Genomic DNA, 57,671 nt, shown 5'->3' with positions numbered 1-57,671 from the left:
ATCGCCAGTCCCAGCCGCGCCATGCCGGTCAGGGCCGCTGCATCATCGGTGATCAGACGCACCGGCACGCGGGCGACCAGCTCATCAAAGCGTCCCTCGAATGCCATCGCGTTCAGGAAAGTATCCCGCGCGGGCGTCTCCAGCACGGCTCGCGAAACGCTCCCGGCAATGTAAATTCCGTCGAGCGGCAGGAACTGGAACACCATCTGTCGCGCCAGCAGACCCAGCGCATGGGCCATGAGTTCAACCGCCTTGCTTGCCGACGCGTCGCCGTCCCCGGCCCGGTCCACGATCAACCGTGCATCGGGCTGAGAACCGCCAAGCGCTTCGTACAGCTGTTCGAACCCGCGCCCGGAAAACAGATGCTCGACCGTCGGGAACCGCGCGACCTCCGCGCCGATCTGCTTTTCCAACTCAAGGTATATCTGCGCAGGCAGGCTAGCATGGCCCAGCTCGGCCTCGACAATGGTTTCCTTGCCGTTTACCGTCTTTGAAAGACAGCCATTGAACCCGGTCCCGAGCCCGAAAACCAGCGCCTGACCGTTGCTTTCGCCGCCCTGTTCGCCCGGCCGGATCATCGACAACTGGCTCTCGCCAAGACCCGACAGGGCATGACCCAGCGCGACCAGATCGTTGATCAGCCGCACCCGGACGTTTTCCCCCGGCAGCACCTCAGCCATTTCGGCTGGCACGAATGTCCAGTCGCGATTGGTCAGACGCGCGGTGCCGGAGGTGACAGGCCCCGCCACCGCGACACAACAGGTGTCGACCGCCGCCAGCGAATGGTCCGCGCAGAACCGGCGCAGCACATCGTTGAACGAGCCGAATTCGTCATTGGCATAGCGCGACTTGGCATGAAACCCGCCCTTGTCGTCGACCAGCGCCAGCCGCGCATTCGTACCGCCCACGTCGGCGACGAGTATTCCGGGTAAAGGCGTTTCTTGCATCTTCAACTTCAGTCGGCAGCGACACCGGGTTTCTTGCCAAGGATGATCATGCCAAGCAGATCGTCATCTGTCACGTCATCCACATCCACCGTGCCCACCAACTGGCCGTTTTTCATCACGCTTGCCCGGTCGCACAGCTTCATCACGTCATGGATGTCATGGCTGATGAGGAAAATCCCGATGCCCTGCGCCTTGAGCTGTTCGATCAGTTCCGACACCATCTGCGTCTCATGCGGGCCAAGCGCCGCCGTCGGTTCATCCATAATCAGGATCTGCGCATCAAAATAGACGGCGCGTGCAATCGCCACCGACTGCCGCTGACCACCGGAAAGCGCCGAAACCGGATCGTTGAACTTTTTAAAGTTCGGGTTCAGCTTGGCCATGATCTTGCGTGTCTCGGCCTCCATCGCGTCATCATCGACCAGCCCCAGCGGCGTGACCAGCTCACGCCCCAGAAACAGGTTCGACGCCGCATCAAGGTTATCGGCCAGCGCCAGCGTCTGATAAATCGTTTCGATCTTCAAAGCACGCGCATCGCGCGGATTCGTGATCGTCGCCTTTTCGCCGCGCACGTAGATCTCGCCGGAATCCGCCTGGTAAGCGCCCGAGAGGATCTTGATCAGCGTGGATTTCCCGGCCCCGTTATGGCCCAGAAGACCAACGACCTCACCGGGGTACAGATCGACGCTCACGTGGTCGACCGCATGCACACCGCCAAAGCTGATGCAGATGTCGCGCATGTCGACCAGCGGGGTCACACCTTGTTTTTGCACCTGCGCCATCATGCGCCTCCTGTCCGTTTGCGATAGACGATGTCGATCAGCACCGCGAGAACCAGCACGCTGCCAACCACGATATTCTGAAGCGGCGCGTCGACGCCCACCATGGCCATGCCCGATTGCAACGACTGCATGATCAGCGCGCCAAGGATGGCACCATGGATCGTCCCGATCCCACCGGCCAGCGCGGTACCGCCAATGACGGCCGCCGCGATCACGCGTAGCTCATCCAGCGTCCCGATATCGTTGGAATGGTTCGTCAGACGGGCCGAAGCCACCACCGCCGACAGCGCACAAAGCGCCCCCATCAGCGCAAAGATCTTGACCGTCAGCCAGCGCGTATTGATGCCGGAAAGCTCCGCCGCGTCCGGGTTGCCGCCCGTGGCGAACACATAGCGCCCGAACCGGGTGCGCCGCGCCACGATGGTCATCGCGATGGCCAGAAAGATCAGAAGCAGCACGGAAATCGGGATGCCGTAGGATTGCGAATAACCCTCGGGCATCTCCAGCCCGGCCCGCTCAAAGGTACGCTGCAATACGCGGGTCGGTACCTCGTAGGCGTTCAGGATCGCGACAAAGCCAAGGATCGCGGCACCAATGATCGCGGCCAGCAGAAACTCGGCCCAGACCGGTTTCACCGGAAAGCCATGCTTCACCTTGTTGCGGCGCGCGGCATATAGACCGTAAAGCGCGCCCAGCAGGGCCAGTCCCCCGACGATCCACGATCCCGTCGCGCCCAGCGTGCCGTTGATGCCGCCGAATTTCTGAAAGGTCTCGTCAAGCGGACCGATTGTCTTGCCGCTGGTGATATACCACGCGACGTTACGCCAGACGAGCAGCCCGCCCAGCGTCACGATAAAGGCCGGGATGGCAAGATAGCCGACGAGATAGCCGTGAAACGCCCCGATCACCAAGCCGGAAAGCAACCCCACCCCGATGGCGATCCAGGGGATCAGCGGATGACCGAACTCCAGCCCCAGCGCATTAGGGAGCCACTCCGTCTGCGTCATCGCCATCACCGCCGAACAGGTTGCCAGCAGCGCACCCACCGAAAGGTCGATATGGCGTGTGACGATGATGAACACCATGCCGGTCGCCATGATCGCGACGCTCACGGTCTGGATCGTCAGGTTGAAAATGTTGCGCGGGGTCAGGAAACGCCCGTCGGTCAGCACATTAAAAACCAGACAGACGGCGATGAAAGCACCGATCATGCCCAGCAGGCGCAGGTCGATTTCCAGCGTGTGAAAGATGTTCTTGCGCGCCGGAGCCCGGCCGCTGTTGGTGTCTGTCTGAGCCATGAGTCTGGTCCTGAGAAAAGAAATGGCCTCACCCCATGTTAAAGGGATGAGGCCGGATAGTACATTGATCAGTTACAGGGAGCGGGGCCGGCGCTGACGCCTTGGCACAGCGCGTCCTTTTCGATCCAGCCCGCATCGACAACTGCCGTCAGGTTGTCCTTAGTGATCGGCAGCGGCTCAAGGAACTGCGCCCAGAGCATGGTGCCACCCGGGGATTCCCATTCCTGTGCGCCTTCGATCTCGCTCATCTCGGTGCCTTCGGCCATCGCAACGGCGATTTCAGCCGCCCGCTTGCCCAGCTCGCGCGCGTCTTTCCAGACGCTGACGGTCTGGGTGCCCTTGGCCACCCGGTTCAGCGCCGCATGGTCGCCGTCCTGACCGGAAACCGGGATGCCGTCCATGCCCTGCGCCGTCAGAGCGGCAACCGCGCCGCCGGCGGTGCCGTCGTTCGAAGCGACGACCGCGTCGACCTGGTTGTCCTGAGCGGTCAGGATCTGCTCCATGTTACGCTGCGCATTCGCCGGAAGCCACGCATCGGTATAGGCCTCGCCCACGATGTTGATCTTGCCTGCATCAATGGCTTCCTGAAGCACTTCCTGCTGACCGCCACGAAGGAAATCCGCGTTCGGGTCAGTGGGCGAGCCCTTGATCATCACGTAATTGCCTTCGGGCATCTGCTCGAGCACCGCACGCGCCTGCATCCGGCCGACTTCCACGTTGTCGAAGGTGAGGTAAAAGGCACGGTCATCTTCGATAAGACGGTCATAGCCGACAACCGGGATACCTTCGCGCGCCGCCGCAGCGACAGCCGGGCCAATCGCCTGCGAATCCTGCGCGAGGATAATCAGCGCATCCGCGCCCTGCGCGATCAGGCTTTCAACATCAGATAGCTGCTTGGACGACGAGCTTTGTGCGTCGGACGAGATATAGCCCGCCCCCGCCGCGTCGAGCGCGGACTTGATCGCAGCCTCATCCGTCTTCCAGCGCTCTTCCTGAAAGTTAGACCAGCTCACGCCGATGGTCAGGTCCTGGGCCAGCGCCGCAGTTCCGACAAATGCGCCGACCATTACGGCCGTCGCGGTTGCAAATAATTTCATGATCTCCCTCCAAATTGGTTACCCCCCGAGCCTGTTGCGATCCTCCGTCGGGGCGAGTCCGGAAATGTTGGTCCATTTTAATTTGAAAATCAAATTAAATCGTCTAAGCTTGCAAAAATTGCCGTCGGGTTATCGGATCATCCCCTGAGGAGAGGGGCCGAACCTACCTCAATTGCAACGGGAGGCAGCCTCGCATGGCAGTACAACAAAGAGAATACGGACGCCGGAGGCTCCTGAACCAGATCCGCCGGTCCGGCCAGATCCCGCGCATCGAACTGGCCGACCTGACAGGAATCAGCCGGGCCACCGTCACGACCATCACCGCCGAGCTGCTTGATCACGGGCTGATCGAGGAAGTCGCCCGCGGCGAGGGCCTGCCTGATGCCCGGCGCGGTAGACCCCGTGTCGATCTCAAGATCCGAGGCGCCGCGCATCTGGTGGCAGGCATCAAGGTTTCCGACCGTCGGCTCTCGCTTGTGCTGCTGGATTTCGAAGGCAAACAGCGCGCCGAGCTGGAAACCGAGATGACGCGCAGCAAGAATTCCCCCGAGGGGCTGGCCGACGAACTCTGCGCGGCTCTCGCCCGGCTTGCGGAAAGCGCCGGTCGTGACATCAGCGATATTTCAGGCGTCGGTGTCGGCATCGCCGGGATCGTTTCTGCCGAACAGGGGGTGGTCTACTGGTCCCCTGCCCTGTCCCAGCGCAACGTCACCTTCACCCGCGTCCTCAGCGAAAAGCTGAACCGTCCCACCTTTGTCGACAATGACGCCAATCTTGTTGCGGTGGCGGAAAAAAACTTTGGCCTCGGCCAAGCGCATTCCGATTTCATCGTCGTGACGATCGAGGCCGGTGTCGGTATGGGTCTGATCATCAACGGCAATCTCTACCGGGGCACGCGCGGCTGTGGCGCGGAGTTCGGCCATACCAAGGTGCATCTGGATGGTGCGCTCTGCCGCTGTGGCCAGCGCGGCTGTCTCGAGGCCTATGTCGCCGATTACGCCCTCCTGCGCGAGGCCCGCACGCTCTCCGATCTCGACCCCGCCGTGAACGACGTGGCCCAGATCGAAAACCTGCTGAATGCCGCCCGTGTCGAAGACGGCCCCGAACGCCGCATCGTGGAACGGGCGGGTCGGATCTTTGCCCTTGGCCTTGCCAACCTCGTCAATATCTTCGACCCTGAACTGATTATCATGGCGGGCGAGCGGATGCAGTTCGATCACCTCTATGCCGAGAACGTGCTGCGAGAGATGCGAAAATCCATCGTGCAGGTCGACAAGACCCCGCCCGAGGTCGTCATACACAAATGGGGCAACCTGATGTGGGCGCGCGGTGCCGCCGCCTATGCGCTCGACAATATTTCGGAACTCGCACTTGAGGGGCTGGGCGAGAATGCGGCGTGACCTGACCCTCCTCGCCGCTTTCCTCGCGCTGCCTGCGCAGGCCGAACCCCTGTTCCATCCCGTCGCCATCCCCGATCACGTCTACGGCGGCGGGTGGGAGCATTTCGTCGGCGGCGGCCTCGCGGTATTCGACTGCTCCGGCGATGGCCTGCCAGAACTCTACGCCGCAGGCGGAGAAATCCCCGGCACCCTGCTGCGCAACATCTCCGACGCCAGGCAGATCGCCTTTCGCAAAGACACGCCCGACGCGCTGACCCTGCGCCATGTCACTGGCGCCTACCCGCTGGACCTCGACAACGACGGCATCCTCGACCTGATCCTTCTGCGCGCCGGGGCCAATGCGCTCCTGAAAGGTGGCCCGGAGTGCAGCTTTGCCCCCTTCCGCGATCTCGGCATCGTCGAAGCGGATAACTGGACAACCGCCTTCTCCGCCACCTGGGAGGGCGACAATAGCCTCCCCACCCTCGCCTTTGGCAATTACGTCGACCGCGACGACCCGAACGGCCCGTTCCGTGCCTGCGATACCAGTTACCTGTACCGACCTGATGGCGACACCTATGCCGCGCCCCTCCCCCTCGACCCCGGTTTCTGCACCCTGTCGATGCTGTTCTCCGACTGGGGCAACACCGGCCGCGCCGATCTCCGTGTCAGCAATGACCGGCATTACTATGTCTCCGGCGGGGCCGAGCAGATGTGGGCGATGGAAGACGCCCCGCGCTTGCTGGGCGAGGAAGACGGCTGGCAGACCCACAGGCTCTGGGGCATGGGCATCGCCGCGCGCGATATCGACCGCGACGGCGATCAGGAAGTTTTCCTCACCTCCATGGGCGACCAGCGCTTGCAATTCCTGCGAGACGGCGCTTCCGGCCCGGATTTTACCGATGCGCCCTATGCCCTAGTGTCGACGGCAACCTCGCCCTATACCGGAGGCGACGGACGCCCCTCAACCGGCTGGCATGTCGCATTCGGCGATGTGACCAATGACGGGCGGGATGACGTTTTCATCACGAAGGGCAATGTCGACCAGATGCCCGACAGTGCCTGGAAAGACCCCAACAACCTGCTGATCCAAAACGCCGATGGCAGCTTTACCGAGGCAGGCGAAACCGCTGGCCTTCTCAGCCTACACCGAGGACGCGGCGGCGCGCTGGCCGATCTGAACGGCGACGGGCTGCTTGATGTGGCAGTGGTGAACCGTCGCGCGGCGATGGAGGTCTGGCAGAACGTCTCGACCGACACCGGCCACTGGCTCAGCGTCGACCTCCGCCAGCCCGCCCCAAACACCCGCGCCATCGGCGGCTGGATCGAACTGGATGACGGCACCACCCTGCAACGGCGCGAAATCACCGCCGGCGGTGGCCATGCGGGCGGCAGCGCCATTGCAGAACATTTCGGTCTTGGCCCCGCGCAATCCGTGCGGCTGCGCGTGATCTGGCCCGATGGCACCGCGTCTGACTGGATCGAACAAACAGCCGACCGGCACCTCACCCTGACCCGTCAGGGCGACACCCTATCGCTCAACAACTAATCCGCTGGGCACCGTGTCTGGTACGCCCAGCCGCCCGGCAAGGCTTGCCTCATCCGTCAGCGCGCCAAGAAACGCCAGTAACTGCCGGATCTCCGCGTCGCTCAGCTCTTGCGGTGCCAGCGTATTGGCGGCGGCAATCGCCTCAACCTCGGCGGCGTCCGTCATAACCTCGTAATCCTCGACCTCAAGATCGGGCAAAACCACCTGCGCCGGATCATAGGCCTTTAACGCGGCAACCGGATCAAGGTGATGGCGCACCACCGCCTCAAGCGTTGCATAGGCGCCGCTATGCCCATAGGGCGCGGTCGCCGTGACATTGCGCAGCGACGGCGTGCGGAATGCATAGGCATCCGCCGCATCGCCCGTCACCCGCATCCGCCCCACATCCCGCGCATGACGTTCGAACCGCGCCGCCTTGCCGGGGCCGATCTGCGGCATCGCGATGGCGTGGAAATCATGATCCGTCTGGAATTGACCGGCATGACAGGCGGAACACCCGGCTTCACCGTAGAACAATGCCATCCCCGCCGCCGCATCGCCGGTCAGCGCGGCCTCGCCCCGCAGATGGCGATCAAAGGCGCTGTCGTCGGCGCGCCATTCAAAAACGATGAAATCCGCGATCACGTTGGCGATGTCGGCGAAGGTCACGTGGCGCTCTCCGATCACCGTATCGAAAGCCGCCCGATAGGCCGGGATCGCCTCGACCCTATCGGCAAGGATCGACCATGCCCCGCCCTCGCCGGTCAGGATCCCCTGACGCACCGCCGCCGAAACATCGCTTTCGGAATAATGTCCGGCCATCTCATCGGGCGAGAGCACCGGGAACATCGCTTGCGCCGCCAGCGCGGAATCAAACCCCTGCTCCATGTCATCGCCAAGCGGCGTGCGAATGCCATCGGGCTGCGCGGGATCGTCCTCAAGCCGCCCGTCATGAAAGAAATGCGTGAACTCTGCCGCGCCAAGATTGAACAGCGCGGGCGAATTGCGTGGCACCCGCTCCTCGGGCATGTTCTCAGGTAAAGCCCGACGGTCCGGCCCAAGTCCTGTAGCCCCATCTCCCAGCCCCAGCGGCAAACCGTCCGAGGTGGCAAAGCGTGGATGATGGCAACTGGCGCAGGACACACCCTTTCCACCGGACAGGATCGGGTCGTAGAACAACAACTGGCCAAGCGCGACCTCTTCCCGGCTGGCCGTCGAAAACTGCGCATCCGCCTTGGGCAGCGGCCCCGCGCTCGCCGCCGTTGCAAACAGACCAACCAGAGCCGCGAGCCGCTTCATGTCTCCGACGCTATCCGAATGCGCGTGCGCTGGCGATAGGGCTGCTCGGGCGTCGCCAGCGACAAGGGAAAACCGGCGTTCATCGCGTTCGGATAGCCATGCGGTTCCAGACACATGCCGCGCTCGCGCCCGTGATCCGCCCCGTGCCGCGCGATCAACTTGCCGGAGGTATAGAATTGCAGGCAAGGCTGGTCGCTGATCATCTCGAGTGTCAGCCCGTTCGGCGCGCGCAGCCGCACCGGGTGGTCAGCCTGTGCATCCAGCCCGGCAAAGGTCATATCCATCCCCTGACCCTCCGGGTCGATCTCGGCAATCGTCCGCTCCGCGCGACGATCGAAAGCCATGCCCGCCAAGGGGCGTACCTCGCCGCTTGTGACCAGATCCGGCCCGACCGGCAGGTACTCCGTTGCCGGAACGGTCAGGCGGTGATCGCGGATCGTGCCCTCTCCTGCCAGATTGTAATAGGAATGCTGCGCAAGGCTCACCGGAGTCGGACGGTCCGCCTCGGCCATCATGTCATAACACAGCCACCCGTCTTCGAGCGAAATCACCACCGTCAGATCAAGCTGGCCGGGATAGCCTTGCTCTCCATGCGGCGAGCGCAGCTTCAACTCTACCGCGCGCGCGCCATCGGGCGACATGTCCCATTGCCGGGTATGCAGGCCCCGCGCGCCGCCATGCAGGTGATTTGGCGCCTCGTTCACGTCAAGCGCCCATCGCGCGCCATCCATCTCGAACGCCGCGCCACCGATCCGGCCCGCCATACGCCCGACGATAAAGCCAAGGAAATCCGGATTGTCGCGGTAACTTTCGGGGTCATCGAACCCAAGCACGACAGGCACGTCGCGCCCCTGATGATGCACAAGCCACGACTGGGTCGCGCAGCCAAGATCAAGGATAGTGACAGATTGCCTGCCGTCTCTCAGCACGTGGCTTTCGACTTTTCTCTCTCCCCGCATCCCGATCTCCTCCTCCCGGCGGCCAGCCTTTCACGAAACGATGGCCGGGCAAGAAAAAGGGCCGGCGTCACCGCCAGCCCCAACCGTCTCAGACGAATTTGTTGACGTAGTTTTCCAGCTTTTCCTGACGGCCCGAGCGCGGCTCGGGCGCGATGCCGCCCGCTTTGACCTTGTCAAAGATCGTGTCGAGATCGCTGTCGAGCATCGCCTTGGCCTCATCCGACCCCCAGCCCGAATAGCGTTCGTCCAGCGCCGCTTGCAAACCACCGTCCTCGATCATCGCAGCCGCCGCCTTGAAACCGCGCGCGCAGACATCCATCGCGCCTGCGTGACCCGCAATCAGGTCTTCGGCATCCAGCGACTGACGGCGCAGCTTGGCGTCAAAGTTCGTGCCGCCCGTGGTGAACCCGCCACCCTTGAGCACGTGGTAATAGGCCAGCGCAACCTCGGGCACGTTGTTCGGGAACTGGTCCGTATCCCAGCCCGACTGATAATCGTTCCGGTTCATGTCAATGGACCCAAGCAGCCCTTCGGACACCGCCAGCGCCAGCTCATGCTCGAACGAATGCCCGGCCAGAATGGCGTGGCCCTGCTCGATGTTCAGCTTGACCTCGTTTTCCAGCCCGTACTTGCGCAGGAACCCGGCACAGGTCGCCACGTCGTAATCGTACTGGTGCTTTGACGGCTCCTGCGGTTTCGGCTCCACAAGGATCTGACCCTCAAAACCGATCTTGTGCTTGTACTCGACCACCATATTGAGGAAGCGACCCATGTGGTCCAGCTCCTGGCTCAGGTCGGTGTTCAGCAGCGTCTCATAGCCTTCGCGACCGCCCCAGAGCACATAGTTCTGACCGCCCAGCCGCTTGGTCGCGTCCATGCAGGTTTTGACCGTCGCCGCCGCATAGGCGAATACGTCCGGATCGGGGTTGGTCGACGCGCCCGACATCCAGCGACGGTGCGAGAACATGTTCGCCGTACCCCAGAGCAGACCGATCTTGCGGGTCGACATCTTCTCTTCGAAATAATCGATAATCTCCTGAAAGCGGTCATAGCTCTCGGCAAAGCTGTCGCCTTCGGGGCGAATATCCACGTCATGCCAGCAGAAGTAGGGCTGGCCGAGAATATCAAACATATCAAAGGCGCAATCGGCCTTGATCTTGGCATTCGCCATCACGTCTTGCGGATACCACGGACGCTGAAAAGTCTGCCCGCCGAACGGGTCGCCGCCTTCCCATGCAAACGAATGCCAATAGGCGACGGCAAAGCGCAGATGCTCTTCCATGCGCTTGCCCATGACCATTTCGTCCGGGTTGTAGTGACGGAATGCAAGGGGGTTGTCGCTGTCGGGCCCCTCGAACTTGATCGGGGCAATATCGGCAAAAAACGGATGTGTCATGGCATGGCCTTCAGGGTTGGATAGGACTGTGCAAACGCTTCATAGGCGGCCTCATAGGCGCCCTGCAGATCCGCACGGGGTTCGATGGTTTGCGAGACCGGCGGTTTGGTCATCACCGTCTCGGGGGCGGCACCGGTGATGCCGCAGATGGCCAGACGCGCCGCGCCCAGCGCCGCGCCGAACTCGCCGCGTTCGGGCAGATCGACCGGCATGTTCAGCACCGTGGCCAGCAGTTCGATCCAGTAGCGCGACTGCGCCCCTCCGCCAATGGCAAGAACGCGATCCAGCCGCGCGCCGGTGGAATTCAGCGCCTCGAGGTTGTCGCGCAGCGCAAAGCTCACGCCCTCCAGCACGGCCCGCGCCAGATCGCTGCGCTTGGTCCCGATCGAAAGGTTGATGAAAGACCCGCGCACCGCGCTGTCATTATGCGGTGTCCGCTCGCCCGAGAGGTAGGGCAAAAAGCGCACCGCTCCGGGTTCGGTAATGCTATCGCCCAGTTCAGCGGTCAGCTCGGCGGGTTTCACACCCGTCACGCTGGCCAGCCAGTTCAGGCAATCCGTTGCCGCCAAAATCACGCCCATCTGGTACCACGTCCCCGGGATGGCGTGGCAGAACGTATGCACCGCGCTTTCCGGGCTGGGCGCGAACCCGTCCCGCGCCGCCAGCAACACGCCCGAGGTGCCGAGCGAGACAAACCCGTCGCCCTCGCCCAACGCACCGACACCACAGGCCGAGGCCGCGTTATCGCCGCCGCCCGCCACCACCTGCACCTCCGCAGGCAGCCCCAGCGCCTTGGCCAGTTCGGGGCGGATCGTGCCGACAATATCCGTGCCTTCGATCAGGTCGGGCATCTGGTCGGCCCGCATCCCGGACCCGTTCAACAATTCCTGTGACCACTCCCGCGCGCCCACGTCCATCCAGGCCGTACCGGCACTGTCCGACATGTCCGACGCGGCGCGCCCGGTCAGCCAGTAGGACAGATAATCCTTGGGCAGCAGCACCTTGGCCACCTGCGCGAAAATCTCCGGCTCGTTCTCGGCAACCCACATCACCTTGGGTGCGGTAAAGCCGGGAAAGACGATATTGCCGCTGATCCTAGGGAAATCCGGATTCGCATCCAGCTTGGCTGCCTGCGCATGGCTGCGCGTATCGTTCCACAGCATGCAGGGCCGCAACACCGCGCCCTCCGCATCCAGAAGCGTCGCGCCATGCATCTGACCCGAAAGCCCGATACCGCGCAGCTGCGCCATTGCATCAGGGGCCTGCTCGACCAGCGCGGCCAATGCCTGCTCGCTCGCGGCGATCCAGTCTGCCGGGTCCTGCTCGCTCCAGCCCGGGTGTGGATGCGACACGCTCAACCCCGCATCGGCTACCGCAACGGCGGCCCCATCAGCATCTACCAACAACGCACGAACACCCGAAGTGCCCAGATCAAGACCGACAAACATCACGAAATTCTCCCTGTGGCGGGAACTCTTTCGCGATTTAATTCCGGTGTCAAATTAAAAAGAGTGAAGGCGGCGGGATTCCGACCTCTTTCACACTTGGCCTTCGCCGCTCCCCGGAGTTCCCTCCGCCGCTCTGGCCCCATGCACATTGGCCGCAAGCGCCACACAAGGCACCGTGATGATGGGGGAAATCCCGGTCAGACGATACATCTGCCCGGCCGAACGAAGCACCGGATGACGCCCTTCCGCAACCAACGCGACAACAAAGGCGAGAATCGTGCTGAACGCCCCGCCAATCGCGATACTCAGCCCGCGAATGTCCGTCACGGGCCGTTCCGGCCTCTGCGCCGGCTCCAGCACGACCAACCGCTCCGACTGCCGCTGCACTTCAAGATCGACCCCGATCTGCGCCTGCCCCCGCCGCTGCGCTGCCAGCGCAATTTCCTGCCGCAGGCGCTGCTGTTCACGCTCCAACTCGCGCGTTTCCGCCCGGCTGGCTGTCGCCGTGACGGCCCATTGCGCCTCCATCGCGGCCAGCTCTGCACGCAGCGCGTTTTCAGCCTGCGCCAGGAAATGCAGCGTGGCGCGCGCCTCTCCGATGCGCATGGCGACACTCTGCCCGATCAGCCGGTGCGAAAATTCCTGCGCCATCAGCCGTGCCAGTTCCGGATGATCCATCCGCGCCTCGACGACCACAACCGCCGACGCGCCCGAAGCGGCGGTCAGCCTGATATCGATCCGCTTGCGCAGGCGCTCGGTCAGCGCCGACATCGAGGTTTCGTCATCTCTGGCGAATAACCCGTAGGCATTGATGACTTCCGCCAGTGAGGTTTCGCTCTGCACCTCGCGCGCAAGCTGCGGCACATGCCTCAACAAGGGCTCGCCCACCGTAGTCGCGGCCAGTTCCTGCGCCACTTTCGGCGGCACGATCTGCAATACCTCGCGCGCGTGATACACAGGCCTCTGCCCCAGTCCGAACCCGATAGAGAGCGCCAGCCCAAAGATCATCACCGCCAGCATCAGCACCCAGCGACGCGCAATCATGTCCAGCATGTCATCAAGCGTTGAAAGCTGCCCCAACACCCGGTCGCGCCCCCTGTCCATATCGTTCAGCATCCGCGATCACGCATAGGCTGGTGCGGGGCCGGTCTGGCGCGCGCGGTTAAGGATCACGCCAAGTATCCGCGCCTGCCCTTCGAGACGGCGTTCGCATTCGGCGATATGCTGCGGCAAGGTCCGCGTACCATCCGCAACCAGCAGCACCCCGTCGACCTGCGGCAGAAAGGCCAAAAGATCATCGCTTTCCAGAACCGGTGGCATGTCGCAGATCAGGACGTCCGGCGTCAGGTCATCCATCAGCTTGCCGATGGCCAGCGCGCAGTTTTCACCGTGCAGCAGGTGCGACGCCTGCGGCGCCGGCCCCGACGCCGCCGCAACGGCAAAGGCATCGTCGGCACGTTTCACATGCGCCCCAACCCCTGATGCGCCGCTCAGAAACCCTTCCATATCCGTCCCCGGCATGCCCAGGGCAGCGGCCAGCCCCGGCCGGTAAAGGTTGAGATCAAGCAGGACCGTGCGGCTGCCCGGCACCCCGGACAGGCTCAACCCCAATTGCAGGGCCGAGAAGGTCGCGCCGCAGCCCCGCGTCGGCGCGGCAATGGCCACCCGGTTCCAGGCGTTGCTGCGCAGCGTTTTCAGCAGGCTGGTGCGCAGGTGATTGAACGACAGGCGCACCGGGTCGTTTTCGCCGGTGTTCCGCGCTTCATCCACGATGCGCCGCGTCACCGACGGCACCCCCGGCAGCCCGCGCCACGCATCCGCCTGCACAAGGCTTGAAGACAGGTGCGAAAAGGCCTGCAGCAAGGGTCTTTCGTTTGATCCCTCACGGGATGCTCCCGCACCGCGCCCCGATCCCTCGATCAGACGCAACTGAGCCTTGCCGCGCTTTGCGCCGAACAACCCGTGCGATTTCGGCTCGGGCAGGTCCCGATACAAACCGTCCAGACGGGAATCGACCCCGTCGCGGTCCTCGTCATCACTCATTTCAGCCCCTCTTCAAACCCGCGAACCCATCGCCCCGAATGCCTGGCGTTCGCTCAACAAGAATAATTTCGTTCAATTTCTTGCAACTCGACCGGCAATCGCTGCGCGGGGGAAACAGGCGGCCAGCGGCGTCCGCCCGGCAATGCCGGACCGGCGATGGACCGGGCGGGATCAAAACGCATCCCCACCCATTCGGACGTCGAGACACCGATACCTGAAGAGGCACCAATACACACACCTCGCCGTCCCTTACCCATATCCACCGCCAAACGCTCCTGACCGCCCGCCCAGACAATGCCTGGTACCCTGGCTGCCCCCAGACAGGTTTACTCGTTACTCTCACACATGGCGCAGGCCCAAAAACACGAACCCTTGCCGCGACAGACCGGCCCCGACCGCGAAACTAGGAAACACCGCATTTGGCAATTTGCATCACAACGCCCGGGTATCCGATCTGTCACGAATGACTTTACTCCCGCTGCAGCCGCGGACCGAATAAAACAGATTGTTTCCAAATCGCCTTTGTTGATTTCATTGGATTTTCCCTTTTTCGAGGGAACCAATCACCAATCCAGGCACACATTGTTCACACCCAAGCAAAAACGGCGCCCCTAGGGGACGCCGCTGAACCGGATTTGGCCCGGCTGATTCCGGTAGAATCGCCTGTCAGGCCGCGCGATGCATCGCCAGAGCCGTATCGAACATGCGGTTCGAAAAACCCCACTCGTTGTCATACCAGCTAAGCACGCGCACCAGCCCGCCATCGCTCACGCTCGTCTGATCCGTGGCAAGGATCGAGGAATGCGGGTTGTGGTTGAAATCCGACGAAACCAGCGGCAGGTCCGTGGTCGTCAGAATCCCCTTGAGAGGTCCGCTCTGCGCCGCGTCACGCACCGCGCCGTTGATCGTGTCGATAGTCGCGGCCTTGCCCGGCACGAAACAAAGGTCGACGACCGATACATTTGGCGTCGGCACCCTGATCGCGGATCCATCGAGCTTGCCCTTCAGATGCGGCAAAACAAGGCCAACCGCCCGCGCCGCCCCGGTCGAAGTCGGGATCATGCTCAGCGCCGCCGCCCGTGCGCGGTAAAGATCCTTATGCGCCGTATCCAATGTCGGCTGATCGCCGGTGTAGGAATGGATCGTGGTCATGTACCCGGTTTCGATCCCGAAAACGTCGTCCAGAACCTTGGCCACCGGGGCAAGGCAGTTCGTCGTGCAAGAGGCATTCGACACAATGGTATCCGCCGCCGTCAGCGTATCGTGGTTTACACCATAAACGATTGTCTTGTCCGCATCGCTTGCCGGGGCCGAACACAGCACCTTGGCGCTGCCGTTCTCAAGATGCGCGCTGGCCTTTTCCTTGCTGTTGAAAACGCCCGTGCATTCCAGCGCGACGTCCACGCCTTCCCACGGCAGATCCGCCGGGTTGCGATGCGCGGTAACGCGGATCGGATGGCCATCGACAACCAGATGTTCGCCCTGCACCGAGATCTCGACATTCAGATGCCCATGCACTGAATCGAATTGAAGCAGGTGTGCATTGGTCTCAATCGGCGCCAGATCGTTGATCGCAACGATCTTGACATCGTCACGCCCGGACTCGATCCAGGCGCGCAGGACGCAGCGGCCGATGCGTCCGAATCCGTTTATGGCAAGTTTCACGGACATTTAAACCTCCAGGCGTGTGTATCGGCGTAAAGCGCTCTGATAGCGCTAACGACGCCTTAGCACGAAGCTGTCCGGAAATCCAACCTGCCGTGCCCGCGAATTGTCGCAAGGGGCGAAATCGGCGACTTAAAGCAGATCGTCGATGGAAATCACACCAGTGAAATCGGCGATCTCAATGGTATCGCCGCGCCCGTATTCGATCAGTGTCGAACCCGACAGCGTGGTGATCCGCACGTCATCGGCCGACGCACCCAGCAGCTTTATCCGATCCACACCGCCCTCGAAATCATGGATCACGTCCTGCCCGTCACGCTTGGCAAAGACGAACCGGTCCGGGCCGCCGTCACCGTAAAGATCATCGTTCCCGCGCCCACCGAGGATGGCATCCCGGCTTCCGCCGCCGTGGATCTCGTCATCGCCGGATCCGCCGTCGATCCGGTCACGTCCGCTACCGCCATTGATGCGGTCATCGCCGGCGTCGCCTTTCAGATCGTCCTTGCCGCCGTCACCGTCGATCCGGTCATTGCCCTTGTCACCCTTGATCGTATCGCTTTGCTTGCCGCCCGAGATCGTATCGCGGCCACCGCCGCCACGCATGACATCAAGCCCCTTGCCCCCATCCATCCGGTCATTGCCGCCGCCACCCTTCATGGTGTCATTGCCGCCGCCGCCGCTCATGTCGTCATTGCCACCGTTGCCGACCAGCGTATCCTTGCCTTTCTGGCCAACGACCGTGTCCTTGCCGCCACCGCCGCGCAGCACATCGGCACCCTGCCCCCCGTCAAGCTCATCCTTGTTGCCGCCACCTTTCAGGACGTCGTTGCCATCGCCGCCGGTGAACATATTGGCGCTGCGGTCCCCGATAAAGGTATCGTTCTGCGACCCGCCCCAAAGACCCTCGATGCCCGTCACATCGTCACCGACCAGCAGCTTGATGTCATTGGCCCCGGTACGCAGATTATAGGTCATCGCAACCGAACTGCTGGTCAGGTCGATCACATCCTGCTTGGAAACACGCCCGTCGAAACGGTTCACTGCGTCGGTCAGGATGATGTTGGACCCGCTCGACCCACCGATCACCTTTTCGATGCCTGAAAACGTCCCAACGGCGCCCTGATCGACCTTGACGAAATCGATCTGGAAATCGTCGAACTCGTCATCGTCGATACCCGGCAGCACCCGCGCCAGATCTTCGGCGCCATTGGCATAGCTCGCCTGCGTCTCGAGCACATCCTGCGGAGTCATCGAAACGCCGCCGAACATCCGTGCCTCGGTACCGTCGCTTTCCTCGACCCCGTCGCCGTCCTGATCCCGTTCAAGCCAGCGCGGCACTTCGTCGACAAAGGTTGCGTCATAGGTGCCCGCGCCGAAATCGATAGTCACGACACCGTCGACCGTCCCGAAGTCGAGCGTGTCGAAATCCGCCCCACCCAAAAGCGTCTTATTGCCAAGCCCCACAACGATGGTGTCATCCCCCGCCCCGCCAGAGGCAAGATCGTTGCCCCGGCCGGTGACCAGCACATCGTCCCCATCGTTGCCGTAAATCTCGTCGTCACCATTGCCGCCGGACAAGAGGTTGTTGCCGCTATCCCCCTGAAGGACGTCATCCGCGCCGGTCCCGATCACGTTCTCGATGGATGTGAGCGTATCTGACCCGAACGCCCCCGTCGCCGTGCCGGCGCTCAGGTTCACTTCGACGCCAGTGAACACATCGGCGAACAACTCGCCCTCCATGCCGCCGGGCCGCGCCCAGACGAATGAGGCGGTGTCGCTGCCATCGCCCCCGTCGAGGTCATCGTTACCCGCGCCACCATGCAAAAGGTCGTCGCCGTCACCGCCCTTCAAGTCGTCATTGCCGGTGCCGCCATAAATCTTGTCGTTGCCGCCGGCCCCGTCGATATCATCCGCACCCCCGCGCCCGATCAACTGCTCGTCACGCTCGCTGCCGGTGATAGCGTCATTGTATTCGGTCGCGATCAGCTCTTCGAAATTCTCAAGAGTCATGCCGACCTGATCAGAGTTATTAGTCACGACGCCCTTGAAAGACTCGACCGTGCCCGCCGCAAGATCGGCAACAATATAGGACTGGAAACTCGGATCGAAAGAAATCCGGTCATATCCACCTCCCCCGTCCGCATGGCCCCTGAACCGAAGGATCTGAAGGAGATCGTTATCCGCTCCCATAAAAGCACGGTTTTCTTTCGAGGAATCCCCAAAGATCGCGTAATCCTCCCCGGCCATGCCGCGGAAAATACCGCCGCCCTTGCGGAAATCGCCCGTGTCATTGCCATCGCCCGCCGACACATCGGCAAAACCGTTTTCGCCGTCGAACCGGTCATCCCCGCCCATCAGGTCGAAATAGGCGGTCTGGCTTCCGCCCGGCGCGTAAATCGCATGATCCGCGAAATTCCCAAGCGAGATGGTCTCGACCCCGTAAGGCTTGATCGAGAAGAACGCGTTGCTGGTGTTGCGCAGGTCATCACCCTCGACCGAGGTGCTGAACGCCTTGAGCGTCAGCGCGATAGCGCTTTCCACCTTGTAGAACCAGCGCGCCTCTCCCACCGCATCGAGCGACATGGTGTCGGAGCCGTTCCCGCCATAGACTTGCAGCGCGGTCGATCCCCCCTCGACATTCTCTACAAGGATAAGGTCGTCGTCATCGCCGCCATAGATATTCTGCGTCCCGCCGGTATGGATCGTGTCATTGCCCCCAGCCCCGTGGAGCATCCGCGCCCCCGGATCGCCGTAGAGCACATCATCCTTGTCCGAGCCCATGAACCCTTCGACCTCGACCGTGTAATCGCTCGTGATTTCCTTGCCCGCGTCATCGAACCGGATAATCCTGTGCTCGCCCGCGCGGATCTCCACCGGGCCGCTATCCTCGATATCGCTCATGTAATCCTTGAGCGTCTGAAGGATGCGCGGGTCGTCGCTCTGATCGCTGACGTCGAACTTGATGGTGTTGGAGCTGCTCGTGTAGGACACCACGTCATAGCCGTCCCCCCCAAGGTACAGATCGCTGACCCCGGCCTTTGCCGCGCTGCCCGAGATCATCACGTCGATATTGCCGCCGCCCGCCATGATCACATCACTGCCCGCGCCGCCGACGATGTAGTCGTCCTCGCCCCCCGCATCGATCATGTCATCGCCGCCCCGGCCCGAGATCACGTCGATCCCGTCGCCGGTATAGATTGCGTTGGCGTCATCGTTGCCTTCGACCTCGTGGTTCTGACCAGCGGTCACGATCACGTTCTCGATCGAGGTCAGCGTATCGCGCCCCTGCCCAAAGGCGGTGCCAGCCAGCAGGCTGACCACCATCTCGCGGTTTGCCCCCGAAAGCACCTGAAAGGTATCGCTTCCCGCGCCGCCATTGGCCTCGTCATCGCCGAGACCGGGCAGCAACAGGTCATCGCCATCGCCACCGTTCAACTGGTCGTTCTCCGTGGACCCGAAGATCTGGTCATCCCCGCCGAACCCGTTCGCCACGTGCAACCCGTTGACCGGCGTGCCGTCGGAATTGAGAAACATTAGGTTGTCCTTGTCATCCCCATTCAGGGTCGACCCGCCGATGATCGCTTCCTTCAGCTGCTTGCCGGTAAAGGAAACGTCAGTGAAGACAACGTGATCCCCGTCATCCATATCGACCAGCTCATCAACGCCGGTGCTGTTTTCCGCATCCGACGGCTTTACATGGCTGACGATGATATTGCCGCTGTCAGGATCACGCGACAGCTCGTATTCGGTGAAGCTCGCCGCGAAATAGAACATGTCATTGCCCGCGCCGCCGTTCAGGATGTCTGAACCGGCCCCGGCAATTAGGATGTCATTGCCGCCATGGCCGAATATCTTATCCCGGTCACCCAGCGCGTCGAGAATATCGTCGCCGTCATCGCCTTCCAGCACATTGGCGACATCATTACCCCAGCCTGTCGGACCCTTGTCGGGCGTGCCGACCACATCGCCAAAGAATGCGTTCTCGGCCACGTCGAGGAACGGGATCGCGCCCAGCGCGTCTATCGCGTATTCGAGCAGGAAGTCCTTCAGCGGCTGAAGCAGGGCTTCCATCTTTTCCAGCAGGTCAAAGGATGGGATCAAGGCATCGAACAGCTCCTGCGCCTTGTCCAGCACCGTGTCGAGCTTCAGGGTCTCCATGATGAAATCGATGACCGGATCGACGATCAGCCCTACCAGCGCGTCGACCGCATTCAAGAGCGGCATGATCGGGTCAATCAGAACGGCCGCCGCATCCAGCGGTTTCTTGAGTACCTCCAGGGCCTTGTAGATCGCCTCCATGTCGATGAACTGGCCAAGGATCTTTTCAAAATTGATATCTTCGAAAATCGCGACGAAATCGTCGATCTCGGCCATCATGTCGTCGAAGACGGCTTTCAGACCTGCGATCAACTCATTGCGCGCCTGCAACTGTTTTTCGACCGCCGTGTTCAGCGCGGTGAACTCACCCTTCCACGCGACGTTGTCGGTAACCGTCGCAACCGCCAACGCCACCTTGAAGTTATTCAGCGCCGCGACCGCGATTTCCACCTGCCGCGTTTGCAAGGTGATGCTGTCGCGGGCAGCCTTTACAACGACCGAGGCGTCTTTCAGGCCGGTCTCGACATTCTCGTAAAGCTTCTTGTTTCCGCCCGGCGTAAGATCAGACGTATCTTCCTTCTCGCTGATCGCATCCATTTTCTTGTCGACTTCCTTGACCGGCTTTTCGACCCGGTCAAGAACACGCTGCAACGCCTTGGTCGGCGTTTTCAGCGGAGAGATAAATCCGACAACCGTCAGCACCTTGTCGATATAATAGATTGAGTTCTTTGTGTATTCGACTGACTTCTCGGTCTTCTTGTAATGCCCCGCGACCGTCGACCCCACCGTCATCCCGCGATCTAGGTATTTGGTTGCGGTCCCCAGCGTATCGAGCCTGTCCAGATGCGCGGCGGAGTTCTTCAGATAGAGATCAAGCTGGGTGCCCATGGTAATATTCCTCGATAAAATGCGCTAAAACCGCGACTGGAAATGCAGAAAATTGCGAATTCGATACACTTGGACGCCGGGAAAATTCACCATGGACCGCGACAATATTAGCCCCCTAATATTCCGACATGCGGCGGTCCCAAACATTTTCGGCCCGGGCTCAAAAACCTCGCAGGAAGCCGAAATATGGCGCCTGTTTAGAAGGCTAAGGGGCAAGGGTCTGTGAAACGTATCACAGTCGATCCATATGCAAACAATTTTTTGCTCAAAACTGCTGAAACCCCGACCTGTGCGGCAGCCACACTTTTGCACAGGGGCCGAAAGGCTATAACGAAAAAACTGCCTCCCTGCCCCCGAAAGGCCCTCAGATGACAACGAACCGGATTAGAATGCGCCACCTGCGCTGTTTCCTCGCGGTCGCGCAGCATGGCAGCGTGACCGGCGCGGCCAATGCGCTCGCGACGGTTCAGCCCAGCGTCTCGCGCTCGATCCGCGAATTCGAGGATGAAATGGGCATGGTTCTTTTCGACCGTACCCCCACCGGACTGTCCCTGAACGCCGCCGGCAAAACGCTCTTTGCCTATGTCGCCAACGGTATGAGCCAGCTTGACCGGGGCGTCGAAGCATTGCAGCAGCGCATGTCGGAAAAACGCGTCACCGCCTACGTGCTGCCCAATGTGGTGCGCGTGGTGATGCCCGGCGCGGTGCGCCGCTTCAAAGAACTTCACCCCGAGGTCGATCTGCGCTTTCTTCCGAACACTGGCGGGGGCTTGCAACAATATCTCGCCAAAGGCGACGTGGATTTCGGCTTTGGCCGGTTGCTGGCCGCCAAACACATGGAGGGAATGCATTTCGAGCATCTCTTCTCTGAACCGCTCTGCTTTTTCGTGCGCGAGGGCCACCCGCTTGCCACCAGCAAATCCCTGACAATACAGGATATTGACCGGCACGAGGTCATCCTGCCCAATGTCGAAACCATCATCCGCGAGGAAATCGACCGCTTTATAATTGCCGAAGGCATCAGCCGCTTCAGCAACCTGATCGAGACGATTTCCTTTGAATTCGCCCGCGCCTATCTCGCCCAGAGCGATGCGATCGTCTGCCAGCCTCTCGGCGCAATGCGGCGCGAGCTGCGAGACGGCAGCGTGGTCCGGCTCGACTTTGCGCGCGGTGAACTCGAAGGATCGGTTGGCATCACCACTCCGGCGGGCCGACAGCTTTCAGCGCCTGCCCAGCTGTTGATCGAGTCGATCCGCGAAGAAGTTCGCGACCAACAGCATAACGAAATCGATATACCCGAAACCAAATGACTATTTCGCAAAAGGCCCTCCCTTCCGTAGGTTGAACAGGGAATCGCAACGGAGGGAGGACCGGCGCGTTCAACCATTGCCCATCGGGCAAGATGAACCGCGCCGGCGCAGAGCAGCTTGGCAAAAGCAAAAAACATACTTTTCATCATGTTCGATCAGCTCCGGTGGGATTACCTGAGCTGCTATGGCCATGAACATCTTCATACGCCCAATATCGACTGGCTGGCCTCACGCGGGGTGCGCTTTACCCGCGCCTATATCCAGTCGCCGATCTGCGGCAGTTCCCGCATGTCCACCTATACCGGACGCTATGTGCATTCCCACGGGGCAAGCTGGAACGGCATCCCGCTAAAGGTCGGTGAGATGACCATGGGCGACCACCTGCGCAAGGCGGGCATGGACTGCTGGCTGGTCGGCAAGACCCATATGCGCGCGGACGAAGAAGGCATGGCAAGGCTTGGCCTCGCCCCCGACAGCATCATCGGCGCAAGGGTCGCGGAATGCGGCTTCGACGTCTTTGAACGCGACGATGGTATGTTGCCCGAGGGGCCCGACGGATCATACGATCCCGACGGCGCAAAGGAATACAACAAGTGGCTCACCGCCAAGGGTTACGAAAGCGACAACCCCTGGCATGACTTTGCGAATTCCGGGCTGGACGCGGATGGCAACGTGCTCTCGGGGTGGTTCCTGAAGAACTCCCCCGAACCCGCCAATATCGCCGAGGAGGACAGCGAAACCCCCTATCTCACCGGGCGCGGGATCGAGTTCATGACCGATCGCGCAGCCCCATGGTGCTGCCACCTGTCCTATATCAAACCGCATTGGCCCTATATCGTCCCCGAACCCTATGCGAGCATGTATGGCTCCGAACATATCCGTCCTGTCGTGCGCTCGGATGCGGAACGGCAGAACGCCCATCCGATCTTCAAGGCCTTCATGGACACGAAAGTCGGCGAGACCTTTTCGCGGCGGGACGTGCGCGAGGCGGTGATCCCCGCCTATATGGGCCTCATCAAGCAGGCCGACGACCAGATGGGCCGCCTGTTCGAGTGGATGAAGCAATCCGGCCAGATGGAGGACACGATGATCGTGCTCACCTCGGATCACGGCGATTTCCTTGGCGATCACTGGATGGGGGAAAAGACCTTTTTCCACGACAGTTCGACCCGCGTGCCGCTCATCATCTACGACCCGTCCGATGAGGCCGACGCCACCCGCGGCACCACCTGCGACGCGCTGGTCGAATGTATCGACCTCGCTCCGACATTCGTCGATGTCACCGGCGAAAAACCAGCCATGCACATCCTCGAAGGCGAAAGCCTGTTGCCGATCCTGCACGGCACCCGCGACGACACGCTCCGCGACTACGTGATCTGCGAATACGATTTCTCGGCCACGCCCATCGCACATCTGAACAATATCGGCGTGCGCGAGGCGGTGATGTTCATGGTCGCCAACAAGAAATGGAAGCTCATCCATTTCGAAGGCGGCCATCGCCCCATGCTCTTCGACCTCGAAAAAGACCCCGATGAGCTGACGGATCTCGGCGACAGCGAGGATCATGCAAAGGTCATTGCCACCATGTATGATAAGCTCTTTGCGTGGACGCGCCGCCAGTCGCAGCGCACCACCCGCAGCGAAGAGCAGCTGATCGAAATGCGCACCAAGACGCGCCGGCGCGGCGTGGTCATTGGCGTCTATGACGAAAATGACACCCCGCTGGAACTGACCACGAAATACCGGGGCCGCAAGGCGCCGGATATGAAGAGCGGGCCGAAACGCCCATAGGACACGACACAAGACCGTGGGGAGCGGTCGTTGACGCCTATGTCATGAGGGAGGAACGAAATGACGAAACTGACCAGAGGGCTGGCCGCGCTTGGCCTGTCCGGCGTGCTCGCGGTCTCCGCCGCCCATGCCCAAAGCAACCTGACCGCCGAAACCTCAAGCCCGGGCAACAGCCCGCACGCCTCGATCCTGCACCTGGCCGAAGTCGCCAGCGCCGCCGGTATCGCGGATCTTCAGGTGCAGGACGGCCAGACGCTGACCAATTCGGTGCTGAACGTCGCCGAGGGGCGCACCGACATCTCGGCCATGCCGCTGATCCTTGGGTTCCTGATGTCCAAAGGGCGCGGCCCCTATTCCAAACTGGGCGAGGCGGGGGCTGAAAAAGCCGCCAACCTGCGCGCGCTTTACCCCTACAACGCGGGGGCTTACGGGCTGATCGCATTGGAAAGCGAAGGCATCGACAGCTGGGACAAGCTCAAGGGCAAGAACGTCTGGAACGGCCCGCCGCGCGGCGCCGCGCTGGTCAACGCACGGCAGGCGATCTTCCTGGCCGCCGGTTTCAAGGATGGAGAGGATTACACCGGCCATCAGGCGAACTGGGGGCAATTGCCGACCCTGCTGGTCGATGGCTCGATGGATGCGTTTGTTTTTCCGCTCACCTTCCCTTCGGCCCGCGCGGTGACGATGCAGGCGGCGGGCAACGTGGTGATGGTCTCGACGCCCAAGGACGTTTTCGAAAGCGAAGCCTATCAGAAAATCTTCAACGCGCCGGGGAACGTGCCAATCGTAATCGGCTGGGATGAGATGGGTTATGAGGATGGCAAGGGCATAAGGCTTCAATCCGAGGACAACACCTTTCGCGGTCTGGGCACCGCCTTTGCCGACGTGGTCCACAAGGACATGTCCGACGACATGGCCAAGGCGCTGACCGCCGAATACATCCGCACCATTCCGCAGCTGAAAGAAAAGACCGCCTACATGAAAAACGTCGGCGTCGGCATCCTTGATCCCAAGCTGTCGGGCTTTTGCGGCATCAACCCGGTCAAGTACCACCCCGGCGCCATCGCCGCCTGGGAAGAGGCCGGCGTGACCGTGCCCGACTGCGCCAAGTAGGCATCAGCCCCCAGCCGGGCGGTATTCTTCGCCCGGCCAATTTCGGCAAGGAGCCCGCCCATGTCATCCGAGCTGCTTCCCCACCAACGCACCGGCCTGCGCAAATTCGCCTTCCTGCTCGGGTTCCTGCTGGTGCTCACCGGGCTGCTGAACACGATGCCCGCCTTTCCGGGCCTTGACGGCTGGGTCACCGCCAGTTTTGGCGACGGCGTGACGATCCGGCGGTTTCCCTACGAATACCTCTTCCCGATTGTCTTCGTGGTGATGATGACTATCGTCGCCATCGAGAACTCTTTTGCCCGCGATTTCCGCGAAAATGGCAAATCCGATGTACAGGTGGTGTACGGCTTGTGCATGGATGCTGCACTGGTGGTGACGTCCATTCTGGTCGCCCTCGCCTACCTGATCGAAATCGACTCCGTCTGCCTGATCGATCAGTTCACCGGCGAACGTGCCGAGCTGATCGCCCGCGCGCTTCAGGAGGAAATCGAGTTCGCCGAGACGATGGGATTGCCGCCCCCGAACTCGGTCGACGACCCAAGCTGCATCAACACGCTGGGCATCTGGATTTTCCCGCTCATGGCCTGCGCCATCGGTGTGTTTCTCGGCTATAACGTCAAGGTCTGGGGCTTTCCGCTGGTGGCCGTGGCCATCCTGATCGCCAGCTATACGCTGATTACGGTTATGGTTTGGTATTTCCTCGGCGCGGACGACATCAACAAATACCTCGTCACCAAGCTGGGCGGCGAGCCGCGCCAGTTGATCGACGGGCGTCCGAACATGCAGGACATCCTTGTAAACAACGCCCAGGGGCTGCTTGGCCGGTTCATGGGCATCCTGATGAACACGGTCTTTCCCTATATCGTGCTGGGCTCTCTCTTTGGCGTCTCCGCCGGGGGGCGGTCGCTGATCAAAATCGCCTTTCTCTGGACCCGTCGGCTCCGTGGTGGTCCGGCCCATGCAGCCATTGTCAGCTCCGCCCTCTTTGGCACCATCTCTGGCGGCCCGGTCGTCAACGTGCTTTCGACCGGCGTTCTGACCATCCCGATGATGCTGCGGCGCGGCTTCAACCGCACCTTCGCCGGCGGGATCGAGGCGGCGGCCTCATCCGGCGGGCAGATCATGCCGCCGGTGATGGGCGTCGCGGCATTTGTGCTTTCGGCCATGACCATCGTGCCCTATCGCGAGGTCATCATCGCGGCCTCTCTCCCCGCCCTCGCCTATTTCGGCTGCCTCTTCCTCACGGTCGTATTTCAGGCGCGAAAACAAGGGATTGAGGCCGTGGGCGAGGCCACTGAAGACATGCGCCTCACACGTGAAGACACCATTCACCTGATGATGATCTTCTTGCCGATCATGCTGATCCTCGCCCTTCTCCTGACCCCGAAAGAGGCCGTAGGCTGCGGACCCTTCTCGGCCCTATGGGGCGTGACGCAGATCATCACCGAAAACGGCTGCCGGGCGGAAAACCTGCCCTGGCTGCTCGAGCTGATCCAGAATTCCGCGGGCGACGCGGGATCGGCGGGATGGTGGGCCGCCGCCCTGCTTCTGATCCTGTTCTTCCTTGATCGTGAAATCCGCCGCGCGCCCGGTCAGATCGTCTCGGCGCTCGCCGATGCGGGCATCCTCGTGAGCCGCCTTTACCTGATGTTCCTTGCCGTTTCAGTAATCGATTTTTGCCTGAACGTTACCGGTCTTTCCAACTACATAGCGGTCGACATCCTTGGCTGGCTACGCAGTTCCGGCGGCGTCATCGGGGACAGCCCGCTGTTCCTGTTCGTCGCGCTTTTCGCGACGATGGTGATGGCGATCATCCTTGGCATGGGCATGCCCACGGTTCCCGCTTACATCAACGTGGCGCTGTTGATGGGGCCGATGCTGGTCGGGCTGGGCATCGCGGATTTCACCGCCAACATGTTCATCTTCTATTTTGCCGTCGCCTCGGCCATCACCCCGCCCGTTGCCGTCGCCGCCTTTGCCGCGTCGTCCATCACCGGGGCGGATCCGCTGCGCACCGGGTTCGCGGCGGTCAAGGCCGGGGTCGTGATCTTTGTCATCCCCTTTATCTTTGCCTTCTACCCCGAGCTTTTGCTGATCGAGGCGGCCCAGCTCAACCCGATCTCGGGTGCGTCACGGTATCTCGACGGGCTCGACGGTCAGGTACATCCCGTTCACCTTGCTTGGATATCGCTAAAGATATCCATCGCGCTCTATCTGTTGGCCACCGTTCTCGCTCGCTTCGAGACGCGGGGGATCAACCGGGGCGAGGCCGTGCTCCGCTTGGCTCTGGCCCTGCTGGTGATCCAGAAAGAGCCGATGCTGAGCGGGGCTGGCATCGCTCTCACGCTTCTGGTTCTGGTCTGGCACCGCTGGAAAGCTGCTGCGCCAGGGCGCGGCGAGGAACATGGGGCGGTCAGCGCGAAAGAGGTCTGATCACTCTTTGCGGCAAGCGCTTCCCGGCTGGGCCAGACCCGTGCCAAACACCGGATCGGGGCCGGAAACCCCGAGATCACGCGCGCCGTCGCTAAGCCAGTCGCGCAGCTTGGTCGCATCGCCAAGCCCCGAGGCGACCGGATCGGCGGCGATGATGGATGTCACGAAGGGCGCAGCAATCGAAGTGCCAGACAGGTACTTGCCTTCGCCTTGTGGCACAAAGACGTCGACACCCGGTGCGGCGATATCGATATGCCGGCCTTCGGGTGCCTTTTCATATGGTTTGAGCGCCGCATCCACCGCCGTTACCGCAATGGTCTGCTTGAACGCTGCCGGATAGCGGGGTGGCCCCTCGCGCCCGGTATTCCCGGCGGCGGCGACAATAACCATTCCGCGCGCGGCGGCGGCCTGCAAGGCGCGGTCGAGGATCTTGTTATAGGGGCCAGCAAGGCTCACGTTCACAAGACGCACGTCATTGGAACGGAGCCAGTCGATGGCCCGAACCAGCGTATCAACGCCAGCGGCGGGCGATTTCCCTTCTACCGGCCCGACGACTGCGGCGTGGAAGATATTGGCGTCCGTCAACCGCCCCGGACCGCCGATCAGTTCCGCAATGGCGGTGCCGTGACCATTGTCACCGCCCTCGCCCACGAATTGTTTGCGCGTGATGTTCGCGCGGGCGAGCCCGGTCTCATCGGGGGCGATATCGGTATCTATGATCCCTATCGGCACCTGCGCCGCGCAGCCCTGCTGCGGCCAGCCGATCAACCCGTTTGCATACTCGCGACCCTCCGGCAATTCGGCGGGCGGCGGTGCACGGTAGGCGTGGTTGACGCCTGCGGTGACCCCAGGCTCGAGCGTCTCCATTTCGCCAATGGCCTCTTTGCCGGTGACACCTTCTGGCAGGCGAAAGACCAGCATTTCCTCACCGATGCCGGTCAGGTTCTCGCGGCTGAGCAATTCGTAGGCCGGAGTCGCCGCGATCAGGCGGTCCGCCGTTTCGGCGTCACCGGCCAGAACCACAAGGGTTGTCGTGTTGTAAAGATCTCCTGCATCCGCCGCGATGAATTCGGGCGCGGGAGGGTCCAGAACAAAGGTCTGTGCAATGACCGGGGCGGCCAGGAAAAGGGAGAAAGTAAAAAGGGAAGAACGGATCATATCTTAATCCTTTGCTGAAATCGGTGAAGCATTTCACATAATCGGAATTTTTTTGCCCTCGCGGATGAACCGATCGGGCATATTATGCGACCAAGGAACAAGGGCAGCAGTTTCGCCCATGCTCAGACAAGGACACAGCCAATGGCCACGCATCAGCCGAGACCCAGCGACGAAGACCTGCTCGACTATATCGCAGGGCGCAGCTCTCCGGAGCAGACGCAGGAAATCGAAGCGGCGGCAAAGGCGGATGACGAACTTGCGGCCGATATCGCCCTGATGCAGGCCGCCCGGGGCGTTCTTGGCGAGACCACGCGGGAGAACGCGCCCGGCGCGCTGGGATGGGCACGGCTGGAACGTCAGATCGACGCCGAGGGCAAAACCGCGCCCGTATTGTCGACGCGCCCGGTCTGGCAGATCGCGGCGGCCAGCGCGGTGGCGGCGATTGCGCTCTGGCAGTTCGTGGCCGCGCCGCTGGTGATGCCGGACGGCGAAGCGCGATACGAAACCGCGACCGGCAGCACGGCGGATGGCCCTGCCCTGACTGTGGCCTTTACCACCAGCGCCACCGAAGCCGAGATCCGCGCCCTGCTCGTCGAGACCGGCGGCCAGATCATCAGCGGGCCCAGCGCGCTGGGGCTGTGGCGTATCGGGTTCGCGGATGAAGCCGCCCGCGATGCCGCGACCGAGCGGTTCTCGCAAAGCGGCGGGATCGTCGAAAGCACCCAGGCAGACTGAATTCGAACTCATGGTGTTTCGCCTTTCGTGAGGCAATGCATCAGGAGCTTTTTTGCGTGGTGGATGCGGGTCTTGACGGTCCCGACCGGCACGCCTTCGACTTCGGCGGCCTCGGGATAGGTCAGGTCCTCGAAGAACGTCAACCGAACCACCGATTTCTGCGCCGCCGTCAGCTTTTCCAGACAGGCACGAAGCCGCACCGCATCGCTGGTCGCCTCGATCACCGCCAGCGCCGAGGGGGTTTCATCCGGCACGGTATCATCTGGCGTTTCGCGCAGGGTCATGCGGGTCGACCGGCGGATCCGGTCCACCGCCTTGTTACGTGCAATGCCGTAGATCCAGGTCTTGACCGATGACTGTCCCTTGAAACGGTCGGCGCGGCGCCAGACCTCCATGAACGCGTCCTGCATCACGTCGGACGCCTCGAACGCATCACCCAGTTTCATGCGGACAAAGTGATACAGCCCGGCCTGATGCCGTTCATAGAGTTCCTTCATGGCGATCCTGTCTCCGCGACCGATCCGCGCCACCAAGTCTACATCTGTCACCGGAACCTCCCACAGGTCTGGTTTCACATCTTTTCGCATCGCGACTGCGACAATCCATTAACGAAAATGACCCCGCCGGCATACCATGTCGGCGGGATCTGCGTCGCCCCAAAGATTTCGGGGCAACTTGGGGGCTCTTTATCAGGCGAGGAAGCTGAAATCATCCGCGCCGAATTGATTGAGGCTCTGGTTCTCGAAGATCATCGTGCCGCTATCGAGTTCGAGCACGACATCGTCGCCAACCTGGCTCAGGTGATCCTTGAGTTCCGCAAAGTTCGCGGCATCAATGCCGATCTGGACGCTGTCGACACCCTGTTCGAAATCCACGACACGGTCGGTGCCGGTGCTGAAGACAAAGACATCTTCGCCTTCGCCGCCGATCAGCACATCGTCACCGCTGCCGCCGTTCAGGACATCATTGCCCGAGCCGCCAACCAGACGGTCATTCGTGTTACCGCCGGTGATGACGTCATCACCTTCGCCACCGTCGAGGTACAGCCTGGCCTTTTCCCACAGGTCCTCGGTTGCGGTGATGGTGTCGTTACCGGCACCGCCGTTGATCTCGATCTTTTCGGTTTTGGAGATATCGAGCGTGAACTGACCGAAATTGGTGCGGGCAAAGTCAAAGGATTTACCATCGCCAGAGAGCTCAAAAACATCGTCGATGCCCGAGCCGTTGACGACAGCGGTATCCTTGCCCTTGCCACCGTTCATGATGTCCGAGCCGTCGCCGTTGTTCCAGATCATCGTATCGCGGCCACCGCCACCCTTCATGACATCGGCACCCTTGAAGCCAACAAGTACGTCATTGCCGCCATTGCCTTTCACCACGTCATTGCCGTCGCCGCCGGTGATCTGGTCATTTCCGGCGCCGCCAAAGAGTTTCAGGTCGATGAGGTCCTGAAGCCCTTCGCCGCCGGTGATGACGTCATCGCCACTCTGACCGCGCACTACCAGTTTTTCAGTGTTGGAGATATCGAGGGTGAACTCACCGAAATTGGTGCGGGCGAAATCGACCGTGCCGTCTTCGCCGGCCTTGATCTCAAAGACATCGCCGCCGCCATCGGAGCCGTTGACCACGGCCTTGTCCTTGCCCTTGCCACCGTCCATGATGTCCGAACCATCGCCGTTGTTCCAGACCATCGTGTCGCGACCGGCACCACCAAGCATGGTGTCGTTGCCCCGGAAACCGACCAGAACGTCATTGCCGTCACCGCCATCAAGAACGTCGTCGCCATCGCCGCCGGTGATCCGGTCGTTACCTGCGCCACCGTTCAGTTCGAGCTTGATCAGATCGGCAAGGCCTTCGGCACCGGTGATGATATCGTCACCGCCGCCACCGTTGACTTCCATCACTTCGGTGGTGCCGATATCCAGCGAGAACGGTCCGAAATTCACACGTTCAAAGCGGACGCGGCCGTCTTCGCCTGCGGTGATTTCGAATTCGTCGCCCGCCGTGTCAGAACCGTTGGCAACGGCGGTATCATGGCCTTCGCCGCCCTCCATGACGTCGGATCCATCACCGTTGTTCCAGATCATGCGGTCGTTACCCGCGCCGCCATCCATCAGGTCAGCGCCCCGGAATCCGACGAGTACGTCATCGCCTTCGTCGCCGAACAGCTTGTCGTCGCCGTCCCCGCCGGTGATCTTGTCGTTGCCTTCACCACCATAAACCTTGAGCTTGATGAGATCGGCCAGACCTTCGCCACCGGTGATGATGTCGTCGCCACCGCCGCCATTCACGACGAGCTTTTCGGTCGATCCGATATCAAGCGAGAATTGCCCGAAATTGACCCGTTCAAACAGCACGCGACCATTTTCGCCCGCGCCGATTTCAAATTCATCGCCCGCGGTATCCGACCCGTTGGCTTCGGCGGTGTCATAGCCTTCGCCGCCTTCCATGATATCGGAGCCATCGCCGTTGTTCCAGATCATCCGATCGTTGCCGGCGCCGCCAGCCATCGTGTCGTTGCCCCGGTCGCCGATCAGGACATCATCGCCCTCTTCGCCAAGCAGGGTGTCTTCGCCCTCGCCTCCGCTCACCTTGTCATCGCCGCCACCGGCCAGAACGAGGTCATCGCCTTCGAGCGCGTCGATGGCTTCGGGCAGTTCGTTGCCGAGGATCAGATCGTCACCGTCGGTGGCGCCTTCGGGATTTGTCACATTAAAATCGGTCATCTCTAAATCTCCATATCGAGGCTGCACTACGCCTTTCTGACGTCGCTAATCCTCGGTCGTTTGGGTCAGACCTTTGGTTCAAAAAAACTTTGCCGGATGAAAATCATTTACTGGAAAAAGCGGGCGCGCCGCGACATGGGCGCGCCCTGTCAATCACTTGACCACGTGCCAAACACCGCCGACACCGTCGCCGGTCATGTCGCCGGGCTTGGCATCGCCTGCCCATGTATAAAGTGGCATCCCCTTGTAGACCCACTGGGCCGAGCCATCGCGGCGGTTGACGATGGTAAAATCAGCACTGGCTTCTGCCCCGTCCTGGGCGATAACCGGCGGCCAGCTAGCGGCGCAACCGTTGTAGCAATTGCTGGTGCCGTTCGTATCCTTGTCGAAGGTATAGACGGTCATGCCGCTGTCATCGACAAGCACATCGGCGTCGGACATAGCCGGGGCCGCCAGAGAAGTCTGGGCGAGCAAAACGAAAAGCGCGCCCGAGGTGAAAACCTTGAACATTATTGAACTCCTAAGATCACTTGACCGGTCCTCGACCGGTTTCTGGCATCCGCTGGCATCAAGGAGGTCTCATCCCCTTTCGACGTCCTTCTGGATGCGGGGCGACTGATCTTTACCATGCGTTGTACCAAGCGTTGTCGCCCGCGTTGTAGTCGCCTCGCGCAAGCGTTGTTTTATTGTTTGGCATGACACCGGAAAGCGTGCGGCGTGCCAATCCAATGCAGTTCAAGAGCGCCCGATGGCACTGTCTCTTCTGCCTCTCGCAGAACTGATCGATCCCTTGAAATTACCGGTGATCGCCTCTTGGTTCTCCCCGCATGGTAGGACATAAGGGCAACGTGTTAACCGGAGGAGTACACATGAGTTTCTTCAAAATTCGGACCATCGCCCTGACAGCCGCCTTCGCTGGTATCGCGGGCACGGCTGCGTTTGCGCAGACCGAGGTCAAGATCGGCTATGCCCTGGCACCGACATCGCATTACGGCGTCGCGGCCCAGAAATGGCAGGAAGTCGTCGAAGCCGAAACCGATGGCAAATTCGCATTCCGCCACTTTCCCTCCTCGGGTCTGGGTGGCGAACGGGAAGTCGTCGAAGGCCTTCAGATCGGTACGGTCGAGGCAACGATCGTTTCCACGGGCACCCTGTCGAACTTTGTGCCCGAAACCGGCGTGACCGACATTCCCTTCCTGTTCCGCGATCTCGGCCATGCGCGCCGCGTTCTGGACGGCCCGATCGGGCAGGACATCCTTTCGAAATTCGACGATGCAGGACTGGTTGCGCTGGCGTGGGGCGAACAGGGGTTCCGCCACATCACCAATAACCGCAACGCGATCCACACTCCCGAAGACGTCGCAGGCATGAAGCTGCGGACGATGGAAAACCCCGTCCACCTCGCCGCTTTCAACGCGCTGGGTGCCGCCCCGACCCCGATGGCATGGCCCGAAGTGATCAGCTCGCTTCAGCAGGGAACCATCGACGGACAGGAAAACCCGCTTTCGGTGATCGTTTCCGTCAAGCTGGACGAAGTGCAAAAGTATCTGACGCTCTCCGGTCACGTCTATTCGCCGGCGATGCTGCTCGTCTCCAAGCCGTTCTGGGAAGGACTGAGCGACGAGGACAAGGCAGCGTTTGAAAAAGGCGCCACCGAAGCGGTTGTCGCCATGCGCGCTTTTGTCGACGACGTCGAACAGAGCGGTGTCGAAACACTGAAAGAGCGTGGCATGGAAGTGAATGAGCTTTCCGCCGACGAAAAGGCTGCGTTCCGCGCATCAGTCGAGGAAGCCTATGAAGGGTATTACGACCAGTACGGCCAGGAGCTGATCGACAGCATCGCCGCTACCGAGTAATCCACACGTCCCGAAGCGGACCGGCGTTCCCGACGCCGGTCCGTCTTTTTCGCGAGAGGGATCATGCATAGAGCTGAACGTGTTTTCGTGGCGGTGAATGCCGCCGTGGTCATAGGTTGCCTTGCCGCGATGGCGCTGATCGTCGGCGCGAATATCGCCCTGCGCTACACCACGAACCATTCGCTTTCATGGTCCGACGAAGCCGCCCGCTACCTCATGATCTGGATGACGTTCCTTGGCGCCGGGCTGGCCCTGCGCACTGGCGGCCATGTCGCGATCTCGAACCTTCAGGATCTGGTCAGCTCCCGCAAGCAGATGATCCTGCGCAGCGTCATCCTTTTGATCCTGCTAGTCTTTTTCGCCTACATGGTACAGGTCGGCTGGGAATACATGCAGCGGAGCCAGTACCAAAAGACACCGGCGCTGCGGTTGTCATTTCAATATATCTATGCCGCGATGCCCGTCGGCTTTGCCCTCATGATCGTGCATCTTCTGCTGATGGCACGGGCCTTTGTCACGGCTGGCACCTATCGCGGCCTTGACGGGACCGCGGATGCGCAGCCGGGGGCCGCCAATGGTTGAGATCCTCTTTATCGCCCTGTTCGGCCTCATGGTGCTGGGCGTTCCTGTCGCCTTTGCGATGGCCATTTCCGTCTTTCTGGCCCTGAGCCTTGGCAGCAGCTACCCGAACATCGTCGTGGTCAAAGAGATGTTCGCCGGGCTCGACAGCTTTCCGCTGCTTGCCGTCCCGTTCTTTATCCTCGCCGCCGAAATCATGACCGGCGGCGCGATCACCGCGACACTTCTGCGCTTTGCCTCGCAGTTTGTCGGCCACCTTCGCGGCGGGCTTGGCTATGCGAACGTAATCTCCTCGACCATGTTCGCCGGGATTTCGGGTTCGGCCCTTGCCGATGCGGCCGGTCCGGGCGCGATGATGGTGCGGATGATGGAAAAGGGCGGCTATGACAAATCCTATGCCGGTGCCCTGACCATTTCGAGCGCGGTTATCGGGCCGATCATCCCGCCCTCGATCGTGATGATCATCTACGCGCTGCAGGACGAAGAAGTCTCCGTCGGTTCGCTCTTCATGGCGGGCGTCATCCCGGGGCTGCTGCTTGCCATCGGGAACCTTGCGGCCAACTGGTACGTCAGCCGCAAGCGCGACTACCGAAGCGTCGCCCCGCGCCCGTCGGGCCGCGAGATGGTGAAAACAAGCATTATCGCCATGCCGGCGATTGGATTGATCGTTTTGATCATCGGCGGAATCCGTTGCGGTATCTTCACCCCGACCGAAGCCTCGGTGATCGCGGTGTTCTATGCCCTTTTCTGCGGGATGGTGATCTACCGGTCGCTCCGGCTTCGCGATCTGCCCGCAATCATCCTGCGTGCCGCGCTTGTAAGCTGTGCCGTTCTCCTGATCCTCGGCGCGGCCCGTGCCTTTGCCTGGGTTCTGATCATCGAGGGTATTCCACAATTCCTTGCCGAGACGATCATCAGCTGGGATCTGGCCCCGCTGGCATTTCTGCTGGCGGTCAACGTATTACTTCTAGCCTTCGGCCTGTTCATGGACCCCCTGCCCGGCGTGATGATCCTTGTCCCGATCCTTGCACCTATCAGCCATGCACTTGGCATCGCACCGGACCAGTTTGCCATCGTGGTCATCGTCAACCTGACGCTTGGGCTGATTACGCCCCCGGTCGGCAGCCTGATCTTTGTGGTATCCTCGACCGTCGGCTTGAAACCCTCGGTCCTCATCAAACAGATGCCGCCGTTCTTCCTTGCCAATTTCATCGTCCTGATGATGCTTACCTTCCTTCCTGCCCTGTCTACATGGCTGCCCCGGATCAGCGGTTTCTAGGAATCCATTGCCTTGACCGGCACCTTCCCGCCGCTTGAGAGCGCGGATTGGCATAATTTAAGAGCAGTTGCGCTGTCGGCATTTGAGAGCCCGGCGAAAAATGCTGAAATCTGGGCTGCAAGCTGCTACGTATTGCAACGTAAGAGCGAATAGCACCTTCAAGACAATAACTTGCAGCCTGCTCATGACACTTCAGTACTAGTATCAAGACCAATTTTGCGACCTGTTTCCGCAAAGCGGAAACCAATTAAACAAATAAGTGACTTATCGAATTATGGAGTAAGAGCATGCGCCTGCGTCTCGACATTGCCGTATTATTCGCCGTTTCCGCAGCCGCTTTCATTATTTACATCCAGATATGGAATTTTTCGACGACGGGCGCTGATACGCTTTCTCTTCTCGGTGTGCGCGAGGACTTGTCCGACCTGAAATCGCTGCTCTCTGCAAAAATACTCGCCACAACACCCGAATTCCTTGCGGGCCCCTATTGGCGGCCCCTTTCCAACGTCTTCTACTGGGTGGCCGGCAGTGTACGAGAAACCTGGGGGCTCACTCCGATTTTCGTTTTCGGCTTCGTGATGCACTGCCTGTTCGTTCTGCTGGGCACGAAACTATTGATGCGCCTTGTCCCAGAAATGCCCTGGCCGGTATTCGCAAGCCTGATCTTTGTTCATCCGATAGCCGCTGACATACTGGTTGCCATTGCCCGCTATCAGGACATTCTCGGCGCCATTCTGGCCATTGCCGCCGGCTGCATCCTTTTAACGAGACAACACATCTGGCTTGCAATCGTTCTCGCTGCCGGTGCGCCGTTCTTCAAGGAGCTCTACCTTGTTGCGCCGCTTGCCATCGCGGCGGCGATATTTGTCGACGACCTACTTTCACGCCGCCCGATCCGCTTTGCCTACATCTTTGCCGGAATCGCGCTCGCGATGCTTGCGCTTTCCTTGCGCTTTGTCGCCGGGGTCGAGTTGCCGGGCGACGGGTCGATGGGCGGCACGCTTGGTTTTCCAGCAAAGAAACTGGCCAAGATGATCCTCGCGCTGTTCGTGCCGACACCCTATTCCTATGTTTCGGGCATCATCGCCATCTGCGCCTTTGCTGCCGCGATCTATGCCTATATCCGCAGGCGACCAAGCGTTGACAAACTGATCACACCAACTGGTCGCCTTGCTGCGCTGTACCTCGGGTTTCTTTTCGTGGGCATGTTCACGGTCATGATCATCGTCCAGCAACTGCCGTTGCGCTCGGCCTATCTGCTGATCATTCCCGCCATCTATCTTATAGCCTTGATGCTGAAATGGCTTGTTCCTTCTTCGGCTGTACGGAATTCGCTCACGATCGTGCTGGCATTCCTGTTTACCGCCAATTCCGCGTTCGTGCTTCATGACTGGAAAACATGCGACAATGTTTGGAAAGATCTGCGCTCGACAATCGAAAAGGCGGGGCCGGAACCGCTGAAGATACAACGAACAAACATTTATTACGAGAGAGATTATCTTTCGACGGATCCGTCGTGTTTCATGCCTTATACGATAAACCCGCTGGAGCGGGATTATTCCAACGTAGACGTATCAAGCGATATGTCCGGCCATGTGGAAATCAACGATGCGGTGGTTGAATGGGATCCGGAAGAACGGTTGATCAGCTTTACCTCGCGGCGACGGCTTACTGCCAGTAGCACCGACTGAAATACATCTTCCATGGCCACGAACCGGCGGTATTTCCCACCCGTCCTTAAACTTCATCAAATCACCCGAACGTTGCCCTACCCAAATGCCGATTGCGGTAACCAGAGCGACAGGGCGGGCACCAAGAGCAAGAGGATCAGCACCAGCAGGTCAAGCGTCAGGAAGGCCGCCGCGCCCTTGAAGACTTCGGACAGGGTGACAGATCGTGGCGTCACGCTCTTGATGACAAAGATGTTCAGCCCGATGGGCGGTGTGATCAGGCCGATCTCGAGCAGCTTGATGACGATCACGCCGAACCAGATCAAATCGACCCCGTAGTTCGACATGATCGGCACCGTGAAAGGCAGCGTCAGAACGAGGATCCCGATTGAATCGAGGAACATGCCGATCACTAGGTAAAACACCACAATGGCGATCATCACGAGATAAAACGGCGGGTCGAGGCTCTCGAGCCAGTCGAGTGCTAGCGGAGTAATGCGGGTCAACGAAATGAATGCCGTGAACAGCTTGGCCGCAAGTGCCACCATGAAGATCATTGCTGTCTGGCGGACCGTTTCGGACCCGGAGTCGATCAGCGCGCTCCAGTTCAGCTTTTTGCGCGCGAGGCCGATCAGAAGTGCCACGACAAGGCTGACAGCTGCGGCTTCGGTCGGGGTGAATATGCCCCAGTAGATGCCGCCGACCACGATCAGGAATAGAACGCAGGCAGGCCAAAGCCCGCGGATCGCAGCCGCGCGGTCAACCACCTCGTCGAACTGCTGCCGCGGTGCATGCTGCGGCTTAAGCATACACCAGATCAAGATCGTCAGTAGAAAGCCGACCAACGACAGGAGACCGGGAATAACCCCCGCGAGGAAAAGTCCGTTTACGGACTGTTCGGTAAAGATCGCATAGATCACGAAAAGCAGGCTTGGCGGGATCAGCGACCCGAGCGTACCGCCAGCGGCGACCGACCCCGCCGCGAGCCTTGGATGATAGCCGTATTGCAGCATTTCGGGCACCGCGATCCGGCCCATCGCAGCGGCGCAGGCGACGCTCGACCCGGTGATGGCCGAGAAACCGGCACATCCCGAGACAGAAGCCATCGCAAGCCCGCCCGGAAGCTTCCGCAAAAGGATGCGCAGCGACCGGTAGAGGTCGGTCGTGATCTCGGCATGATAAGCGACATGGCCCAGACCGATAAACAAGGGGATCATGCTGAGCGGATAATTGTGCACGAAGGCAAATGTATTCGAACCGATCAGTCGCAGGGCCGGACGCATGCCGCCCAACAAATTCAGATCGCCGCCCGGCCGCCAGGAAAAGAACAACAGCAACCCGGCGGCAGCGCAGGCGCCAATGGCATAGGCGATAGGCACCCGCAGGGCGAGCAGGATCAGAACGGCAGCCACGACGCAGCCGGCGAGTAGTGTCGGTTCCATTGGGACCTCCGGTCAGAAACTGCGGCGCAGATCGATAATGAACATTACGAGAAGTCGGATCAGAAACACCGCCATGCCGAAGAGAAACACGAAATGGCCAAGCCACATGGGAATGTTCAGGACACCGGAGTAATAGTCCTGGCTTTCCCAGGCGCCCAGCGCATCGCGATAAGCCGCATAGGACACCAGTGAGACGAAAACGATGCCGACCAACTGTTCCAGCACTCCAAGCCGGTGCCGGCCACGTTTCGCCATCCACTCGGTAAAGAGGTCGACGCTGATGTGATTGCGCGTTGCGGTCACCACACCCAGCGGCAGCAGAATAACCACCACCATCAGCTCTTTAACAAGCTGGATATCGTCGGGGATGATTGCCCTACCGATCCATCGGCTGATCACGTTGAGCGTAATCAGCGCCGCCATCAGGAAAAGCCCGACGACGGCTATCTGGCCCAATGCCCGTTCCGCGCGTGTCGGCGAAACGGGGGCAAGCTCGTTCTCTGGTTGGGACACCAATTAGTCTCCCCTACTGCTTGGCTTTATAGTCTTCTATCAGCTTTTGGTATTCCGCCAAGAGAGCCTCACCGTCGCCGCCATTCTCGCTGACGCGAGCGGTCCAGTCGTCGATGGATTGCGCGCTGGCCTCGTTCAGCCGGTCTCGATCTTCTTCCGAAAGCTCGGCGACGGTAATGCCCGCACCCTCGCCCCCTGACACCATCGACGCCAGCGCCTCTTCGTCGGTCTGCTCCATCTGTTCGGCGAGGTGATCGATGAAGTCACGCGAGAGCTTGTCAAAAACCTCTTTGTTCTCATCCGAAAAACCCGAATAGGTCATTTCGTTGATCGCGATGCCAAAGGACATGTTCTGGCCCCAGTCCATTGCCAGCACGTAAGGCGCGACCTCATACTGCCGGTAGGCCTGCATGGCGTAGTAATAGTTCTGGTTACAGTCGAGCAGACCGGAATCCAGCGCCTGATACACATCTGCCTGGCTCATGCGGACGATTTCCGCTCCCAGCCGTTCAAGCGTATCGCCATATGGTCCTGACGCCCGGATCTTGAGACCGTTCAGATCGTCCAGCGTGTTGACCTCGGAGCGACAGATAAGCTGTACCGGCCCTGTCGTATAATTGGTGACATACTTGACGCCTGCCTTGCTGAACTCCTCGGCAATCATCTCGCTGTTTGAGAGGTCGTACATGGCATTCAGACCGACCCACATATCGCTGTTTTCGACCGGCAGGTCACCGATGTTGTAAAGCTGCAATTCCTTGGGTGTGAAGAAGCCGATGATCGTGCCCAAGTCGGCCACACCATCCCCGACACCAGAGAGCGTATCGCGCCCGCCAAGCAGGGAACCACCCCAGAAGAACTCTATCTTGAGGTCACCATCCGTGCGTTTGTCCAATTCGGCGGCAAACCACTCGAGCGCTTCGGCGCGCGTTCCCCGGTTCGGTCCGTAATCGGAAAACCGAAGGACCGTTTCGGCACTTGCTGAGACGCTGCCCGCCATCAAAAGTGCGGCAACCGCTGTTGTACGACTAAATATGGAATTCATGATGCTCCTCCCAAGCATTTCGTTCTGCAATATTATGCATGCATAACTCACATTTACAAGCCGATAACTTGCGTTTCGTGCGGTATATTACCAGTTTTTGCACGCAAAAATGAGAGCACCCGTCCTATGACGGCCAGCGCGGACAGCACATGCATCGATGCCAGCATGGCCGCGAACTGCAGCGGCCAGAGCGTGGGGAACACGATGGCGGCCCAATACATCGCGACAAGTCCCGCTACGAATCCCGTCAGCCCCCGCAATACGGTAGCGGCGTTAGGCGACGTAACCAGTTCCAGCAGCGAAGCGACCAACATGCCGCAGACCATGCCCGGGCAATCCGTCAATACGCGCAGGAAAAGCACGATGTCGAAATGCGGGTCTGTCACGCACAGCATTTCCTTGCCGCGAACCGCAAAATCGTAGGCGAACCCAAGGGCCATTGCCGCGGCGTGCGTCGGCACCGGCCAATATGCCAACAGCCCTGCCCGCGTCTTCATCATCTCAGTCGCGCCGCAGCAGGTAATAAACGGAGGGCTGAATCATGACGTGGCCACCATCAGCGGCCTCCATGCCAAGTTCTTCGAACCGTTTCCGCGTTTCCTGACGAATGTCATCGCGCTCCGCTTGCTCGGCTCTTTTCTTGTCGACGTTCACTATTGCCGTGAGAAAAGTATCGAAATCCGCAAAAACGCGCTGCAGCTCATACTCTCCTGACGCAATGGTTTCGAAGGGTGCCGGAGGACTATCCAGTGTCGCTTGGGCAGTGGTGCGAACCTTGGTTTCGTCCTCGATCAGCTTGATCACCTCGGTCATCATGCCGAAAGGACGCGGCTCGAAAGCAACCAGATGACCGCCGGGTCGCAGTACGCGGGCCGCTTCGCCGAGCATCGCCTCATGCACGTCGGCAGGCACATGATGAAAGCTGAAAACAAAGGAAACGAGGTCGAACGCGCCATGGTCGAACGGCAGGGACATGCCATCGCCAAGTGACAGCCGAGCCGGGTCGCAGCCTGCGGCGATGGCACGTTGTATCGTATCCGGGTCAACCTCAAGCCCATGGGCATCGGCACCATGCGTTATGGCGAGCCGCATGAAATCGCCCGTGCCGCAGCCGATATCCAGCAGCGTCTTCCCCGCAATCGGAAAGTGGTTTTCCAGCTTTGCAAGATGTTGGGCAGCACCGGATGGCACCGCCCCTGCACTAGTGCTGCCTGCTGCGCCTTCCATCAGCCGCAACAGTTGCTTTTGAAGCTGGCCGGCTGGACGCCGCTGTGACCGCAGCAACCGCCTGCCCAGAATTCGGCGCCCTTGCCGTGGCAGTATTTGCCGTCAGCCTCGACCATCTCCATGAACCGCGGGTGGTCGTTGCGGCAGATATCGAGCTCGTGCTTGACCCATGCAAGCGGGTCGGCGCCGTAGTCGTTCCAGTAGTCGCCCGGCATGTTGAGCCCCGGTACTGCAGGGTTCCAGGATTCATCAAGCCACAGATCGGCATCGCCATACTGGGACGCCAGCTTGCGGATCTTTGGATCGTCCAGCGCAAGCAGACGCCCGTTCTCGATCAGCAGCTCGTTATCACCTTCCATTTCCAGGTGATAGGTCGGGAAATAGAGGTGCAGGTGCCAGTGCCCCACCGGCAGCCCCTGACGCGCCGCGTTGCGTTCGTCCATCGAAGAGATGATCGTGCCAAAGCCCATATGGATCACGCCGGACCGCACCCGCTCATAAAGGCAGTTCACGAAACCGGACGGGAAGTCCTTGCGCGGGCGGTGAATATGCGGGTTGGTGCCGATGGACGCCTCCCACCAGTGCATCAGGCCCTTACCGTTAAACCCGGGATACTGCAGGTCTTCGGTCTGAGCCATGATTGCACGCAATTGATCTCCAAAGTCGCCACCTGCGTTGATCTGCGTGATCTTTGAATTCTCGACGATCAGCTGGGTCCAGTCGCAGGGCGCGATATGGTTGGTCGTGCCAGCAATGACGCCGCAGCCATCTTCCTTGCCCTTCAGATACATCCACGGGCGGCCGGTGATATGGCCCGGCAGATAGGTGGCGCCGAACTTCGGGTTCCCTTCCCACGTGCTGTTTACGAGGTCGGGGTTATACATCTCGCGGCGGCTGTCCCAGTAGCCATCATGGTTGGTGAATTCGATATCGGTGCCTTCGGGGTCGGTTATGCGTGCGCGCTTTGAGGCGCGGATGCGATCCCAAGTCCACTGATCCATCGCGTTGAGAACTTCGATCGGCATCGCATGGGCCGGAGAGGCAAGGATCTCGGGAGTGATAAAGGGCATGCGCTGAATTTTGACGAACTTGTCGGTCAGCACCGGACCGCCATACCCCATGAAAATCTTGTCGTATTCCTGCTTTCTGGACGCTTCTTCCCATTCGTCCATCCATTGGGCCAGTTCCTTGGTACGGAAAAGATAGTAATCAACCTCGTCCGCGCCGACCCACTCCTTGACCGGCCCGCGATCAATCTCGCCAATCGTGTATTTGACGCCGTATTTTTCAAGAATCTTCTTGCAGGCTTCAATCACCATCGGGCTGTGCCAGTTATCAACGCGCAGCAGCACACGCTCGCCCGGCTTGAGATCCCAGCAGGCATTCAGACCGTGGTTATAGGGCCGCTTCGCCACATGCTCGAGATAGGGCAAGAGCTGGTCTGGATGGGTCACATCGACATAAGGCGGGCAGCGAGGCGGGCGTGTTCCAGACAGTGGGGGTTGCCCGAAAGAAGGTGCAAGCGATTTGGCTTTTTCCGTGTTGGAGACGTAGTTCATGGCATCCTCTTCAGGCAAATATCATTTTTGCATGCATAATTGCGTTTTTGATTCAAATCAACCCACCCAAATGGGCTAAATGCATGCAAATACGCACGCCTTTGGTCCAATCCGCTCGACATTTGCTTTCGCCGCAAATAATCTCTCTTCGGAATATGTACTTAGATGGACCAGCCCCGCATGAGCATCGCTCTCGAAGACGCAACCGAGGCCCTTCGGCACGAGGTCATGGAAGGCCGGTTCCCGCCGGGAAACAAGTTGCGCGAAGTTACCGTGGCCAAGGCCCTTGGCGTGTCGCGCACCATCGCGCGCCTCGCGATGAGCCAGCTTGAACACGAAGGCCTTCTAGTCCGGGAACCCAACCGCGGCTCCAGAGTGCGTGCATTTTCCATCGAACAGATCGCGGATGCGATCGAGGTCAGGGGCGAGCTTGAGGGCATGGCCGTTCGCCTCGCCGCTGAAAAGGGTCTCGACAAGTCGTTGGACGATCGGCTCGAAGCGTTGCTTGAAGAATCCGAAAGCCTGCTTGCCTCCGTCGTCGACGATGACGACAAGCGTGCCCGGTGGATCGGGATAAACGAGGAATTTCACGCGCTCCTGATCGAGGCCAGCGGCAACTGGGCACTGGCAATTTCGATCCCGCAGGTTTCAGCGCTTCCGCTTGTGTCCTCCAGCATTATCATTTTCGACAGGAGGGACATCGGGCGCAGCCAGGAACAACTGAAGGCGGCCCATGAAGATCACCGCCGTATCCTTATGGCAGTACAACTACGTCAGGGACACCGGGCCGAAGCGCAGATGCGAGAGCACGCATTCAAGAACGCGCAGAACAAAAGGTCGAACCTGACCGATCCCGAGGCGCTTTCATTGGTGAGATCGCTGCCAGGCGGACGGCTTATCGTCTGACGCCTGCCCTGAGCAAGACATTTCCAATGCTGCTCTGGCGGCATCCGGTAGAGGCAACCGAAGCTCTCGGGGTCCCGCTTCCGGCAAAGTACCCCCCAGAATAAATTGCAGCCGGGACGGGATGGGGGCCCGACACCGGCTACAAAACAAAAGAAATTGCTATGGGCGCGCACTCACAAACGCCACGGAAATAAATTTACTACAAACAACGTTCCACGCTTACACGCCAGGGATGGATGGGCAGACGCGGCGACGTAAACAAACACTGGCATGAAACAATTGCATAGGAAATGCGTGTGATTGCCTGCGTAATATTGCCTATACGCATTTGGCCCTGCCGCAGTTGCCTCACGCAGAATTTTGTGGAACTCAAATATAGCGGGTGAAGCATTGCTGGCCGGCATCCTGGGAGAAACACGGCCATGCGGAATTCACTTGGAGCCATGCTCGCCATTGGTCTGGCCGGGTTGCAGTTTATTGCGATCCTCGCCGTGGTGTTTTCCTCCTTTGTCACATCAGAACGTGCTCTGCTGGACCACGCACGTGATCTGCTCAGCGATATCGGCACCAATGCCATCGAACATTCGCGCGGATTTCTGAACCCGGCCCGCGGTGCGGCGGAACTTTCGGCGCGGCTGGCTCAGGATCGGGTGATTGCCAGCGACGTTCCGGAACAGCTTGAACGCCTGCTTTTTCAGCAATTGCAGCTCGCGCCGCAATTCGCCGGTCTCTATCACGGGACGGAAAACGGCGAATTCGTCTATGTGATGCGCAGCGAAAAGCCGGGACCATTCCGCACCAAGATCATTCGTAGCAAGGGAGAGCAACGCACGACCGAACTGATCTGGCGGGACGACGACTTTAACGTCATCGAACGCCGGATGGACCCGGAAGACGTGTATGATCCCCGCACTCGTCCGTGGTACATATTGGCGCGGGAACAACTGACGACGATCTGGACCGACCCCTATATTTTCTTTTCCTCGCAGCGCCCCGGGATCACGCTTGCCTCGCCGGTACTGGAAGAAACCGGCAGCGTGCGCGGCATTGTCGGTGTCGACATCGAGATCAGCGACATTTCGGATTTTCTTGCGCGGCTTAGGATCGGCACGTCCGGACGCGCGCTGATCATTCACAGCAATGGCGACGTGATCGCGCATCCGGACAAGAACCTGCTTAAAACGCAGAACGCCGATGGCACCCTGCGTTTCGTCGATATCCAAAATTTCGAAGACCCCATCGCCCGTGCCGCATTTGGCTATTTGATGGAAGACGGCACGGTTTCGGTTGAAAAGGAAACGCTGTCGCAGTTCACCTATGGTGGCGAGACCTATGTTTCCGTCGTCATGCCACCGATCAATGACAACCTGTCATGGATCACCGCGGCATATGCGCCCGAAAGCGATTTCACCTCGGTCATCAAGCATAACCGGCGCGTGAACATCTGGATCGCGGCACTGGTTGCCGTCATCACCGGGTTGTGCGGACTTGGCCTTGCGAATTACATCTACAAACCGGTTCGTGCCTTTGCGGTTCGATCCGCCCTGATATCACAGGGCGAACTCGACCCGGCCGAACCGCTTCCGAAGACATACCAAGAACTCGAAAATGCGAACCGCACGATGATGCAGCAGATTGCTGCCCGGCGCGCAACCGAGATCGAATATGGCAAGACCTTCGATCTGACCTCGCGCGGGATGGCGCAGATCGACGCGGGCACGGGTCGGCTGGTGCGGGTCAATGAGAGGTTTTCCAAGATCACCGGTTACTCGGCAGACGCCTTGCGCGAAATGGCGTTTTCCGATCTCGTCCATCCGGACGATCCGCCGTTCCTCCTTTTTGATGCAGGACAGGGCAGCGTCCCCCATGAGATCAACTCGGAACTTCGCTGCCAGCGCAAAGACGGCGAAACGATCTGGATCGCCGTGAATGCCATCATGATCTTCAACCATGACGGCAAGCCTCTGCATTACGTTTTGACCATAGACGACATCACCCAGACGAAACAGACCGAGGAACAGATTGCCGAACTGAACCGGGAACTGTCCAACCTGTCCCGCGACAATACGATGGGTCAGGTTGCGGCCGGTCTCGCGCATGAGCTTAACCAGCCTCTCACCGCGATAACGCAGAATGCGGACAGTGCTCTTTTTGCCGTCGATCAGCTTGCCGGTTCGGACAGTGAATTGCACACGATGCTGGAGGAGATTGCGACCCAGTCCATGCGGGCGGGCGAGATCATCAAGGCGCTGCGGGCTTTCATCCGCCGCGACGAAGGTATCCGCAAACCGTTTGATCTTGCCGAACTGGTCCACCAGACGCGCCACCTTGTCATTGCCGAAGCCCGCGCGGCAAATGTCACGATCGACGCCGACATCGCCGAACTGCCCCTTGTCTACGCCAACCGGCTCCAGATTGCACAGGTCCTGGTGAACCTGATCCGCAACGCCATCGAAGCCATCAGTGACTGCCCGCGGCAAGAGCGCGTTGTTTCAGTAAGGGCTCATACTCAGGGATCTCAGGTGCTTGTCGTCGTTTCGGATACAGGCCCCGGTGTCGATCCGTCGATCAGCCTTTTCACCGACTTCGAAACGACCAAATCCACCGGCATGGGACTTGGGCTTTCAATCTGCAAATCGATCGTTCAGGCCAATGGCGGAAAGCTCTGGCATGAAGATCGCGACCCGAATGGTGCTTCTTTCCATTTTACCATCGATGTCGCGAATACTTGATCAAATCCGCCAGATGCTACAACCTGTTACCAAAGCAACAAAATTTCCCTGAACAACCGGGTGGGTTTTGCACCCCGAGTTCCATAGTTCGAACAAGATTGCATGACAGACCAACGGCCTCTCGTGTTCATCGTCGATGACGATCAGGATATCCGGACCTCACTGTTGCGGGCGCTGGAACAGCGCGGCTATGAGGTCAAAGCCTATGACTCGGCATCCAGCTTTCTGACCGCCTATGATGGTTCGCGCGCAGGCTGCGTCATTCTCGACTACGGGATGCCAGACATGAATGGCCTCGAGCTTCAGGTCATTCTCAACAACAAGAACTGGCCGCTGGCCGTCATCTTCATCACCGGACATGGCGGGGTGCCTGAATCGGTACAGGCGATGAAGGGTGGCGCGGTAGACTTTCTTGAAAAACCGTTCCGACAGTCGGATCTGGTCGAGCGCATTGACGTCGCCCTTGAACTGGCCGAGAGCCGGCACCAGGCCAGCGCGTCACAAAACGCGATCCGGGCACGTTTCGAACGGCTTACCGAGCGCGAAGCCGAGATCGTCAGCCATGTGCTTGCCAACCCGGCCGAGGTTTCCAGCAAGGAGATCGGGCTAACCCTTGGGATCAGCCCGCGTACCGTGGATCACCATCGGGCCCGCATTCTTGAAAAGCTCGAGGTCCGATCACTCGTCGAACTTGTCAGGCTTGCGGCGACCCTGGAGGGCGAAGACCCGGTAAGCAACTGAACTACTGAAATTCTCGGCGCGCAACACTCGCCGTTCGAAAACGCCCGGCAAACCGGGCGTTTTCTATTTTAAGCCATACGTTGCTGACGTCCGGTGAAATGAAGGACCAATTCGATCCCGGCAAGCACCAGCATCGAAAGACCAACCAGCGGGAAGAACAGGCCAGCCGCGATTGCCATCACCAGCAAGCCGCGGGGTATGCGCCAGTCCGTCGGCACCTGAGGTACACCGAGAGCGCCACTGGGCCGCCGTTTCCACCACATGGTCGCGGCTGAAACGCAAAGCAACACCATCGCAAGGCAGGCCAGCAAAAGGATGATCTGGTTCACCAGCCCCCATTCCTGCCCCATGTGAACACTGATCCCCCATTCGGCCCAGCGACCCAGCGTTCCAAGGTCTTCGAGCCCGGCGTCATAGAGCACCTCGCCCGTGTACTGATCAAGGTGGATCACCCGCTCGTAAGTGATGTCATCGGGATAGACCGAGGCGGTGAAAACGCCCTCGGGACCGTTTGGCATGGACACGGCGTAACCGGGCACAATGCCAAGGTTCTCAACCGTTTCAACAACCACATCCAACGGCTGCGCAGGGCCGTCAGAGACCTCTGACAGCGGCATTGGCTGCTTTTCCATGATCCACGGGGCGCGGTCGACAGCGTCCGACACCGGCTGCGTCGAAACAGGTGTGTTCGACCAGTAACCATCGGGCATGCCAAGACCCAGCGCATAGCTGTAGTCGTAGAACTTGCCGCCCCAGACCGAGGACCAGGGAAGGCCGGTCAGCGCGAGGAACACGATGAAGAGACCTGTATAAAGACCCGTCACCGCATGCAGGTCGCGCCACAGCGGACGTCCGCGTTTTGCCTTGACCGTGACTGTCCCGACCTGGCGGCCCCGGGGCAGCCAGAGATAGATGCCGGTGCCGACCAGCAGGACCATCCACCCCGCTGCAGCCTCGATCAGCCGGTTTCCGAACCAACCGACATATTCGAGCGAATGCAGCTTTCTCACGACGAACATCGCCGGGCTTCCGGCCGGTCCGCTTTCCCAGAGGCTGCCGATAACCGCGCCGCTATACGGATTCACGAAGATGGTATTTTTCAGCCCGTCTTCGCCGAGAATATCCACCTCCGCGCTTCGGTCGGATGCGGCAGCGGGTGAGTAGGACTTGATTTCGCCCGGATGAACCTCAAGCGCGGCCGCTGTAATCTGCGACGGGCGCAGTGGTGTGCCCGAGGCTTTGACAAAGCGCAGATGCCGATAGGCCGCATCGTTGATTTCGTCCTTGAAGAGATAGATGCCACCTGTGACGGCAAGGATCAGTACAAAGGGGAGGATCACCAGCCCCGCGATAAAATGCCATCTCCAGATAGCACGGTAGAGAGCGGCGCCCGCCGCTGTTTTGGTTTGTTCAGTCATGAATCCATTCCGAATGGCCCGTCTGGCAGGCGATAATTTAGCCGTCAGAAACTCTGTACGGCAGATTGCTGGAAGGGACGGCACAAGGCCGTCAGGCAATCGCGGGCGGCGCCCTTGGGGAATGGTTGATATTTCGGGTTTGCGCTGAACGATGCAGGTCGCGGGCCAGCAACCACCCATCGTAAGGCGTCAGGAGGAAAAGCTCTCCCTCATGTCCGAAAGACGGACTTTCGGGAAGGCCATGACAAAACGGACAGTGGTGGTCGGCATGTCCCGAGGTTCCGCAAAAATCGTCTCCGGCGACCCCGTGGATCAGTTCGAAAGCCTCGTATGCGTTAGTGTGCCGGTCGGGTGCCATCATGCCAGCCGAGGTCACACTCGCCAGCAAGAGCATCGCCATCAAGACGAATGCAGCTATGGGTTCGATCCGTTTCAACATTCCGTGACCTTTCGCATGGGCCGGGAGATCGAGGAAGTCGCAAATATTGTAAAGCTTGCTAGAAATGGGCGGAAACGAGGATATTGGGCAACATTTCGCCTCAAGAACCGAACCGAGGGCCTGCGCCGAAGTTACTCAACGATCCGTTGCTCAACCGACATCCCGTCGCTCAGACTGGCAGGCGGGTACAGCACGACGAGATCGCCCTCGGACAACCCATCAAGCACTTCGGCTTCGCTTCCGTTGTCATGTCCAACCTCAATCATCCTCAGTCGGGCGGTTCCGTCGTTGTCGACCAGTACGGACCATGCCTGCTGTTCCCTGAAAAGGGCGCTCGACGGAACCATCAGCGCATCGTCTTTCGACCAGACGACGATCCGCGCTTCGACCGCATAACCGTGCCCCAGTCCCTCGCGCTCTTCTGGCGAACTCGTCAGCTCGACAACTGCGGTCACTCGCTGTTCTTCAACCCCAAGGGCGGAAACTTTCGTTTCACCGAAGGGCTCAACGCGCGTTACCACGCCCGAGAGGGAGGCCGCTCCGCCCCAGTTCTCGATATCTACCGGATCACCGACATGCACGTTGATCGCATCGGGCGAAATCAGTTCAACAACGACTTCCAGACCGTCGCGGATATCGCCCACGACAAGAATGGGTGAGCCAGCAGCGAGCGTGGTTTCGTCCTGATGGAGCACCTGCAGTATAACGCCATCCGTTGGCGCATGGATCGGCATTTCCTCCCCGAGCAGGGCATCCGGCGCGTCGTAGAAATCCGGATCGTCAAAGCCGATCAGTTGCGCCCGCGCGCGTCTCAGTTCCGCCCTCTGCTGTTCGATTGCCGCTGTCGCGGTATCGAACCGGGCCTGCGCAGCACGCGCAGCGCTTTGGGCGCGGTCCAGCGCGGCAAGACTGACCGTTCCGCTGTCGGCCAGCTGTTCGGTGCGTTTCAGATCGGACTTGGCAAGATCAGCATCCGCGCTTGCGGCCTTCATGTTTGCCTCGGCAACATGAAGGGCCGCTTCGGCAGCTTCGACAGCGGCAAGGGCCTGCCCTCGTGTCCGTACGTCCAGCGCGGCGGGATTGGCAGGCCGCATTTGCGCGACGACCGTCACATCTTTCTTAATCGGATCGCCCGGCATGACGTCGACGCGCAGCAAACGCCCGTCCATCGGGGTCGACACGACAAAGGCGTCGCGCACACGGGTCTTGCCCTGCTCATCAACGGTCATACGCATCTGTCCTCTTGTGACCTCTCCAAGATCGACCATCATCGGTCTCGGCCAAAAGGAAAAGGCAATGCCAGCGACCAAAAGAATAACGGCAAAACCAATAAGGATCGGGCGGGACATTGTCTTGCGTGCCATGATCTAATCCCTAGATTTCAGGACCGTCACAAGGTCCATACGGTTCAGGTCGCGTTCAACGAGCAAGCCTGAAATGGCTGCGGCGACCAGAATGAAAGCTGCGGAAAACCCGTGGCTGAACGGGTCGTAGTAGGCCGGTATCTGGTAAAGTTCGGAGGAAAAACCACGCGCTATAGCAAAGGACAATGCGTAGCCGACAAGCGAACCGACCGGGAGTGCGACGAGAATAATGATTGTAAGTTCACCAAGGAGGACAAAGGCAGTTTCCCCCTTGGTAAAGCCCATCACCCGCAACGAGGCCAGATCGCGGGACCGTTCATTCTGTGCGATCCGGGCCGCGTTGTAGACAATGCCGAAGGTGATGATAAAGGCCACCGCGCCCATGATATAGCGCGCCGACCCCGCACCCTGATCCATCAGCTTTTGCAGGGACTCTCGCGCGTTCTCGGACACGCTCACCCCCGCGACTGTCGGCATGTCCTTGAGCCGCTGATAAATCGCATCGGCCCGAGCGCCATCCACCCGGATGTGCGCCCCCGATATCCGGCCCGGTTCGGACATGACATCGTTGAGCGCCGCAAGCCGCATATAGGCCGGGGCCCCGATCAGGCTGCGCGCGACGCGGGTCACCGGAACGGAAAGCGTCGGCTGCCGCCCCTCGCGCACTTCCACCGTAAGCACGTCGCCCGGTTCCACGTCCAGAATTTCTGCAAGGGCTTGTCCCAGAACGAGGCCTTGGGTCGGAAGCGGTATCGCGGAGAGCTTATCGTCGATGGCCCGTGTGAGTTCAGGCTTGTCGATCATGCCGGACACGCCGCCACGATGGGTTTTACGCCCATGTTTCAGAGTGGCCGCGACCTCTCGGAACGGTTCGACGGTGATGACCCCGGGAATGCGCCCTAATTCAAAAGCCGCCTTTTCGCCAAGCGGCGTGTGAAAAAAGACGGTTGCGTCCGACCGGTCGATCACCGTGAAGCTCAGGTCCATCATCCGGTCGAATGATCCGTAGATGGTGGTCATTCCCGATGCGAGCGCCATACCTCCGGCTATCCCCGATGACAACGCGAGGGCCCGCCAGGGTGACCGGGCCAGCCCCCGGAAGACAATCCGTGTCGGCTGGTCCAGCAAGCGTCCGACTGTTCCCCTAAAGGTCACGGTCTTTGAATAATCGGCAGGTGTCGGCGGGCGCATAGCTTCGGACGGGGTCAGGGCGAAAATACGTCTCAGGACAAAGACGCTGCCGGCAGAGGCGGCAGCGATGCTGGCCAGAACGCCGATGGCAAATGCCGCGGGATCGGGGCGAAAGACAAGAAAAGGAAAGTTGTAGAAGGTCGTGTAGATCGGGATTATCGCGCGCCCGGCCAGCACGCCGAACAGGCACCCCATCAAAGCCCCTGCCCCCGCGATCAATAGAACAAGCTTGAAGTAATGCGTTCCGACCTCGCGGTTGGTATAGCCGAACGCCTTGAGCAGGCCGATCTCCTCGCGCTCGGCCTGCACGATCCTGTTGACCACGATATAAAGCAGGAAGGCCGCAATCGCGATAAAGAGCGGCGGAACGGCCCGTGACATGGTCGCAAGCCCCTCGATCTCTTCACTGACAAAACGGTCCGAGACCAGCTCGGCGCGCCCATAGGCACCCGTCCCGCCCCAAGGGGTCAGCACCTCGTCCACCGCCGCGATCACGGCCTCACGCGAGGCATGCCGTGACAAAGACAGCAACACCTCGTTGAAAGCGCCCTCCATGTCATAGGCCGCAGCCAGCGCGGAGCGTCGCATCCAGATCGCGCCATACCTTGCCGGGTCAGGCACCATTTCCCCGGGTGCCGCGACAAACAGGAATTCGGGCGACTGGGCCAGCCCAACGATCCTGATGGAGCGACGAAGCCCGTTCATCGTCACATTGATCCGATCCCCGATTCCATAGCCATGCGCCGAGGCGAAACCGGACAGAAGCAGTGCCTCATCGCGATGGCTTTCTTCGGGAAGCCTCCCCCTTATAAGATAGACATTGTTCAGAACCTCCGGCCCGGTGTCGGGAATTCCGATGGCCTGCGACTGGATCGGAACGGGATCACCGGGAATGTCGATCAGGGCGCGCCCCACGACGCGACCGGACAGGCGGGCCACCCCCGGAATACTGGCCAGCCGGTTTAGCACCGCGTCGGGCGCCCGTACCGTCGGGGCAAAGACCTCGGCAAGGTTATTGCGTTCGTAATAGGCCCGCCGGGTTTCTGTCAGGGACGCGACCAGACCGGACATCATAACCTGCAGCAGTACGCCCGTGGCGATGACAAGCGCGATGGCGACGGCCTGCCCCTTGATCCGCCAGAGGTCGCGGAACAGCTTGCGGTCCAGCGAGGTCACCACTCGATCTCCGCTGGTTTTCGGCGGGTTTCGTTCACATGTATCTGCCCGATCTGGCCATCGACCAAACGAATGACGCGATGGGCCATGTCCGCGATGTTCGCGGAATGCGTCACCATAAGGACTGTCGCCCCGAGTTCGGCATTCACATCGTTGAGCACCTCAAGAACCGCGCGCCCCGTCGTACTGTCAAGCGCGCCGGTCGGCTCGTCGCAAAACAGAACATCCGGTTGCTTGGCAATCGCGCGGGCAATCGCGACCCGCTGTTGTTCACCTCCCGACAGTTGCGAGGGGAAATGGTCAAGCCGCTTGGTCAGGCCGACCAGCCCAAGCGCCCGCTCTGGCGACATCGGGTTGGCGGCGATTTCCGTGACAAGCTCCACGTTCTCACGGGCGGTGAGACTGGGCATCAGGTTGTAGAACTGAAACACAAAGCCAACATGGTCGCGCCGAAACCGCGTGAGACCTGCATCGGACAGATCGCCAAGGTTGATATCGCGGAAATACGCAGTTCCGGCGGTTGGCCTGTCGAGCCCCCCTAGAATGTTCAAAAGCGTCGATTTCCCGCTTCCGGACGCTCCTAGCATGACCACGATCTCACCCTCTGGAATGTCGAGATCGACACCGCGCAGGGCATGCACAATCGAACGCCCCTCACCATAGCTTTTGGTAAGGCCGCGCGTCACAAAGGCTTGGGTTTTTCTCTCCTGCACCGTCGGGCCTACCGTCCGTTTCCAAGCCCGGCTCATCCAAATCAGCCGAAGCAACGACATTCCAATAAATCTGCGGCCACCTTCCCGCATCAGGCCCGGATCGGATTTGATGCAGATCAACAAGCCGGGATCGGCCAAAGGGTAAAACCCGACAAATAGATGCTTGTATTGCCTGTGCTGCAAAGATGGGCGCAACAACGCAAAGCAGGTAACCTTGACCGCCTTGCCCGGAGGGTGAGGCTCCAAACCAGACGGATTACAGGCAAGACTTACTTTATGACAAGCAACGAGCAGACGCCCCCTAAACTCCGACGTTCCCTGAACACCCCATTGCTGACGCTCTATGGGCTTGGGGTAACGGTCGGCGCTGGCATCTACGTGCTTGTCGGTGCGACTGCGGATATCGCCGGCCCCTTCGCTGGCATCTCTTTTATCGTAGCGGCTCTGGTCGTGTCGCTGACCGCCCTTTCATACGCAGAACTCGCGACCCGCTACCCAGTCAGCGCGGGCGAGGCCGCCTATGTCGAAGCAGCTTTTCAAAACAAGGGGATAGCGGTGCTGGTCGGCCTCGCCGTCGCGGCCTCTGGGGTGATCTCGGCCTCGGCCGTGGCAATCGGCGCGGCCTCATACCTTCACGACCTGACGGGACTGGGAACCTCGTGGCTGACCATCGCCATCGTATTGCTGATGGGGCTCATAGCGCTCTGGGGCATTACAGAATCCGTCTACATCGCTGCCCTCATTACAATCATCGAAATCACCGGCCTGCTCTTTGTCATTGGCTGGGGCATGTGCATTCCCGATCCGCAGGGCTATGCGGTTTCGGACATGATCCCGACTTTTGAGATTGAAACGTGGCGCGGCATATTTGCAGCGTCGCTACTGGCGTTCTTTGCCTTTGTCGGCTTCGAAGACATGGCCAATGTCGCCGAAGAAGTCATCGACCCGGTCCGCACAATCCCAAAGGCAATTCTGCTAACTCTCATTCTTGCCGCGCTGTTGTACCTGGCAACTTCGGTGACCGTTCTGCTTGTCGTCCCGATCGAGACGTTATCGGTCTCCGCCGCGCCCCTCGCGCTCGTGTTCTCAGAGGCGCCAACGGCCGTCAAAAAAGGCTTCTCTGCCGTCGCAATTGCCGCCACGGTGAACGGCGTTCTTATCCAGATGATCATGGCTTCAAGGGTAATCTACGGGCTGGCCGACCGGGGACACCTGCCGCGGACGCTGGCATTGGTTCCAAGCGCGACGCAGACACCGGTCATCGCGACCCTTCTGGTCGTCGCCGTTATTCTTACCCTCACACAGGCATTGCCGATCAATATCCTGGCAGAACGAACGTCGCAGATCGTTCTGGGTATTTTTGTTCTGGTCAATGCCGCACTGATCCTGTTGAAGAGCAAGCAGACCACAAGCAAACCTCACTTTCGCGTACCTGTCCTTGTGCCCGTTCTCGGGGTTGTTACCAGCGCGATGCTTTTGACAGCCGGCTTTCTTTGAGATGTAAGTCGAGAAACCCGCAACGGACGCTGGATGCCCATGACCACTGAACGCCTGCCCGCCGGAACGAGGCTCTCCAACTGGTGGCACAGGACATTCGTGGATCTGGCCGAGCAGATGAGATGGTCCTATCTGCCGCCGCTGATGGTCTATTTCGCGGCCGGCGTATCGGGGCTGACATCTGTCGTCGGCGCTTTCTTCCTTAAGGACTACCTGGATCTGTCGGCCTCTTTCGTTGCCGGCCTGTCCTTCTGGGCGGGGCTGCCATGGATCCTAAAGATGCCCATGGGGCACGTGGTCGATCTGTTCTGGCGCTGGAAATCGCTGCTCATTCTGCTCGGCGCCTCCCTGATCACGATGTCGCTGATGACGATGTATGCGCTTGTGACCGCCCCTGCCCCGATGGCCGACATCATGCCGCTCGAGACATGGTACGTTATTGCATTACTGCTGGCACCGTCAGGCTATGCCATTCAGGATGTCGTCGCCGATGCAATGACTGTCGAAGCCGTACCGACAACAGACGCGGATGGCCGCGATTTGCCACCGGACGAATTGCGCGCCCGCCACACGACGATGCAAACCCTTGGACGCATCGCGATCATCTCCGGATTCGCGGGGGTCGCTGCGGTCAATATCTGGATATTCTCCGGCACGGAGGACTTGCAGACCGCCGACCGTCTGGCCCTTTACGGGCGGGTCTACCTGATCGCTCTCGCCATCCCGGTGATCTCTGTCAGCGGCGTGGTGCTGCACAGCTTGATTCAACGCCGCCGCGCGAGCAAAGGTAACCCCCCGAGTGTGCCGGAAGAAGCAACCGAGGTGAAATGGCCCATCCTGCTGGGGGGACTTGCATTCGTCATCCTGAGCATCGCGCTGGGAACCGCCGATTTCGACTATGCGCAAGAGAGCATTTTCGTCGTTTCGTTCTCGGTTATCCTCTATCTCATGTCGCGCTTGTTGAAAGAGCTTGATCCCAAACAGGCCAGGGTCCTGATCGGCACGGCCACGATCATCTTCGTATTTCGTGCGGTCCCCCTGCCCGGTCCCGGCCAAACCTGGTTCGAAATCGACGAGCTGGGGTTCGATGAACAGTTCCTCGCCATTCTCTCATTCATTACTTCACTGCTGGCCCTGCTCGGCCTGATCATCCTCAGACCTCTGATGGCGAACCGATCAATCGCACAGGTTGTCGTTCTGCTCACCATCGCGGCCGGAGCGCTAGCGCTACCCAATATAGCGCTTTACTACGGGGTGCATGAATGGACGGCGGCGCATACGGGCGGCATCGTCGATGCCCGCTTTATCGCCATTCTGGACACTGCCGTAGAATCTCCGCTCGGCCAGATTGCAATGGTGCCGATGCTGGCCTGGATTGCCCGGAACGCGCCAACGCACTTGAAGGCAACCTTCTTCGCCGTCATGGCCTCCTTCACAAATATGGCCCTGTCAGCAAGCAGTCTCGGGACCAAATACCTCAACCAATGGTTCGTCGTCACGCGTGCCGTTACAAACCCGGAAACGGGCGTTGTCACCTCCGTCGCAGATTACAGCCAACTCGGGCATCTCTTGATCACGGTCGGCCTGATCACGGTGATCGTCCCGCTGGCCCTGGTCTTCATCATCCAGAACTCTCGTTTCCGCACGCAGGAATGAGACGGGATCACTTACTCTCGACGTTGGTAAAGCCCCGAATTGTTGCCAACGAGATCGTTTCGCATCGCCCGGATCGTCGCCCTGCTCCGAGTTCCAATTCTAAATACAGGCATTCGCGAAACACTTTATCGGATCCCGCTGGTGCTGTGAATGCCGGTCTGCTCCGTCAGCGATTCCGTTACGCGGATATGTTAGATGTTCAATCGGTCCAGACTTTATGTCGCCCGATAAATGCCAATTAGCAATTTTCAATCTCCGTTTGCCTTACCAAGCACCTTGGAAAGCGCTTCGCTTCCACCTGAGTTGTAGACCGACAGTGAAAGGGTGATAAGTTGGGGGAAACGGATCAAACCCATCATTTGATTGGGTCGTTGGTTTTCTCCGACCTCCCAAACCCAGAACGGCGAAAGCCGCCTTACGGCGGCTTGTTGGGTAAGTTGGTTGCGGGAGTAGGATTTGAACCTACGACCTTCAGGTTATGAGCCTGACGAGCTACCGGGCTGCTCCATCCCGCGACAGGGTGGTTCATCGTTAGAGAGATAAGTTTACAGGGTTTTACTAGGTCTGGCGATGAC

The 57,671-nt window shown here is 60.1% G+C and carries 43 protein-coding genes and 1 tRNA gene (1 of these 44 running past the window's edge); 16 read left to right on the top strand and 28 right to left on the bottom strand.

The features are described from left to right. The 4 genes from ACU0FH_RS12515 to xylF form a co-directional block, all read right to left on the bottom strand. Positions 1–947, bottom strand: the 5' portion of a protein-coding gene (locus ACU0FH_RS12515; RefSeq protein ID WP_446194924.1) for a glucokinase. The gene continues 22 nt to the left of window position 1, outside the view; the window shows 947 of its 969 coding nt (coding positions 1–947); its start codon is at positions 945–947; its stop codon lies off the left edge, out of view. 8 nt (positions 948–955) lie between these two features. Beyond that, entirely contained in the window at positions 956–1,729 is a 774-nt protein-coding gene (locus ACU0FH_RS12510; protein WP_446194923.1) for an ATP-binding cassette domain-containing protein, read from the bottom strand. Continuing rightward, entirely contained in the window at positions 1,729–3,027 is a 1,299-nt protein-coding gene (locus tag ACU0FH_RS12505; RefSeq protein WP_446194922.1) for a sugar ABC transporter permease, read from the bottom strand. Before ACU0FH_RS12505 ends, ACU0FH_RS12510 begins: the two co-directional genes overlap by 1 nt. Positions 3,028–3,095: 68 nt before the next feature. Beyond that, positions 3,096–4,124, bottom strand: a complete 1,029-nt coding sequence (xylF, locus tag ACU0FH_RS12500; RefSeq protein WP_446194921.1) for a D-xylose ABC transporter substrate-binding protein — start codon at positions 4,122–4,124, stop codon at positions 3,096–3,098. 194 nt (positions 4,125–4,318) lie between these two features. Here xylF and ACU0FH_RS12495 point away from each other — a divergent pair, with 194 nt between their 5' ends. Together ACU0FH_RS12495 and ACU0FH_RS12490 are read left to right on the top strand one after the other, a co-directional pair. Further along, positions 4,319–5,524, top strand: coding sequence for an ROK family protein (locus tag ACU0FH_RS12495; protein WP_446194920.1), 1,206 nt, complete (start codon positions 4,319–4,321; stop codon positions 5,522–5,524). After that, on the top strand, positions 5,514–7,052 hold the full coding sequence (locus tag ACU0FH_RS12490; protein WP_446194919.1) for a CRTAC1 family protein: 1,539 nt from the start codon (positions 5,514–5,516) through the stop codon (positions 7,050–7,052). Before ACU0FH_RS12495 ends, ACU0FH_RS12490 begins: the two co-directional genes overlap by 11 nt. On the opposite strand, the gene ACU0FH_RS12485 is transcribed toward ACU0FH_RS12490, so the two are convergent. The 8 genes from ACU0FH_RS12485 to ACU0FH_RS12450 all read right to left on the bottom strand — a co-directional run bounded on the left by ACU0FH_RS12485 (position 7,035) and on the right by ACU0FH_RS12450 (position 20,827). After that, positions 7,035–8,330: a cytochrome-c peroxidase gene (locus tag ACU0FH_RS12485; RefSeq protein WP_446194917.1), complete on the bottom strand. Its 1,296-nt coding sequence runs from the start codon at positions 8,328–8,330 to the stop codon at positions 7,035–7,037. The two genes, ACU0FH_RS12490 and ACU0FH_RS12485, sit on opposite strands and share 18 nt — an antisense overlap. Beyond that, on the bottom strand, positions 8,327–9,289 hold the full coding sequence (locus tag ACU0FH_RS12480) for an aldose epimerase family protein (RefSeq protein ID WP_446194916.1): 963 nt from the start codon (positions 9,287–9,289) through the stop codon (positions 8,327–8,329). The genes ACU0FH_RS12485 and ACU0FH_RS12480 overlap by 4 nt, the downstream gene beginning before the upstream one ends. A gap of 88 nt (positions 9,290–9,377) precedes the next feature. Then, entirely contained in the window at positions 9,378–10,685 is a 1,308-nt protein-coding gene (xylA, locus tag ACU0FH_RS12475) for a xylose isomerase (RefSeq protein ID WP_446194915.1), read from the bottom strand. Continuing rightward, complete coding sequence (xylB, locus tag ACU0FH_RS12470) at positions 10,682–12,133, bottom strand: xylulokinase (RefSeq protein WP_446195599.1); 1,452 nt, start codon at positions 12,131–12,133, stop codon at positions 10,682–10,684. The genes xylA and xylB overlap by 4 nt, the downstream gene beginning before the upstream one ends. Before the next feature lie 90 nt (positions 12,134–12,223). After that, the gene (locus ACU0FH_RS12465) at positions 12,224–13,249 is read right to left on the bottom strand and encodes a hypothetical protein (protein ID WP_446194914.1); all 1,026 of its coding nucleotides are present in this window, start codon (positions 13,247–13,249) and stop codon (positions 12,224–12,226) included. A gap of 6 nt (positions 13,250–13,255) precedes the next feature. After that, the gene (locus ACU0FH_RS12460) at positions 13,256–14,176 is read right to left on the bottom strand and encodes a CpsD/CapB family tyrosine-protein kinase (RefSeq protein WP_446194913.1); all 921 of its coding nucleotides are present in this window, start codon (positions 14,174–14,176) and stop codon (positions 13,256–13,258) included. A 666-nt stretch (positions 14,177–14,842) separates the two neighbouring features. Then, entirely contained in the window at positions 14,843–15,847 is a 1,005-nt protein-coding gene (gene gap, locus ACU0FH_RS12455) for a type I glyceraldehyde-3-phosphate dehydrogenase (RefSeq protein ID WP_446194912.1), read from the bottom strand. Positions 15,848–15,973: 126 nt separating this feature from the next. Continuing rightward, on the bottom strand, positions 15,974–20,827 hold the full coding sequence (locus ACU0FH_RS12450) for a calcium-binding protein (protein ID WP_446194911.1): 4,854 nt from the start codon (positions 20,825–20,827) through the stop codon (positions 15,974–15,976). A gap of 368 nt (positions 20,828–21,195) precedes the next feature. Here ACU0FH_RS12450 and ACU0FH_RS12445 point away from each other — a divergent pair, with 368 nt between their 5' ends. The 4 genes from ACU0FH_RS12445 to ACU0FH_RS12430 all read left to right on the top strand — a co-directional run bounded on the left by ACU0FH_RS12445 (position 21,196) and on the right by ACU0FH_RS12430 (position 27,474). After that, positions 21,196–22,137 carry a LysR substrate-binding domain-containing protein gene (locus tag ACU0FH_RS12445; RefSeq protein WP_446194910.1) on the top strand — a complete coding sequence of 314 codons (942 nt, stop codon included), beginning with the start codon at positions 21,196–21,198 and terminating at the stop codon, positions 22,135–22,137. A 117-nt stretch (positions 22,138–22,254) separates the two neighbouring features. Next, entirely contained in the window at positions 22,255–23,928 is a 1,674-nt protein-coding gene (locus ACU0FH_RS12440; RefSeq protein ID WP_446194908.1) for a sulfatase-like hydrolase/transferase, read from the top strand. A 60-nt stretch (positions 23,929–23,988) separates the two neighbouring features. Further along, positions 23,989–25,041 carry a TAXI family TRAP transporter solute-binding subunit gene (locus ACU0FH_RS12435; protein WP_446194907.1) on the top strand — a complete coding sequence of 351 codons (1,053 nt, stop codon included), beginning with the start codon at positions 23,989–23,991 and terminating at the stop codon, positions 25,039–25,041. A 60-nt stretch (positions 25,042–25,101) separates the two neighbouring features. After that, positions 25,102–27,474 (top strand): TRAP transporter permease, encoded by a 2,373-nt coding sequence (locus tag ACU0FH_RS12430; protein ID WP_446194906.1) that lies wholly within the window; start codon positions 25,102–25,104, stop codon positions 27,472–27,474. Here ACU0FH_RS12430 and ACU0FH_RS12425 read toward each other — a convergent pair whose 3' ends face one another. Continuing rightward, positions 27,475–28,632: a S8 family serine peptidase gene (locus tag ACU0FH_RS12425; protein ID WP_446194905.1), complete on the bottom strand. Its 1,158-nt coding sequence runs from the start codon at positions 28,630–28,632 to the stop codon at positions 27,475–27,477. It lies immediately after the preceding gene. A gap of 141 nt (positions 28,633–28,773) precedes the next feature. Here ACU0FH_RS12425 and ACU0FH_RS12420 point away from each other — a divergent pair, with 141 nt between their 5' ends. Beyond that, the gene (locus tag ACU0FH_RS12420; RefSeq protein WP_446194904.1) at positions 28,774–29,367 is read left to right on the top strand and encodes a hypothetical protein; all 594 of its coding nucleotides are present in this window, start codon (positions 28,774–28,776) and stop codon (positions 29,365–29,367) included. A gap of 8 nt (positions 29,368–29,375) precedes the next feature. Here the strand turns inward: ACU0FH_RS12420 and ACU0FH_RS12415 are convergent, their stop codons facing one another. From ACU0FH_RS12415 to ACU0FH_RS12405, 3 genes are all read right to left on the bottom strand, one after another. Further along, positions 29,376–29,915, bottom strand: a complete 540-nt coding sequence (locus tag ACU0FH_RS12415; protein ID WP_446194903.1) for an RNA polymerase sigma factor — start codon at positions 29,913–29,915, stop codon at positions 29,376–29,378. 141 nt (positions 29,916–30,056) lie between these two features. Beyond that, positions 30,057–32,093 (bottom strand): calcium-binding protein, encoded by a 2,037-nt coding sequence (locus tag ACU0FH_RS12410; RefSeq protein WP_446194902.1) that lies wholly within the window; start codon positions 32,091–32,093, stop codon positions 30,057–30,059. Positions 32,094–32,246: 153 nt separating this feature from the next. Further along, on the bottom strand, positions 32,247–32,603 hold the full coding sequence (locus ACU0FH_RS12405) for a COG4315 family predicted lipoprotein (protein ID WP_446194901.1): 357 nt from the start codon (positions 32,601–32,603) through the stop codon (positions 32,247–32,249). Between the two features lie 359 nt (positions 32,604–32,962). On the opposite strand from ACU0FH_RS12405, the gene ACU0FH_RS12400 reads away from it, so the two are divergent. The 4 genes from ACU0FH_RS12400 to ACU0FH_RS12385 all read left to right on the top strand — a co-directional run bounded on the left by ACU0FH_RS12400 (position 32,963) and on the right by ACU0FH_RS12385 (position 37,498). Beyond that, positions 32,963–33,949, top strand: coding sequence for a TRAP transporter substrate-binding protein (locus ACU0FH_RS12400; RefSeq protein WP_446194900.1), 987 nt, complete (start codon positions 32,963–32,965; stop codon positions 33,947–33,949). A gap of 63 nt (positions 33,950–34,012) precedes the next feature. Further along, positions 34,013–34,531: a TRAP transporter small permease gene (locus tag ACU0FH_RS12395; RefSeq protein ID WP_446194899.1), complete on the top strand. Its 519-nt coding sequence runs from the start codon at positions 34,013–34,015 to the stop codon at positions 34,529–34,531. Beyond that, positions 34,524–35,807, top strand: a complete 1,284-nt coding sequence (locus ACU0FH_RS12390; RefSeq protein WP_446194898.1) for a TRAP transporter large permease — start codon at positions 34,524–34,526, stop codon at positions 35,805–35,807. The genes ACU0FH_RS12395 and ACU0FH_RS12390 overlap by 8 nt, the downstream gene beginning before the upstream one ends. Before the next feature lie 287 nt (positions 35,808–36,094). After that, positions 36,095–37,498: a hypothetical protein gene (locus tag ACU0FH_RS12385; RefSeq protein ID WP_446194897.1), complete on the top strand. Its 1,404-nt coding sequence runs from the start codon at positions 36,095–36,097 to the stop codon at positions 37,496–37,498. Between the two features lie 77 nt (positions 37,499–37,575). Here ACU0FH_RS12385 and ACU0FH_RS12380 read toward each other — a convergent pair whose 3' ends face one another. The 6 genes from ACU0FH_RS12380 to ACU0FH_RS12355 are packed head-to-tail and all read right to left on the bottom strand — an operon-like array spanning position 37,576 to position 43,263. After that, positions 37,576–38,919 (bottom strand): TRAP transporter large permease, encoded by a 1,344-nt coding sequence (locus ACU0FH_RS12380; protein WP_446194896.1) that lies wholly within the window; start codon positions 38,917–38,919, stop codon positions 37,576–37,578. Between the two features lie 12 nt (positions 38,920–38,931). Beyond that, positions 38,932–39,432: a TRAP transporter small permease gene (locus tag ACU0FH_RS12375; RefSeq protein ID WP_446194895.1), complete on the bottom strand. Its 501-nt coding sequence runs from the start codon at positions 39,430–39,432 to the stop codon at positions 38,932–38,934. 13 nt (positions 39,433–39,445) lie between these two features. Beyond that, positions 39,446–40,477, bottom strand: a complete 1,032-nt coding sequence (locus tag ACU0FH_RS12370) for a C4-dicarboxylate TRAP transporter substrate-binding protein (RefSeq protein ID WP_446194894.1) — start codon at positions 40,475–40,477, stop codon at positions 39,446–39,448. Positions 40,478–40,530: 53 nt separating this feature from the next. Beyond that, positions 40,531–40,977, bottom strand: a complete 447-nt coding sequence (locus tag ACU0FH_RS12365; RefSeq protein WP_446194893.1) for a hypothetical protein — start codon at positions 40,975–40,977, stop codon at positions 40,531–40,533. Position 40,978: 1 nt separating this feature from the next. Further along, on the bottom strand, positions 40,979–41,704 hold the full coding sequence (locus tag ACU0FH_RS12360; RefSeq protein WP_446194892.1) for a class I SAM-dependent methyltransferase: 726 nt from the start codon (positions 41,702–41,704) through the stop codon (positions 40,979–40,981). Beyond that, entirely contained in the window at positions 41,704–43,263 is a 1,560-nt protein-coding gene (locus tag ACU0FH_RS12355) for a hypothetical protein (protein ID WP_238369514.1), read from the bottom strand. Before ACU0FH_RS12355 ends, ACU0FH_RS12360 begins: the two co-directional genes overlap by 1 nt. 180 nt (positions 43,264–43,443) lie before the next feature. On the opposite strand from ACU0FH_RS12355, the gene ACU0FH_RS12350 reads away from it, so the two are divergent. The 3 genes from ACU0FH_RS12350 to ACU0FH_RS12340 all read left to right on the top strand — a co-directional run bounded on the left by ACU0FH_RS12350 (position 43,444) and on the right by ACU0FH_RS12340 (position 47,642). Further along, on the top strand, positions 43,444–44,169 hold the full coding sequence (locus tag ACU0FH_RS12350) for a GntR family transcriptional regulator (protein WP_446194889.1): 726 nt from the start codon (positions 43,444–43,446) through the stop codon (positions 44,167–44,169). A gap of 422 nt (positions 44,170–44,591) precedes the next feature. Further along, a complete protein-coding gene (locus tag ACU0FH_RS12345; protein ID WP_446194888.1) occupies positions 44,592–46,901 on the top strand; it encodes a cache domain-containing protein in 2,310 nt (769 codons plus the stop codon). A gap of 102 nt (positions 46,902–47,003) precedes the next feature. Next, positions 47,004–47,642: a response regulator transcription factor gene (locus ACU0FH_RS12340; protein ID WP_446194886.1), complete on the top strand. Its 639-nt coding sequence runs from the start codon at positions 47,004–47,006 to the stop codon at positions 47,640–47,642. A gap of 68 nt (positions 47,643–47,710) precedes the next feature. Here ACU0FH_RS12340 and ACU0FH_RS12335 read toward each other — a convergent pair whose 3' ends face one another. From ACU0FH_RS12335 to ACU0FH_RS12315, 5 genes are all read right to left on the bottom strand, one after another. Then, positions 47,711–49,060: a PepSY-associated TM helix domain-containing protein gene (locus ACU0FH_RS12335; RefSeq protein WP_446194885.1), complete on the bottom strand. Its 1,350-nt coding sequence runs from the start codon at positions 49,058–49,060 to the stop codon at positions 47,711–47,713. Between the two features lie 91 nt (positions 49,061–49,151). Continuing rightward, entirely contained in the window at positions 49,152–49,499 is a 348-nt protein-coding gene (locus ACU0FH_RS12330; RefSeq protein WP_446194884.1) for a hypothetical protein, read from the bottom strand. A 131-nt stretch (positions 49,500–49,630) separates the two neighbouring features. After that, positions 49,631–50,863, bottom strand: a complete 1,233-nt coding sequence (locus ACU0FH_RS12325; protein WP_446194882.1) for an efflux RND transporter periplasmic adaptor subunit — start codon at positions 50,861–50,863, stop codon at positions 49,631–49,633. 3 nt (positions 50,864–50,866) lie between these two features. Further along, complete coding sequence (locus ACU0FH_RS12320) at positions 50,867–53,230, bottom strand: ABC transporter permease (protein WP_446194881.1); 2,364 nt, start codon at positions 53,228–53,230, stop codon at positions 50,867–50,869. Continuing rightward, positions 53,227–53,979, bottom strand: a complete 753-nt coding sequence (locus ACU0FH_RS12315) for an ABC transporter ATP-binding protein (RefSeq protein ID WP_446194880.1) — start codon at positions 53,977–53,979, stop codon at positions 53,227–53,229. The genes ACU0FH_RS12320 and ACU0FH_RS12315 overlap by 4 nt, the downstream gene beginning before the upstream one ends. Before the next feature lie 240 nt (positions 53,980–54,219). Here ACU0FH_RS12315 and ACU0FH_RS12310 point away from each other — a divergent pair, with 240 nt between their 5' ends. Both ACU0FH_RS12310 and ACU0FH_RS12305 read left to right on the top strand, forming a co-directional pair. Next, positions 54,220–55,440 carry an APC family permease gene (locus ACU0FH_RS12310; RefSeq protein WP_446194879.1) on the top strand — a complete coding sequence of 407 codons (1,221 nt, stop codon included), beginning with the start codon at positions 54,220–54,222 and terminating at the stop codon, positions 55,438–55,440. Positions 55,441–55,473: 33 nt separating this feature from the next. Continuing rightward, positions 55,474–57,096, top strand: a complete 1,623-nt coding sequence (locus tag ACU0FH_RS12305; RefSeq protein ID WP_446194878.1) for a hypothetical protein — start codon at positions 55,474–55,476, stop codon at positions 57,094–57,096. A 438-nt stretch (positions 57,097–57,534) separates the two neighbouring features. Here ACU0FH_RS12305 and ACU0FH_RS12300 read toward each other — a convergent pair. Beyond that, positions 57,535–57,611: transfer RNA gene (locus ACU0FH_RS12300), tRNA-Met, on the bottom strand. Positions 57,612–57,671: the final 60 nt, after the last annotated feature.

This window comes from Heliomarina sp. (assembly GCF_052826185.1).
Note: the sequence above shows the minus strand (reverse complement) of the source record. Positions and strands in the feature narration are given on the sequence as shown.

Coding starts and splice junctions, on each gene's coding strand:
- ACU0FH_RS12485 (WP_446194917.1), bottom strand. CDS start 8,330: ATGAAGCGGCTCGCGGCTCTGGTTGGTCTGTTTGCAACGGCGGCGAGC.
- ACU0FH_RS12345 (WP_446194888.1), top strand. CDS start 44,592: ATGCGGAATTCACTTGGAGCCATGCTCGCCATTGGTCTGGCCGGGTTG.
- ACU0FH_RS12315 (WP_446194880.1), bottom strand. CDS start 53,979: ATGAGCCGGGCTTGGAAACGGACGGTAGGCCCGACGGTGCAGGAGAGA.
- ACU0FH_RS12360 (WP_446194892.1), bottom strand. CDS start 41,704: ATGGAAGGCGCAGCAGGCAGCACTAGTGCAGGGGCGGTGCCATCCGGT.
- ACU0FH_RS12405 (WP_446194901.1), bottom strand. CDS start 32,603: ATGTTCAAGGTTTTCACCTCGGGCGCGCTTTTCGTTTTGCTCGCCCAG.
- ACU0FH_RS12400 (WP_446194900.1), top strand. CDS start 32,963: ATGAGTTTCTTCAAAATTCGGACCATCGCCCTGACAGCCGCCTTCGCT.
- xylB (WP_446195599.1), bottom strand. CDS start 12,133: ATGTTTGTCGGTCTTGATCTGGGCACTTCGGGTGTTCGTGCGTTGTTG.
- ACU0FH_RS12420 (WP_446194904.1), top strand. CDS start 28,774: ATGGCCACGCATCAGCCGAGACCCAGCGACGAAGACCTGCTCGACTAT.
- ACU0FH_RS12505 (WP_446194922.1), bottom strand. CDS start 3,027: ATGGCTCAGACAGACACCAACAGCGGCCGGGCTCCGGCGCGCAAGAAC.
- ACU0FH_RS12355 (WP_238369514.1), bottom strand. CDS start 43,263: ATGAACTACGTCTCCAACACGGAAAAAGCCAAATCGCTTGCACCTTCT.
- ACU0FH_RS12445 (WP_446194910.1), top strand. CDS start 21,196: ATGACAACGAACCGGATTAGAATGCGCCACCTGCGCTGTTTCCTCGCG.
- ACU0FH_RS12430 (WP_446194906.1), top strand. CDS start 25,102: ATGTCATCCGAGCTGCTTCCCCACCAACGCACCGGCCTGCGCAAATTC.
- ACU0FH_RS12310 (WP_446194879.1), top strand. CDS start 54,220: ATGACAAGCAACGAGCAGACGCCCCCTAAACTCCGACGTTCCCTGAAC.
- ACU0FH_RS12465 (WP_446194914.1), bottom strand. CDS start 13,249: ATGCTGAACGATATGGACAGGGGGCGCGACCGGGTGTTGGGGCAGCTT.
- ACU0FH_RS12325 (WP_446194882.1), bottom strand. CDS start 50,863: ATGGCACGCAAGACAATGTCCCGCCCGATCCTTATTGGTTTTGCCGTT.
- ACU0FH_RS12490 (WP_446194919.1), top strand. CDS start 5,514: ATGCGGCGTGACCTGACCCTCCTCGCCGCTTTCCTCGCGCTGCCTGCG.
- ACU0FH_RS12450 (WP_446194911.1), bottom strand. CDS start 20,827: ATGGGCACCCAGCTTGATCTCTATCTGAAGAACTCCGCCGCGCATCTG.
- ACU0FH_RS12380 (WP_446194896.1), bottom strand. CDS start 38,919: ATGGAACCGACACTACTCGCCGGCTGCGTCGTGGCTGCCGTTCTGATC.
- ACU0FH_RS12495 (WP_446194920.1), top strand. CDS start 4,319: ATGGCAGTACAACAAAGAGAATACGGACGCCGGAGGCTCCTGAACCAG.
- ACU0FH_RS12510 (WP_446194923.1), bottom strand. CDS start 1,729: ATGGCGCAGGTGCAAAAACAAGGTGTGACCCCGCTGGTCGACATGCGC.
- ACU0FH_RS12305 (WP_446194878.1), top strand. CDS start 55,474: ATGCCCATGACCACTGAACGCCTGCCCGCCGGAACGAGGCTCTCCAAC.
- ACU0FH_RS12460 (WP_446194913.1), bottom strand. CDS start 14,176: ATGAGTGATGACGAGGACCGCGACGGGGTCGATTCCCGTCTGGACGGT.
- ACU0FH_RS12370 (WP_446194894.1), bottom strand. CDS start 40,477: ATGAATTCCATATTTAGTCGTACAACAGCGGTTGCCGCACTTTTGATG.
- ACU0FH_RS12340 (WP_446194886.1), top strand. CDS start 47,004: ATGACAGACCAACGGCCTCTCGTGTTCATCGTCGATGACGATCAGGAT.
- xylA (WP_446194915.1), bottom strand. CDS start 10,685: ATGACACATCCGTTTTTTGCCGATATTGCCCCGATCAAGTTCGAGGGG.
- ACU0FH_RS12330 (WP_446194884.1), bottom strand. CDS start 49,499: ATGTTGAAACGGATCGAACCCATAGCTGCATTCGTCTTGATGGCGATG.
- ACU0FH_RS12425 (WP_446194905.1), bottom strand. CDS start 28,632: ATGATCCGTTCTTCCCTTTTTACTTTCTCCCTTTTCCTGGCCGCCCCG.
- gap (WP_446194912.1), bottom strand. CDS start 15,847: ATGTCCGTGAAACTTGCCATAAACGGATTCGGACGCATCGGCCGCTGC.
- ACU0FH_RS12335 (WP_446194885.1), bottom strand. CDS start 49,060: ATGACTGAACAAACCAAAACAGCGGCGGGCGCCGCTCTCTACCGTGCT.
- ACU0FH_RS12390 (WP_446194898.1), top strand. CDS start 34,524: ATGGTTGAGATCCTCTTTATCGCCCTGTTCGGCCTCATGGTGCTGGGC.
- ACU0FH_RS12365 (WP_446194893.1), bottom strand. CDS start 40,977: ATGATGAAGACGCGGGCAGGGCTGTTGGCATATTGGCCGGTGCCGACG.
- ACU0FH_RS12350 (WP_446194889.1), top strand. CDS start 43,444: ATGAGCATCGCTCTCGAAGACGCAACCGAGGCCCTTCGGCACGAGGTC.
- xylF (WP_446194921.1), bottom strand. CDS start 4,124: ATGAAATTATTTGCAACCGCGACGGCCGTAATGGTCGGCGCATTTGTC.
- ACU0FH_RS12395 (WP_446194899.1), top strand. CDS start 34,013: ATGCATAGAGCTGAACGTGTTTTCGTGGCGGTGAATGCCGCCGTGGTC.
- ACU0FH_RS12410 (WP_446194902.1), bottom strand. CDS start 32,093: ATGACCGATTTTAATGTGACAAATCCCGAAGGCGCCACCGACGGTGAC.
- ACU0FH_RS12435 (WP_446194907.1), top strand. CDS start 23,989: ATGACGAAACTGACCAGAGGGCTGGCCGCGCTTGGCCTGTCCGGCGTG.
- ACU0FH_RS12480 (WP_446194916.1), bottom strand. CDS start 9,289: ATGCGGGGAGAGAGAAAAGTCGAAAGCCACGTGCTGAGAGACGGCAGG.
- ACU0FH_RS12385 (WP_446194897.1), top strand. CDS start 36,095: ATGCGCCTGCGTCTCGACATTGCCGTATTATTCGCCGTTTCCGCAGCC.